The sequence below is a fragment of the Chryseobacterium taiwanense genome (assembly GCF_000813825.1).
In the GTDB taxonomy this organism is placed as follows: Bacteria; Bacteroidota; Bacteroidia; order Flavobacteriales; family Weeksellaceae; genus Chryseobacterium; species Chryseobacterium taiwanense.
The window spans coordinates 57,672-115,342 of record NZ_JWTA01000015.1 but is presented as its reverse complement, the minus strand read 5'-3'; the positions used below and the strand labels follow the sequence as shown (position 1 = coordinate 115,342).

Below are 57,671 nucleotides of genomic sequence, written 5' to 3'. Positions count from 1 at the left end.
GTAAAAGATTTATTAAAAACGGATATTGAAAATTTAAAAATGATGAGTCTAATTGATAAATTAGAAGTATAATTTTTTTAATATAACTGATGCAAATAGATTGGAGTAAAATAATTTCAGTAGGAGCGATTTTAATGTCTATAATTACAATTATTATAACTAAGAAAAATTTAAAAAAACAATTAAGATTAAGTAAGTTAGAGGAAATTCTCGAAATAACATTTTTTTTGAAAGGTTATTATGCTTCTGTATTTCGTGCATTTACTTTTATGAAAAGAGGTGTTTATGAATCCACGGAGGAAAATGAGACACAATCTTTGCTAGAAGCTAAAAAATATAAAGATAATTTAATCGAAATAATGACAAGAGAAATTGTTATTGATAAAATATCAAGATTAAAAATCTTATCAAATGCTTATTTATCGAACTCAATTAAAGGAGGTAATTTAAAAATAAGAATTCATGTCATATCTGATTTATACTACAATATGTACATGTTTGTGTATTCTGAAGGTTATGCAATGAAAATAGAGTCTAATGCTATCATTCCTCATTTACATGAAATGGAGAGTTTTGTGAATAAAATTGAGCAGGATATTATTAAAGAAATGAAGCTAGGTTATAAAAGTATAGATAATAATCTAAAAGAAAAGTATTTCAAAGAACAATTTGAAAAGGATTTACAGATGTATTCAAAATTTTAATAATCAAAAATTATATATTTGTAATTCAAATTTTATCGGAAAATAAAAGTGTAAAACTTTTGCTTTTGTTCTGTGAATCGGCAAAATTCTAAAATGTTACAAAATGCAAACAGTTCAGCACACTTGTCTTATAGGCAAGTGGCTTATCCTGTTTCTATGTAACATAGGCTTTGCCGAGCCTTCAGAACTAGAGCAAGTGAGAACCACTTGCTTTTCTATTTTCCAGAAAAGCTGTTTACCGTAAAAGCTAATCATAAATTCAAAAATTAGTTATATGAAAAAGTTTTTATCAGCATTAATGATTGCAGCTTCAGCAATGACTTTTGCCCAACAGACAGAGCAAAATAAAAAATGTGATCTTCCTAAAGATTATCAAGAACCAAAACCAGACAAAAAAATTCAATCATGGATAAAACGTTTTGGAGCTGTTACTATTGAAGATTTAAGGAAACATATTGCACTAGATAATGACTGTGAAGAGAAAGATGTTATTTTTCTTAGAATAGTTGAACAAAAAGTGAATGGTTTATACTCCGTTTGTGTAAAAGGTAGAGAAATGAAGTATAAAAGGTTGGGAAATGCCTTTATGAGGAATGAAGAGAAAACTATTTTTGATCCATCCGTAAATTAATTACTAAACTCAATAGTATGAAAAAAAGTTTATTGATTACTGGGATTATTATATTTTCCATCAACATCTCTTGTAAAAAAGAACAACCTTCCTCAAATAACAGAATGTTTAGTGAAGACGGTACGAGAGTGTCCGATTCAATGATGGCGGTCGTAAAAGGTCATCTGAATACTACGAAGAAAGTTGCTGATTCAATAGTAAAAAACAGGCCTCAAAAAACGAAATCCTTCAGCAATAATACAACTGTCATAGATAACGGTAGCAATTACCAAAATAAGAAATTTGTGTTTGTAGTCTTAAATGTTAGTGAACCCACAGAAATTGGTGCTGATTATAAAAAATACAGTCAAAAGCAGATTGTTTCTGGGATTAATGAGATTTACGACTATAATGAGGATAAAAAAGCAATGCTTGAAGATGAAATCATACAAAATTATTCAATGAGGGCGTTTTCTGGAAATGTAGTATCTAAAGAAACTTATTCATTTGGTAGCTATGCAAGTGCAAGTAAAAAAAGAAATACCTACTTGATCGAAAACCCTTAATTATGAAAAGATTATTTACAGTATTATTGTTTGCATTAAATATAATATCTTATGCACAATCAAGGAGTTTTCAGTCTACCTCTTATGCCTATAAATCAAAAACAAATAAGGGTTGGGGGCAATGGAGTAAAAAGATTCAAACTAAAGTTTTAATAACGATTGATGAAAAGAATGAAGAACTTAGAATTGATTCTGACATTCCTCAAAGGTATACTATTCAAAGTGTAATTGATCAAGGATATAATTCTAAAAATAATAAATATATAAGATTTTCAGGGTTAGATAAAGATTTAAGACCTTGCACAATTATGCTTATGTTTTCTAATGGTAAAAACAGTCATCAAATCTATTTTATTTATAATGATTTCAAGTTTTATTATAATTTCTTTGATAATGCAAATTTTTCTAATTGAAATACCTATAAATTAAAGTTTAATTTTGTAATATAAAATATTATAATACGACAGTTTGTGTCGCTGCCCATTTTTATTTTTACCAGAAAATAACAAAATATAGTTAATATTAGAATATAAAATCTTATATTTAAAGTATATTTGCATCGGAAAAAAACTAAATGAATAAAAAAGCTAACCCTTTTGAGTATACTGTATATCAATTACATAATTGGTACAAGGAGGCTTATGGCAGTACTGAAAAAAATGATTTAAGTATTTTGAAAGTTCTAAAATTATTGTTTTTTATTTCGGCTGTTGGAGTGGATAAGAATTCTCACGACACCTTAATTGATGATGTTTTTGATAACTTTTGTGCAATGCCATATGGTCATGTAGAAAGCGATGTTTATTCACTGATTAAAAACAAGCAATTACAGAATGTTAGTTTAGATACTTCAGAATCTACCATTATTAATTCAAGTTTAATACTTTCATTAGTTAATCAAGTTGTTGCTGAGAAAATTAACCAATCAATAAAATTGCTAAAAGAGGTAAATTTTGATTTGATAAAACTATCTTCGTTTGAGCTTGTTGAATTAAGTCATAGATGGTATTCTTGGCAAAAGAACTTTAAAATAGCAAAATCCAAAGGTTATTTTAGTACTCCAATTCCAAAAGAGGAAATCAAGGGAGAAATTAAGATTTATCAATTGTAATAGAATACTATGATTGCACCTATATTAGATGATCTTAATGGATTGTTTGTTGAAAATGCGGGGTGGTATCATCCTTTTTTTGATAATATAGATGACCCTAATACATTAAAAGAATCTGAACTAAAGAGTTTCCTTTCAGATAAATTAAATAAGGTCTCTGATGATCTTTGTAAATCTATAATTGTTGGAGAATATGTATATTCTGATGTACAGGTTACTTTAATTGAAATTATGAGTTGCTGTAATAGGATTTATGAAAATATTTTATTTTTTGAAAACATACAGCTGCATACCTTTACTGAAAAATTTGTAAAAATCATAAAGGATATCAACTCTGCATATTTAAAGTTTTCAAAACAAATTGTTATTCATATTTCAAACCCTAATACGGAAATTGTTTTTACAACATCAAAAGATTTTTCGGAAGATTCTATATTCTCATCAACATTTGATGATGAAGTAATACAGAGATGTTTAAATGTCTTTCAATTAATTGGGTTAGCAAATTATGACCACTTTTTTGATGAAAGTATTAGTTACTTTAAAAGCTTATTAAATTTTGAAAATAGACTTAATGCAACCAAAACTCCGTCAAAGTATTTTGGTATAATGCACGATAAAATAGTTTTTTTAAAGTATAAATGGTCAGTACGGCAGATAACAACTGCAAAATACCTTAAAACAACTAATCACCAAAAGGGATATATAATTGATGATGAATTAATTTTTATTCATCAACAACCACAATTTATTAATGATATTAGTAAACTCAAAGAATGGAAAGAATATCTTGATTGTCACTATGAATTTATAGATAATTCTAACTTCTACAATAGCAAAATTAATCACATCGTTATAAATGATGATTCCCTAAGTTTGTTTGATACGCATCTTCTTATTAAATATTTTAAAGATGTAAAACCAAATTACCAAAACTTAAAGGAAACTGTTGAAAAATTTGCAAGTCGAGAAACAGAGTTCACAGATAATAAATACCTTTTTTTTAAAGATTTAAATTATGCATTGAATAATCAATTCTCAATGCTTATTGAGCAATCGGATATTAATGATGATGAAGTAAAACAATTAAAGAATAAAATTGATTCGCTACAAAATAGAATAGGGTATGATAATTTCTTTGTTGATTTTAAGTTTTTAAAATACTGTATAAAAAAACTTAACGAGTTCATTTTAAACAGAGAAGCTTTAGAAGTTAAAGCTGAAATTCTTTCTAAAATTAACGAAATAAGAAACTTATTTATTTCTTGTGAAAGAAAAATAGAATGGTCTGAGAGCCATCATAATTTGCTTTATCAATTACCATATCATGAATCATTAGTAGATTATAATGCTGATGATATTGACAAAGTATATTATGCATCTTCATTTTTGCTTCCCCTTTCAGTTGAACAAATAAATAAAGAATTTTTTGATATTAAAATTGAGTTTCAAAATAAATTTAATCACTTTGAAATTCTCTCTTCTTTAGATAAGGAATTTGGTGTCATTAAAGAAATTAGATCTAAAGCGGAAGAATCAGATAAAAAATCAATAGAAACTTTGACGATTTTTACTGCTATAATATCTTTTATAGTTGGTACTGTTTCAGGATTTTCCTTTATAGATTCATTTGTAAAGGCGTTAATTTTTATTTTAATATTTTCAATTTCATTATTAACTTTTGTGTTATTAATTTTTATATCTACTAAAGGGATAGATAAAATTTTAAATCAGAAGAAAGTAATTATCAGTTCTTATTTGGGAGCATTAGGCATTTTACTTTTATTGTTTACGTATAAAAATATGTTTGACGATAAGTTTGAATTAGAAAAATCTAGAGCTTTAAAAGAGATTGGTAATAAAAAGTATATTGATTCGCTAAATAAGATTCAAGATGTGAAGATTAATAAAATAGAGAATCGTTTTAAAGTTACTAATTCAAATGTACCCCCTACAAAAAAAGGTAACTGATACTGTAACCAAAATTAATCAGTATCAAATTAGTTAAATAGTATTTTACTATCTAATATTTTAATGACTGGTTTTACTACCCATAACACTATAGTAAAACCAGTCATTTTGACTTTTAATTAGTAGTAAGCATTGGGTAAGATTTATTACAGTCTTTGAATAACTGATTAAATTTCTGAATAATCATATCTTTAATATATAAAAATTTCTTATCCATTTTTTTATCCATAATAAACTTTAACAGCTTCTTTTTGTGTCGACTTTTAGTAGATTCTGAAAAATCTTTTCTTTTCCAATATGAGTATTCAAGTTTGTTGCCGAGATTCGCAATTTCTTCTTTGGAAAGTCCCTCAGTAAATCGATCATCAATAATAATCAGATCATCAAACTTTTTCATAAAATCATTAAATAGACCCAAGTTTTTATTAGGGTTATATAAATCAAGAAAATTGATTATTCCTAATTTCTTTAGCTCCTTCGTGTTATACTTCAATTCGACTCTTAATAGTTCATAATCAAGCTTATTTTGTCTGCCTTTATCATATATTTTAAAGATGTGGTTTCCTGATTTAAACTTTTTAAGTACAAAGTTTTTGTTATCTTCAAAAACATAATGAGGCTTAAAATTATATAATAAGACATTTTTTTCAATCAGATCCTTTACGTTTATATCTACTGCAAGATTGAACCCAAATTCCAATGATGTAATTTTAGTATCTAAGAAATCATATTCAGGAAATTCATTTAATAATTCATCTAGTGTTTGTACCAGATCACAATAAGAAAAATCATTATAATTGTATTCTTTTCCTGTCATAATTAAATTATAATATTTATGTATAGAATTTTCAATATAAGCACTTTGGGGATTTATGACATACACCAATGACCCAATTTTTCCTTTAATTGGATAATATAGGGCTTCTGGATTATCATTTTTTAGATCCTCACTGTCAATAGTACAATTGAATTTTCTATTTTTCTTAATTAAACTTTCAAAATGTATTTTGTCTTTAAAATAAATTCTCAAATTATCCTGCATAGCTTCTTTTTTTATGGTTAACAGATAATAATTGTTGATTACTTTTCCAACCTTTATTTTTGAAATAAAATTGTTCTTCGTTTTTTAGCATTTCTTTGTCTTTCTTTGTTTTCATTTAGCAATTTTAGTGAGCGATTTTGGAATAACAAAAAATGTTAAAATTATTTTAATGCTTTAGATGTATTTATCTGTTTCATAGTGTTTTAATTGTATTTTTAAATACCCCCACATTTAATATAATAACTGATGTTGCATTGGTAGGAGGGGGAAGCTATCCGCAACCTGGAGAAATTTCACTGGCTCATAACGGAGTTCTATTTCTAGATGAAATGCCTGAATTTAAAAGAACAGTGTTGGAAGTTATGAGACAGCCGTTGGAAGATCGTGAAGTCACTATTTCAAGAGCTAGATTTACGGTAAATTATCCTTCGAGCTTTATGTTAGTTGCTTCAATGAATCCCAGTCCAAGTGGATTTTTTCCTGATGATCCGAATAATACTTCTTCCGTTTTTGAAATGCAGCGGTATATGAATAAACTTTCAGGGCCATTGTTAGATAGAATAGATATTCATATTGAAGTACAGAAAGTAGAGTTTGAACAGTTGGCGGAAAAAAGGAAGGGTGAGAAAAGTGAAGACATAAGAAAGCGTGTTCTTGTCGCCCGTGAAATCCAAAATGAACGGTATAAAGAATTGAAAATAAGTTATAATGCTCAAATGGGTTCTAAAGAATTAGAGCAATTTTGTGAACTGGATGAGGTTTCTTTTGGATTAATAAAAATGGCGATGGAAAAGCTTAATCTTTCGGCAAGAGCGTATGATCGGATTTTGAAAGTAGCCAGAACAATTGCTGATCTTGAGATCTCTGAAAATATTCAGTCTCATCATATTTCTGAAGCCATACAGTATAGAAGTTTGGATCGGGAGTTTTGGAATATTTAAATGCCTTTCTTTCCATCCAAAATCATTTGGATCATTTTTAGTTTTCTGTTCTCTCGTGTTTCTGGTTTTTTAGCTTCTTCAATCCAGCGGATATATTCTTTTCTGTGGGTATAGCTCATATTGTCGAATAATGTTTTGACTTCTTGATTTTGAGTAAAGACCAATGCAATGTCATCTGCTATTTCAACAGTTCTTTCTTCTTTATCTTCCGTTAAAGAGACCAAAACATTGTCACCAAATGTTTTATTGAGTTGCTTTCTGACGGCCTGTGTCAAGCCTAGAATATAGCAGTCTGATTTCATTTTTGCCAAGCTTCCACGATATTCTACTTTTTCGTCAAAAAGAGCTTTAATTTTTACCTGTCCTTTTTTACCAAAAAGTTCTTCCGTAGAAAACGGAAACACTACAAACGCGGCGTTCATTTCTCCGTTTTGCTTTATAATAGTGCTAAATTCTACTGTCTGATTTTTCATGTGATATTTTATTAAGTTTAATTCAAAAATAAAAAAAACCGTGAAACATACATTTCACGGTTTATAAATTATAATCAGATAAGATTATTTTTTCTTTGTTTTCTTAGGAAGAGTAGTTGTTCCTGAGTTTTTTGTTTTTGTATCAGCAGGAGTGTTCTCATCTTTTACAAGTTTTAACTCGTCAACAAGTCTTCTTGCACCAGCGTATTTGTCGATTGTCCAAAGAACAAAACGAACGTCTACGTTGATCGTTTTTTGCCATTCTTGTTCAAAAACGATATCACCGCTTAATGCTTCGCTGTTTCCGTCAAAAGCAATACCGATAAGGTTTCCGTCTGCATCAATTACAGGAGAACCAGAGTTACCACCAGTAATGTCATTGTTTGAAAGGAAGTTTACAGGCATATATCCTTTAGCATCTGCATACTGTCCGAAATCTTTTAAGTTATAAAGGTCGATCACTCTTTGTGGAAGATCAAACTCTTCATCTCCTTTTTTGTATTTCCCTACCAAACCAGTCATATCAGTATAGTAGTTATCAGTAACTCCGAAATAGTTTCTGTCAGTTCTGATAGGTAATTTATCTACAGTTCCGTAAGTCAATCTCATCGTAGAGTTAGCGTCCGGGTAGAATTTTTTCTCAGGCATAGCTTTCATTAAACCTGCTAAGAATAGACGATTGTTTTTTGCAAAGTTATCATCTACTTTAGAATAGCTTTCTGTTACCAATTTTTGGTCAGCAACTACACCGTTTGCGATTTTCCAAAGCTGATCTGAATCAAGTTTTAAAGCATCTGGGTTCAACAAGAAGTTTGTTGCAGATGTTTTGTTAGCAAAAATAGAAGAATACGCTACGTTAGAAAGGTTTTTAGCATCCAATCCGAAGATGGTAGCAGAACCTACACTTTTGTTAGTTACTCTTGATTGGTAAAGGTTTACCATAGAACTTAGCATTTCTCCCTCTAAAGAAGGGTTGAAGTTTTCATAAGCCGCTTTAAGAGCCGCTTCCGTTTTTGCTTTCATAGCAAGTCTTCCTGCCATATCCTGAGCAGCATATGCCTTAAGTACACTTCCTACTTGTAAAGCTAAGCTAATGTATTTTGCGTTTCTTGTAAGCTGTGAAGCATAATTTCTTTCAACATTTCTGTCAGAAACCTGCTTGTAATACGCATCGATATCTTCTAAAACTCCGTCATACTCTCCGTTTCCAGCTTGCATAGACCAAGTTCTGTAAATTTTTTCGATATTTTGCTTATCTGTGATAGTTCCGTTTTTGTCAACAGCATCTATCGTTCCTTGTCTGTTTTTCCAGTAGTTAGCTACAGAAGCATATTGAGAAGCATAGTTTAGCTGAGTAGCTTTGTCTTTATCCATATACTTCTTCATAACATCCATTGCTAATTTAGAAGCTTCTACCCAAGCTGGATAATCTTTATTTACCATCTGTTGGATTCCGTAAGATGTTAAATAACGGTTAGTTCTTCCAGGGTATCCTAAGATCATAGAGAAATCACCTGGCTTCACTCCTTTAAGAGAAACCGGTAAGAAATGCTTAGGCTTCAAAGGAACATTGCTTGGAGAGAATTCAGCAGGATTTCCTGCAGCATCTGCATATACTCTGAAAACAGTAAAGTCAGCAGTGTGTCTTGGCCATTCCCAGTTATCAGTATCTCCACCGAATTTTCCTAATGATGAAGGAGGTGCACCTACCAATCTGATATCTTTGTAATCCTGATATACGAAATAATAGAATTCGTTTCCGTTGAAGAAATCTCTTACAACTACAGTGTATTTTCCGTTTTCAGAGTTTTCAGACTGAATTGCTTTAGTTTCAGCATCAATAATAGCCTTTCTCTCAGCTCCGGACATATTGTTATTTAGTTTAGAAGTGATTCTTTGTGTAGCATCATCCATTCTAACTAAAAATCTAACATAAAGATCTTTTGCATTAAATTCGTCTTTCTGTTTCATCGCCCAGAAACCATTCTTTAAATAGTCTTTTTCTGGAGTAGAAGCAGCAGCAACAGCACCATAACCACAGTGGTGATTGGTGAAAATAAGTCCTTTATCAGAAACAATTTCTCCAGTACAGAAACCACCAAAACTTACGATAGCATCTTTTAAACTAGAGTTATTAACTGAATAAATTTCTTCCGGAGTCAAATGCAAACCTTCTTTTTGCATGTCAACACCATTAAGTCTTTTGATGAGCATTAAGAGCCACATCCCCTCATCTGCCCTCATTTGAGCAAAGCTCAATAAGAAAGTGAATAGTAGAAGTATTCTTTTCATTTTATAAAATAATTTTTGTGTCGCTAATTTACTAATTTTTACGATATTCTGTCCGGGATTGGTATGAAAATGGGATGAGTCTTCTCATGAGAAAAATATTAATTTCGGTTTTGCCTGTTTTGCTGTTGGGAATAGTATTTAATTGTACTTCTGTAACGAAGCAAAACGCGCCAATAGACACCCAAAAAATTCATATTCAAAGAGAGTGGATGTTGGTGTCTTTAGGGAATTTTACTAAGGCTGATTTGATGAAACAAAAAGCTAAAATTGATTTGACTGCAAAAGAGGAAGAAGGAAAAATTAGAGGCGGAGCTTACATGGGATGTAACAATATGTCTTTTACTGCTGAGTTTAAAAATAATGGAGAGGTGAAAATTTTAGGATTGTTATCTACGATGAAAGCTTGCCAAAATATGGAACTGGAAAGTGAGTTTCAGAAGAAGTTTGAAACCATGACAAAATTTACGGTAGAAGGTCATTTTCTTACCTTATATGATAATAAAGGAAATGCGATGAAGTTTGTAGCTTCTGACTGGGATTAATGTTTTAGCCTCAAAGATTGGAGATAAGGTCACTGATGAAGTTCGCTTATTAAGAATCAATGAAATTGATTCCATTCTTTGCTCCTTTACCATATTTAGCATTGAATAAAAATCTTTGCGTTAAAAAATAAAGAGTAATCAATCAATCTAAAAAATAAAAAAAGAAAGTCCGTCAATAGGCGGGCTTTCTTCATTATTGTTGAAAAATCTAAATAGGTACTAATTTTTAGGAATCGTTTTCTTGATGTCTTCCAAAGTTAAATCCGGACTGCTTACTAATCCTTGTACATTCTTATTCGCATTCTTTGGAATATTTGCTTTACGTGCTTGTCTTCCCGGAATGGTTGCTAAAATTTCATCAAGACTTGCTGTATTAGGTAGGAGTTTTCCTGAACTATTTTCAATTTCTTGCTTTGTAGGTTGTTTTTTTACTTCCAGACCTTGTTCGGATGCAAGTGTTACCGGTGTTGTTTTTTGAAGTGCTTTTTCCTGTGCTTCTTTCATCATTTTTGCTTCAAGTTCTTTTGATTCTTTATAGTTTGGAGCTTCTTGTATTTCTGAAACAACTTTTTCCTGCTGTGCGTAAACGCCTATGCTTACCACTAAAAAAGAGATGATATATAATGATTTCATGATCGTTTTATTTAATGTTTACTAATACTTTTATTTTTCCGATGCTGTTCTGTTCGTAATCCTGAAGTGCTTTGCCAAGAACCTGTCCGATTTTTACTTTATCAAGATCAGCTTTCATAGCTACTCCGGATTGTGAAGACGTTACCAAAAGATCACCTCTTTTAATTTTTCCTCCTTCAAGACATACTTTTGTAGGAATGACTCCGATTACTCCCATAGGCACTTTTCCGAATAAGTCAGCATCAATATTTTCTTCAGTTAAAAGAACTCCTGGTTTTGTAGCATAAACTCCGGCTACAAGACTTGAATATGGTTTTGAAGATTTTTCGACTGTTCTATCGGTGTCTGTGGAAATCACTAAAATATCACCGGGTTCATATTCTAAAGAATTTCCTACAACATCAAATACTTCGGCAACGTCGGCTCCGCTGCTTTGAGTTCCTCCGTTAAAATAACCTCTTCCGTCATTACCGATTCTGGCAACATTTACAGAACCGGGGTTTCCTGATCTGAATATGGCGATTGAACCTGCACTATGGGTTTCTACGGTAAGAGCAGGGTTGGTATTTGCTGTGTTATAATTGACAAATCTTGCAGCACGACCATTACCAAAATTAGGAATCCAGGCAAAGATTGCACTTCCCGTTCCGTCTGCTGTAGTTTCTACACCGTCTCCTCCATTGGATGCATTTGCGGTAATACCATTTCCATTCCCATCTGCTATGGCGATGAGAGCAGGTCCGTTTCCGGCAGGATTACTGGCATGGAATAATCCAGCAAAACCTCCTGTTCCGGAGGATATTCCATAAATACCGGCTGTTCCGAAATTGGCAAATTGAGAATTTACTTCTCCTTTTACCGCAGGAGATGTACCAGTTACTCTATCCACTTTAAAATTCCCTGCGGTTCCGTTTCCAACGGTGGTTACTGTAATTACGTCACTTGTATTGGCATCATTGAAAATATTGAATCTTCCTGCACGTCCTGTTGCAAAGCTCGGAACCCAGGCATAAAGAGCATTTCCGGCTCCGTCAATATTGGTTTCTACACCATTTCCGTCTTTTCCTGCATTTGCTGTGATGGCATTTCCATTCCCATCTGTAATAGAAACTAAAGCGGCTCCGTTTCCTGAAGTATTTGAGGCATGAAATAACCCGGCAAAACCTCCTGTTCCGGAAGATTTACCAAAAATTCCTGCTGCTCCAAAATTTCCGAAAATGGTATTGACTTCACCTCTTACTGCTGCTCCAACACTATTGGTGTTGTTCACTAAGAAAGAGGCTGCGTTTCCTTGGGTGTTGTCGGGGATATTTCCGTTTCCGTTGGTTTCTACCTCAAAGGTGTTTCCTGTCGTATTTGTTTGGTTAAAATTTTCAAACCTTCCGGCTCGGCCTTTGCTGCTGTTTATCCCAACTTGTCCGTAAACTCCGATACCTGTACCGGTAGTATTTGTAGCTACAAAACCTCTTACGCCATAACCGCCACCATCATTTCTACCGACTACGGCTCCGGCAATGTCGCTTGTCGTTCTACCAACTACGGCTTCGCCAGCAGCAGTATTATCCCCGATAATACCGGCAGAAGATTGAGAAGAGGTGATCCCTTGTACAGCAAATCCTGAACCTGTAGAGCTTCTTACCCCAGCTCCGGTTCCTGTAGTGCTCACATTTACCACTGTTCCGTTTCCAACGGTATTGGCAACAATCACATTATTGGTGTTGGCATTATTAAAAATTGAAAAATTGGCTGGAATACCACTGTTACTGGTTGCATTTAAACCAGTTCCGGTATTACTATTTGCGTAAACCCCATAGCCATTGGCGCTTGAATTTCCATAAACCCCCAATCCGTTTGGAGTTACTCCATAAACTCCCCATCCGCTTCCTGCCTGGCTTCCGTAGACACCTACCCCAAGTCCTCCTGTTCCGTTGTTAATTCCGCGAACCCCTGAAGAAAATCCTCCGGGAGCAACATTGCTTACAATACCTCTTACAGCAGCAATAGTTGAAGTTGTAGTGTTATTGACTCCCTCAATTGAAGTTCCGTCACCGTCATTGGTGAGTGAAAATAAATTTCCGGCATTATTAAATGTGTTTACATAAGGAATAACAAAGCTTCCTGCGTTTACAGTTCCTGCAGATTTAGCAAACATAGCATAAGGAACACTTAATAGCTGGCTTGTTCCTGTAATGGTGTAGTTTGTTCCACCTGCCAAATCGGTTTCAGTTTTTAAATAATAGCTTCCTGTTGACCAGTTTATTGTATTGAAAGTCCCTGTAAGTACAGTTCCTGAACCTATTTCCATGGAAATAAGTCCGTTTGTATTCGTGTTTCCGGTAAGTCTTTCCGAGTAAACGGTTGCTCCGGCAGGAGAGCCTTGTAAGATGCTGGCTTTTACTGCAATACTTTGATTCTGCAAAACCTGTCCTCCTGCATTTCGGACAATCGCTTGATAGCTCATTTTTTCCGGAACTTGTGCAAAGGCTATAGATGAGCCCAACACAATTCCCATTAAGAATAATATTTTTTTCATCGTTGTTATTTTTTAATGATTTTGAATGTTTTTAGATTCTCTCCGTTTCGATTGATTCTAATGATATACATGGCGGAGGGAAGAAAAGAAAAGTTGAATTCAGACTTAGACTGAATGATTTTATCCGTTTTAATAAGTTTCCCCTGAGCATCAAAAATTTGGTATTCGGAACCTTTGAAATTATTGGCGGTAAAGTCCAGATATAAATAATCTTTGAAAGGGTTCGGATAAAGTAAAATGTCGTTTTCAGTGGATGTTACAGTTTCATTGATTGAAAGTGTGGTAATTTCATAAACCTGTTGTACGCCTTCAGAAATTTCCCGATTGCTCCCTTTTATGAGGTAGTCAATTTGTCCCACACTGTAAGAAACCGAGCCGTTGCCTCCTGTTGCATCTGCTCCTGTAGCCAAAACTGCCGATTGTGCTTTCAGCAGAAAAAAGGGAACAAGAAGAAGTATGAAAAAGAAGCATTGAATAGATGTTCTTTCCATATAAAAAAGTTTAGTGGTTATTAATAAATGATTTTGTCCGAAAATTGAATGAATTTTGGGAACACTAAATTACCATATATGAAAACCGGATATTTAAAAAATCGACCAACGACATGATTAATCGACCAACGACAAAATGGAAAATGAGAAAGTTAGGGTTGGAAAAAAGAAAGATTTTCTTTGTAAGATCTACCAATAGGAAGTTTTATTTGATGGGTAAGTTCCACTTCATGAGCATTTTTACTTCTGATCAAATGACGGGGAACGGCATAGCTTTTATGAATTCTTATAAAAGAATCGAAGGTAGTTTTATGTAAAAGGTTTCCAAGAGAATCAAGAATACAGTGTTTTTTTTCTGGAGTAATAATTCTCGTGTAATCCTTTAGAGCTTCGAGATAAAGAATGTCTGTAATTTTTATCAGAAAAATATTGGAGCCTTCTTTTATTTTAATGCTGTTTTCACCCACCAAAGCATCGAAACAGTCACATTTTTCTTTCATTTTAAGAAAATCAAACAGTTTCTGTATTGAATAATGAAAGCGCTCTGTTTTTAGAGGTTTTGAGATAAAATCTAAGGTGTCCAGTTCAAAAGCATCAATAGCAAATTCCAGATGCAAACTGGTGAAAATGCAGGCAGGTATTTTATGAGCTATTTTCCTGAATTCTAGTCCGTTCATTCCCTTGAGGTCGGCTTCGATGATGAGAAGATCGATTGGATGCTCAAGATAAGGAATTGCCTTTTTCGCAGAATTAAAAGAGGCTACAATTTCAATATTTTCATATTGTTTCAGATGATGAAACAGAAACAGCCTGTCCAGTTCATTATCATCAATAATCATACATTTAATATTGGCAATCATGATACTTGGTATTAGTTTTATATGATTTTAAATTCTATGTATACAACTTAAAATCATAGGATAAAGTTAGTAATTTTCTATAAATCAATAGTATTGTAGTTTTAAATTAATGTAAAGAATGGAGACGCAAAGATTCATTTTGTTTTTTTTCTTAAAAAATGGTAACTTGTAAATCTCATAAACATAGATAGAACTTAATGCTAGAAAAGAAAGAACATAATTACGAAAAAGCGGTTTTGGTAGGGGTTGTTACTCAGCATCAGGATGAAGAAAAACTACAGGAATATATGGATGAGCTGGAGTTTTTGGCCTATACAGCTGGAGGTACAGTCGACAGACGCTTTACTCAAAAATTAACACAGCCGGATTCCAAAACTTTCATTGGAAGCGGAAAGGCTTTGGAAATAAAAGAATATGTAAAAGAAAATGGAATAGGAACCGTAATTTTTGATGACGAACTATCTCCTTCACAGCTGAAAAACCTGGAAAGAGAAATCGAAGTGAAAATTCTTGACAGAACGAATCTTATTCTCGATATTTTTGCTCAAAGAGCTCAAACTTCTTATGCAAGAACTCAGGTGGAATTAGCTCAATACCAATATCTTTTGCCTCGATTGACAAGAATGTGGACTCACTTGGAGCGTCAGAAAGGGGGAATTGGGATGAGAGGTCCCGGTGAAACGGAAATTGAAACCGATAGACGTATTATTCGTGACCGAATCTCATTGTTAAAAGATAAGCTGAAGACCATAGATAAGCAAATGGCAACGCAGCGAAATAATCGCGGAAAAGTAGTGCGTGCAGCTTTGGTAGGATATACCAACGTTGGTAAGTCTACTTTGATGAATGCTTTGTCTAAATCTGAGGTTTTTGCAGAAAATAAACTATTTGCAACCCTTGATACCACTGTAAGAAAAGTGGTAATTGGAAATTTGCCGTTTTTATTAACAGATACGGTAGGTTTTATCAGAAAATTACCGACACAGCTTGTAGAGTCGTTCAAGTCTACCTTGGATGAGGTGAGAGAAGCAGATTTGTTGATTCATGTAGTGGATATTTCTCATGAAAGCTTTGAAGATCATATAGAATCTGTGAATCAGACATTAATGGAAATCAATGCTCATCAAAAGCCGATGATCATGGTATTCAATAAAATTGATGATTTCAGCTATGAGAAAAAAGATGAGGATGATCTGACTCCGTCAACCAAGAAGAATATCTCTTTGGATGAATGGAAAAACACTTGGATGGCAAAATCAAAATATCCAACGGTTTTTATTTCGGCATTAACGAAAGAAAATTTCCCGGAAATGAAAAAGATGATCTACGATGAGGTGATGAAAATTCATATCTCGAGATTCCCTTACAATGATTTCCTCTTTGAGTATTTTGATAATGATGAAGAAGAAAATAGTAATTAATGAAATATATTTTTCTCCTTTTTAGTTTCATATTTTCAATTTCGGCTACCGGTCAGAAATTGAAGATTGATTTTAAGAGCATTGAGAAAAATTTGAAAGATTCCAAATCGCCTTACAATTACGAAAAACTGATTTTCAAGTTCAAAGGACTGCCAAAATCTTTAGATACAATAGAAGCGCAACATCTTTACTATGGAAGAAATTTCGAAGATGTTGTCTCTCCTGAAAATGAAGATTTTAAAAACCTGACAGAAGCTTTCAAAAGCAAAGACTGGGAAAACAGTATTAAATATGGGAAAATCCTTTATTACAAAGATCCTACGAATTTGGATGTACTCCTGATTTTACTTCGCTCTTATGATACAATACAGGATGTGAACAATTTCGTGTATCATTTGAGCCAGTTTAGGGTATTAGCAGACGCGATAAGAAGTTCAGGAGACGGAAAAACAGAAAAGACTGCTTATAATGTCAATTCTGTTGGTGATGAGTATATTCTGTTGAACATGCTGAATATTGGACTAGATTACACACGAAGTTCAAAAGCTATGAAAGACGGAATGCTTGATATTTGGGAGAAAGAAGACAATAAAGTATACATCAAAGTCCTGTATTTGGACTACTAACTAAAAAATCTATAAAAAACAGCTTAGTGGAGTTATATTATTCATTTTCAGCTTTAATCGTTTTAGCATCAATATTTGCATACCTAAATTACAGGTTTCTTAAACTCCCAAGTACGATTGGGATCATGGTAATTGCCATTGTCGTGTCGATTATATTAGTTCTTTTCGGAGAGAATTTTCTTCCTAGAACTTTTGGACATCTTAATAACCTGATGAACAGTATTGACTTCACAGAAGTTCTGATGGGGGCAATGCTTAACTTCCTTCTTTTTGCAGGGGGAATTCATATCAATATCAATGATTTAAAAGAACAATTGCGTCCCGTTGTGATATTTTCTACGGCAGGAGTGGTAATTTCAACATTTATCGTCGGTTTCGGAATGTTTTATCTGTTGCCTTTGGTCGGATTACAGATGCCATTCATCTACTGTTTGGTTTTTGGAGCTTTGATTTCTCCTACCGATCCTGTGGCAGTTTTAAGTGTTTTAAAACAGGCAAATGTTTCCAAGTCATTAGAAACTAAAGTGGCGGGAGAATCTCTTTTTAACGATGGTATGGCGGTTGTTGTTTTTACCGTTGTATTGCAATTAGCAGTCGGAAAAGAAGTCGATTTAGGGATTGAAAATATTGGACTTTTATTGATGAAAGAAGCAGGAGGTGGATTGTTGTTAGGAGTTTTATTAGGTTGGGTGACTTCCAGATTAATGAGAGAGGTCGATGACTATATTATCTCTGTTTTGGTAACACTTTCTGTGGTAATGGGTGGTTATCTTATTGCAAGACAAATGCATATTTCAGGACCTTTAACGATGGTTGCAGCAGGATTATTTATGGGGAATTTTAATGTAAGATTTAAAATGAAATCCGTAACACAAGATTATTTGATCAAGTTTTGGGAGCTTATCGATGAAATTCTGAATGCCGTATTGTTCTTATTTATCGGTTTTGAGCTTTTAATGATCAAAGATCTGAAACATTTTATGATTCCTGGATTGGTTGCTATTGTAGTGGTTTTGATTGCTAGATTCATTTCCATTTGGGGACCTACAAAATTCATGTCTTTGAGAACCCGATTCAATCCGCAAACGGTAAAGGTATTGGTTTGGGGAGGAATTCGTGGAGGAGTTTCCATTGCGTTGGCGATGTCTATTCCTAAAAGTGAATACAGCGAAATTATTTTAAGTATAACTTATTGTGTGGTGGTTTTTTCTATTATTGTTCAGGGACTTACTATTGCAAAAGTGGCGAATCCGAAAAAGATAGAGTCTGAAGAAAAAGAGCAGGAAAGTATTGCTTTAGATGAATCTCATTAATGCATTGCAAATAAGTACGTAATATGGTCAAAGAAATTCAAGAAGCTCTTGCGGTCTTATCCATTCCTGAAAAAGCAGAATTCTTTCCAAAGTTCTTCAAAACCGGGAAAGGAGAATATGGTGAAGGAGATCTGTTTTTAGGCGTAACGGTTCCGGATCAGAGATCGGTAGCAAAAGAATATTATGCTAAGATTTCACTAGAAGATTTAAGTACATTACTTTCATCAAAATATCACGAACATAGACTGACGGCTTTGTTTATGTTGATTTCTAAATTTGAAAAAACAAAAGATAAAGCGGTAAAAGATGAGATCATTGATTTTTATTTAAGCCATTTGAAATATGTCAATAATTGGGATCTTGTAGATTCAAGCTGTTATAAAATTCTCGGCAGATATGCGTTTGAAAATCAGCGAGAAGAATTGTTGAGAAAGCTTGCGGCTTCCGAAGAAATGTGGCATAAAAGAATTGCCGTTGTAGGAACGATGCATTACGTGAAAAAAGGATTTTATGAGCTTACAAAAGAATTTGTAACTCAGAATTTAAAGTATTCTCATGATCTGATGCATAAAGCAAACGGATGGCTGTTGAGAGAAATGGGAAATAAAAATGAACAGGAATTGCTCAATTATCTGAATCAATATTATAAAGAAATGCCTAGAACCTGTCTTCGATACGCGATTGAAAAACTCGATGAAGACTTGAGACAAGACTATTTAAAAGGCAGAATCTGATGGATTGTTTCTTTTGGAAAACGGTAACTCATTACTTTTTACACCTGATTTTTCCGGGGATTATCGCCTTTGTTTTCTACCGTAAAGACTGGAAAAAAGTATATCTGATTCTTTTGGCTACCATGTTGGTAGACTTGGATCATTTATTTGCAGATCCTATTTTCGATCCGAACCGGGGAAGTATAGGATTTCACTTTTTGCATTCCTATTACGCGATTGCAGTGTATTTTCTGATGCTATTTTTTAAAGGAAATATAAGAATCATAGGTATTGGTCTTTTACTTCATATGCTGACCGATTTTCAGGATTTTAACCTTTGGTGTCATTAAAACAACATTAAAATTTATTGAAGTATTTCAAATTCTGCAGTTTTTTTGTATTTTGTAGACACTTATGAAACTAAAAGAATTACTACATTATACTTATGTTCTTCCGATTCTTGCGGTTGGGTATTACTTTTCCGGATTGTTGGGACATGGGATGTTGTATGATATCATTGGAGGGGTTTTGCTTATCGGAAGTGTTCTTTCTGCAGTGCATCATGCGGAAGTGGTTGCACACAAAGTAGGAGAGCCTTTCGGAACCATTATTTTAGCGCTTTGTATCACGATTATTGAAGTGGCTTTAATTATTTCGTTAATGGTTGCGGGAGGAGATCAGGCTATTACTTTAGCGAGAGATACGGTTTTTGCGGCGGTAATGCTTATTCTGAATGGTATTTTGGGGATTTGTATTCTGGTAGGAGGAGTGAAATACTATGAGCAGTTTTTTGCCAGAACTTCTGCTACCACCTATCTTGTAAGTATCGTTTCCATTCTTGTGCTCACTTTGGTGCTTCCTAATTTTACCTCAAGTGTGAATGGTCCGTTTTATAATGAGGCTCAGTTGGCTTTTGTTTCGGTTGCGTGTCTTGTGATTTATGGGGTCTTTTTAATGGTACAGACGGTACGACACAGAAGTTATTTCATTATTCCTGAAGAGCATCCTGCAGAGCTTTATATTCCTTCGTTAGCTAAAACCTTAGCCAGTTTTGTATTTCTTGTGATTTGTTTGGCGATCGTTGTGATGATGGCAAAAGGATTGTCTACTTCCATTGAAAATATGGTACAAAGTTTAGGAGCACCAAAATCCTTAGTCGGAGTTATCATTGCTGCAGTTGTTTTACTTCCCGAAGGAGTTGCGGCGATTCGAGCGGCAAAAAGCAATCAGATTCAGTCGAGTTTGAATTTGGCTCTGGGATCTGCATTAGCAAGTATAGGATTGACCATTCCGGCGGTTTCAACAGTTTGTATCATGTACAATATTCCGTTGGTGTTAGGACTGGATAAAAAAGACATTATCTTGCTTTCCTTGTCAGTCTTTATTGTGATGCTTTCATTAAGCAGAGGAAAAACCAATATTCTTTACGGAACGGTTTTATTGGTCAATCTTGCTGCTTATATCTTTACGGTAATTGTTCCTTAATGTTATGGTTAAAGCCTTCTGGCGATTTCCATTTTGAAAGCCATCAATTTTGCGATATTTTGAGCTTTGTAAATCGCTAAATCAGCATTTTCTCCCGCAAAGTTTTCTTCTATAGTTTGTGTCCAGAGTTCAAGCCAGCGTTCAAAATGCTCCTGTTCCATGGCTTTGATTTCATTAACAGGGAAGTGGGCTCCCATCGGATTTCCTTTATAAGTCATTTGTCCGAAAAGAATGGATTCCCAGAATGAGTACATTTTAGGAAGGTGTTGTTCCCAATCTACCTTTGCGATGTCTGTGAAAAACGATGCAATCTTCTCATCTTTAATCACTTTAGTGTAAAATGAGTTGACAAGCTGTTCAATGTCTTCGCGGGTTTCCAATTTTTTCATAATTCAAATTTAGTTCAAAATCAATTCATAAATTCATTCGGACAGTTGATAAATTTCATGAAAACAATATTTTATCTTTGCAGAATGTGAGAGGTGAAACTTTTAATGAAGTTGTCGCCAAACAAAATTAAATTAAAAAAATGGCAAGAGGGTTCAGACAAAAAATTCGCCAGAAAAATACGGAGAACAGCGGCTTTGGAAACAATGCTTCCGGAAGGTTTATCAACAAAGACGGTTTTCCCAACGTCAAAAGGAAAGGCGTGAATGTTTTTAACAAATTGAGTTGGTATCATACCATGCTGAATTTGTCATCATTCCGTTTCCTGTCTTATTTGGTAATTGCCTATATCGTTGTAAATCTATGTTTTGCCTTTATATATTATCTGATTGGAGTAGAGCATCTTACAGGAATTGATAAAAGTGATCCGCTGAATGAGTTTATTGATGTCTTTTTCTTCAGTTCTCAGACTTTTACGACGGTTGGATACGGAAGAATTGCGCCGGTTGGTTTTATGGCGAGTTTGGTAGCTACTTTTGAGGCATTTTTAGGATTGCTTACCTTTGCGATTGCAACAGGTTTATTTTACGGAAGATTTTCCAGACCGAGAGCTTATTTAAGGTTCTCAGATGATGTTGTTATTGCTCCTTTTCAGGATGTAACAGCTTTAATGTTTAGGCTGGCTCCTTATAAAAATAATGCGTTGACGGATGCTGATGTAATTGTTTCAACAGCAATTGAAGTGATAGAAAATGGCGTTCCGAAAAGTAATTTTTACCGACTGGAGATCCAGATGAGCAAGATCAATACATTGGCGTTGAACTGGACGGTTGTTCATAAAATCGATGAAAATTCGCCATTTTATGGCTTTACAGAAGAAGATTTTAAAAATACGGATATTGAAATTATTGTTCAGGTGAGAGCATTCGACGAAGTGTTTTCCAATACGGTGGTTCAGAGGACCTCTTATGTTTCGGATGAAATTGTTTTTGGAGCTAAATTTGTTCCAATGTATTCCCCGAGCAAAGACAACCAGTCAACTATTCTTGATCTCGATAAAATAAACGAATATCAAAAAACAGAACTTCCTGCAACATTGGAAGTACAGCAATAATGAATTTAGACTTTTATAAAAAGCAGGCTATACAAAAGCAGAAAGAGCATAAGAAATTTCTAGACGGATTAAAGAAAAAACCGCCTAAAAATCTCGATTATATAGTTCAGGATACCCATGATGAAGTTTTTGAAAAAATAGACTGTTTACAATGTGCAAACTGTTGCAAAACAACAGGGCCATTGTATACGGAAAAGGATATTGAACGAATAGCCAAGCATCTTCGAATGAAAACGGCTGATTTTGAAGCTAAATTTCTGCGAATAGATGAAGATAATGACAAAGTGCTGCAAAATCTTCCTTGCTTTTTTCTGAATGATGATAACACATGTTCGATCTATGAAGTGCGCCCAAAAGCGTGCAGAGAATACCCACATACAGATCGAAAAAAGATTTACCAGATCAATAATCTGATGCTGAAAAATACAATTATTTGTCCTGCTGCCTATGAATTTGTAGAAAGCATGATGAAAAATATAAAGCAATAAATAAAAAAGCGTTGAAAATATTTCAACGCTTTCTCCTTTCACTTTTTACTTTTATCCCATTTATAATCCCGGGAACAGGCTATATCAAAAAAGGTCGGAAATTTTCCCAACCTTTATATTTTTTATACCACTCCTTGAGCTAACATTGCCTCTGCAACTTTCACGAAACCGGCGATATTTGCACCTTTTACGTAGTTTACATAGCCATCTTCCTCTTTTCCGTAGTCTCTACATGCTTTGTGGATTCCGATCATGATTTCTTTCAATCTTGCATCTACCTCCTCAGAAGTCCAGTTAAGACGGATTGAGTTTTGAGTCATTTCAAGACCTGAAGTTGCAACACCACCAGCGTTAGACGCCTTTCCTGGAGAGAACAATACTTTGTTGTCTAAGAAATAGTTGATTGCATCCAAAGTTGAAGGCATATTCGCCGCTTCAGTGACACAAACGCATCCGTTTCCTACCAATATTTTAGCATCTTCAAGATCCAATTCGTTTTGAGTAGCAGAAGGGATAGCAACATCACACTTCACTTCCCAAGGTCGTTTTCCAGCGTGGAATTCTGCAGATGGATATTTTTTAGCATAGTCTTCAGCTCTGTTGTTTCCTGAATTTCTTAGCTCTAATAAATAATCTACTTTTTCTCCGTCAATACCGTCTTTATCATAGATGTATCCGTCTGGTCCGGAAATAGTTACTACTTTTCCTCCTAGTTCAGATACTTTTTTGATAACTCCCCAAGCTACGTTTCCGAAACCTGAAACCGTTACTGTTTTATCTTTGAAATCCTGTCCGATTGTTTTAAGCATTTGCTCAGCGAAGTAAACCACTCCGTACCCTGTTGCTTCAGGACGGATTAATGAACCTCCGTAAGCAAGTCCTTTTCCTGTAAGTACTCCGGTAAACTCGTTTCTGATTTTTTTGTACTGTCCGAATAAATATCCGATTTCTCTAGCTCCAACACCGATATCTCCTGCAGGAACATCAGTTTCAGGACCAATGTGCTTGCACATTTCTGTCATGAAAGCCTGGCAAAAACGCATTACTTCCATATCAGATTTCCCTTGTGGATCGAAGTCTGAACCTCCTTTTCCTCCACCCATTGGTAGAGTGGTCAATGAGTTTTTAAATACCTGCTCGAAAGCTAAGAATTTAAGAACTGAAAGGTTTACAGTAGGGTGAAAACGGATTCCTCCTTTATATGGTCCGATTGCAGAGTTCATCTGAATTCTGAAACCTCTGTTTACTTGAATTTCACCTTTATCATCAACCCATGGAACTCTGAAAATGATTACTCTTTCAGCTTCAGCCATTCTCTCAAGCAACTTCATTCCTGTATATTCCTTCTTAGTCATAATAAACGGAATTACAGTTACTGCAACTTCTTTTACAGCTTGTAAAAATTCTGGTTCATTAGGGTTTTTTGCCTCAATCTTAGCAATAAACTCTTGGATTTTCTGGTCAATATTATATTGTTCCATATATTAAGGTTGAATATTATTGCCAACAAATTTAATTTTTTTTTCAAGATTCACAATACCTTGTTTGAAGATTGTTAAAAATTTAATAATAATGTGTCGAAATATTATTAAAATGATAATTTATGTTCAAATTTTATTAAAAATTAAATGTTATGTCTGAAATAATGCAATATTAAGAAATCATTAAATCTTAAATAGATACAAATTGTCTCCCGGAAAGTGATTTTACCTTCCCTAAAAGTTCTAACTCCAAAATTGTTGTCAAAATTTTATGGGTAGGCAGAGCTATTTTTTCTGCTAAATCATCTAAAGAAATTTGAGGGTGATTGATGATAAGATTGTATATTGATTCTTGATTTTCAGAAAGTTGTATTGCGGTCTCTGAGTGAGGAAATAATTCTTCTATTTTTTCTTTAGGGCTGTTAAAACCTATCTGATTAATCAAATCCTGAATGGTTGATATAGCAATCGCTTTATTCTGAAAAATGAGATGATTGCATCCCTGACTGAATTTATCTGTAATTTTTCCCGGAAGCGCAAAAACATCTCGGTTGTAATTGTTTGCAAAAGTTGCGGTACTTACAGATCCTCCTCCAAAAGCAGTTTCTACAACAATAGTGGAGTTAGATATTCCTGCAATAATGCGATTACGCTGGATAAAATTTTCTCTGTCTGGCTTCCTTGATGAATTAAATTCAGTAATCATAGCTCCGTCTTCCGATAAAATTTTTTCCGATAGATTTTTGTGACTGGATGGATATAGTGTATGAAAACCATGGGCAAGAACCGCTATGGTTGGGATTTTTTGCCTTATGGATTCTGCATGAACTTCTTTGTCGGTACCTAATGCTAATCCGCTTACAGATATGAATTTATGTTTTTTAGAATTTTCAAAAAAGGTCTCTATAAAGCTTTTTCCATATGATGTTATTTTACGGGTGCCTACAATACTTACAGGACATAAATTAGAATCAATTTTCCCTTTTTGATAAAGGATAGCAGGAGCATCTTCACATTCTTTTAATAAAAAAGGAAGCTGATCCAGGTGGCGAAGAAGGATTTGAATATTATTGTTTTCGCAAAAAATGATTTCTTTTTCAGCGAATTTGAGATGTTTTTTATCGCCAATGTCAGAGATTGTTTTTCGCCCGATTCCCGATATTTTTTGTAAGTCTTTTGATGGTGCTTTCCATACATTTTCCGCACTTCCGAAAGTCCGTACAAGTTTATGGAAAATAATGTCGCCTATATGAGAGCATTCTCTAAGGGCGATAGAAAAAAGATTTTCTTCCGTATACATTTGTGTGTTATTTTATTCAAATGTAAGGAATTATGCGCTATTTTTTTCTGATTTCTTCCAAATGTTCCCAGATATCGTCATTTTTTTTGTAAGGTAAATCTAGAAAATCTTCTGGATGATTCTCTTTATATTCTTGCCAGAGCTTATCGTCTTTTTCATTGTAATAATTAGGGAATTCCCAAATGTATTTCTTTTTTTTGTCACCTACCTGTTTGAAAGTATATGCAAGAATAACCCCTACAATAGCGCCGGAAAGATGGGCTTGCCAGGAGATTTTACTTGGCTCCGGAAGTTCATAGAATAATTCTTCCGGGACCATTCCCCAAACCAAACTACCGTAGTAAAGCACCACAAGAAGCGAAATGGTAAGCAATTTCACATTCCATTTAAATACCCCGCTGAAAAACAGGAAAAAAGCTAAGACATACACAACTCCACTGGCTCCGATTGTACAGGTATACATATAATCTCCCGTCAGAATATCAATAGGAGGTAATATCCAAAGGAGTAGCCCTGTAGAAATCCATCCCAAAAAGAAAACTTTATTGGCTACCAAAGGATAAAACTGGTATAATAAAAGCATTAGAATGGCAATAGGTATAGAGTTGCCTACAATATGTTCTAAATTACCGTGAAGGAGGGGAGAGGTTACAACTCCAACAAGGCCTTCCGGAAGAAGAGGAATGATGGCTCCTGTACAATTGGTAAAAAAGCCCATTGCCTGCAAAAGAAAACCCAGCCACATTGCTGAAAGCATAAGTAGAGGGGATATGATTGCTTTTTTGTGAATGATATTCTTGAACATACTAAATGACTGTCAAATAAAAAGCCAGTAATAAATTTCGGAAATTTTGTCGAAAAACGTTATTTATCTTTTTTTATTTTGACAAAACAGACCGGTTTTTTAATTTTATAAAAAATTTTGTCATTTATTTATTTGGAAATTCAATAAGTAGAAGAGGTGTGCTGAAGAAAAAGGTCTTTCTTTTGCTATTGTAATGCGGATAGAAATATTGTTTTTACTATGAGAAAAGTTTTATCGGGAATTTCTGTTTTAATTGGGGTATCAATTGCGGCGCAGGAAATAAAAGATGTAAAGGAGGAATTGCCAGTTGTAGATACTGTGAAAGTATGGTCTGTAAATGCACAGAATACACTGATGCTGAATCAGGCTGCGTTTTCAAACTGGGTAGGTGGAGGGGCCAATAATGTAGGTTGGCTAGCCGGAGCGAATTATAATATTACCTATGAAAAGGATAGAGTGCTGTGGGAGAATATTATTATTCTAGGATTTGGACAAAATAATACGAAGGGAATAGGGACAAGGAAAACCCAGGATGTGGTGAATATTTCTACCAATTTTGGGAAAGGATTCGCTGAACATTGGTATCTTTCAGGGGGAGCTAGCTTACAAACTCAGTTTGCGTCGGGTTATGAAGATGGAAATAATCCTGCAGCAGCTAAAATATCAAGTTTTATGGCTCCGGGATATATCAATTTAGGTGCCGGTATTACGTATAGACCAAGTGATAATCTTACCGTTACGCTTCGACCTACCAACGCGAGATGGACTTTGGTTTTAGATGAAGATCTTCAACGCGCAGGCACTTATGGATTGAAAAATGATGGTGATGCGTGTTTGTTCCAATTTGGTTTTCTAGGTTCTGCTGTATACAAATTAAAAATAATGGAAAATATTAACTTAGTAAGTACAGGTTCTGTCTTTTCCAATTATCTGGATCACCCGGAAAGGCTAGTTCTTTCTTACAACGGAGTGTTAAGTATGAAAATCAATAAATATGTTTCGGCGAATGTAACATTAGATTTATTGTATGATCATAATCAAATCCAAAAAACACAGCTAAAACAAACATTAGGGATTGGTTTTGCTTATAATCTTGAAAGAGGGAAAAAGCGTTCCGATAAAAAAGACAACCGCTCTTGGAAAAGTAATTAAAAGCTATATAAATAAAAAAACCTGTCATAAAGACAGGTTTATTATTTTTGCTTAATAAGGAATTCTTATTCTGCTGCAGTTTCTTCTGCTGCTGGAGCTGCTCCTTCTTCCGCTACAACTTCTTCTTCTTCATCTTCATCATCCATTGCTGCTGCACCACCTTTCATTGCATTTCTAGACATCTTAACAGCTACAACAACTGCATTGTCAGGGTGCATGAAAGAATATCCTTCAGGCTTAAGACCTCCTACATAGATTTTGTTACCGATTCTTAAAGGAGTAACATCTACAACTACCTCATCAGGTAAGTTTGCAGGGATCGCTTTTACTTTTAGTTTTCTGAAAGACTGACGTAAAACACCACCAGCTACAACACCTTTAGAACGTCCAGTAATTCTTACAGGAACTTCCATAATAACTGGCTTATCGTCAGCTAATTGATAAAAGTCTGCGTGAAGAATTTTGTCAGTGATTGGGTGGAACTGAATATCTTGAAGAACAGCAGGAATTACCTGTCCGTCAACTTCAATAGATACCGTGTGTGCTTCAGGAGTATAAACCAAACCTTTGAAAGCTTTCTCTTCTGCAGAGAAGTTCAATGGCTCACCACCTCCGTAAACAACACAAGGAACTAATTCAGCATCACGTAAAGCTTTTGTAGACTTTTTGCCCACGCTTTCTCTTTTTGTACCTTGAATTGTAATAGATTTCATTTATAAAAATTTAAAAAATTGTTTCTTTTTTTTATTTGCAAATGCTTGATTGTTAATTAAATAACAAATTTGCTGCTAATTGATTGGTGCTCGTGAACCATCTTCATAACGTCTGCAAATAATGGGGCGCAAGATAGCACTTTTATTTTAGATGACAAATTATTTTTCACAGGAATTGAGTCAGTTACAATAACTTCCAGCAATTTTGAGTTTTCAATATTGTCGTAAGCTTTTCCTGAAAGTACCCCGTGAGTTGCCATTGCTCTTACAGATTTTGCTCCTTTTTCAATAAGGATGTCGGCAGCTTTGCAAAGTGTTCCTGCTGTATCGATCATATCGTCGATAAGGATAACATTCTTACCTTCTACATCTCCGATAAGGAACATTTCTTCTACAACATTTGCTTTTTTTCTTTCTTTATAAGCAATTACTACTTCAGCACCTAAGTGTCCTGCGTAGTTTTTTGCTCTTTTTGCACCTCCCATATCAGGAGAAGCAATCGTAAGGTCTTCTAAATTCAAATCTCTGATATAGTCTACGAAAATAGTAGAAGCATATAAATGATCTACAGGAATTTCGAAGAATCCTTGAATCTGATCTGCGTGAAGATCCATTGTCATTACTCTCGTTGCACCTGCAGCTGTCAAAAGGTTTGCCACCAATTTTGCACCGATAGGAGCTCTTGGCTTGTCTTTTCTGTCTTGTCTTGCAAGCCCGAAATAAGGAAGTACTACTGTAATGCTCTTAGCAGAAGCTCTTTTCGCAGCATCAATCATTAAAAGAAGTTCTAAAAGATTGTCTGCTGGAGGGAATGTAGATCCAATTAAGAAAACCCTTCCTCCTCTTACAGATTCGTCCAAAACAGGTTCGAATTCTCCGTCGCTGAACTCCTGGAAGTTGATTTTTCCTAATTCCTGCCCATAATGTTGGGCAATTTTTTCTGCCAAGTCCTTGCTCGTCCTTGTACAAAATAGATAACTTAACTGATCGGCCATTTTTACTTTTTAAAGATTTTGCAAATTTAAAAAAAAAACCACAAGATTTACTCCTGTGGTTTCTAAGTTTTTATTTTACCAATTATTATGGGAATTTTACACCCGAATATTTGTTAGGATCTACCTGTGGAAGAGTAGATTTATATTTGGTATTAATCGCTTTGATAAATTCATTCGCAACAATTGCGTATCCTCTACCTGTAAGGTGAACTCCGTCTAATGAGAATGTTCCTCCTGTTACAAATTTTGCAGAATATTTTACACCATCCCAAGAAATTCCTGATTGGCCGTTTAGTTCTACCATTTTTTTGTTGGCGTCTACAAATGCCAATCCGTAAGAATCTGCCAATCCTTTAATTGCGGTATTGTATGCATCAACAGCTGTTTTCACAAATCCTGCTTCTGTTTTTGATAAAACATGCTGGTTTTGCAATGGATAAGAAATTCCATAAACATTTACCGGAGAAGGTGCTCCTGAAACAGTTGTTCCAATGATTGATCTTGTAGTAAGAAGGATATAATCATCTGCAGTTGTTTGTCTGGCTTGTCCAAAGATTTGCCCGAATGCAGCTGCATTTACAGGACCTAAAGAAGGTGTTAAAGCAGCTGTAAGCTGTGCAGATAAATCTGCAAGAGAAGTATCTTTAATTAAGACAGGATTTGAAGCCGTGCTGGAAAGTAAATTAATTCTGTCGCCTGCCCCAAAAGCCGTAAGCGCTTGCTTCAATGGACCGTATAAACTTGTGTTAAGTGTTGTAAGGTTTGAACCTAAAGCTGCTGGTGTCAAAGGGTTGTAAGGAACAGTTGTAAAGAAAGGGATTGAAGTGACATAAGGGATATTTGCAATAACTCCTTTTGTTGCTCCTCCTGCTTTTAATTTGTCTAAACCTGCTTTTATAGCGCCGGCAACAAGAGTTGGGCTGGAAATATCATTAGGCTTATAAGTAGTAGCATCTACGCTGGTTTGTACCGTTGCGGGAGTATAAGTTGTAACTCCACCAACAGTAGTTGAGTTTGTGCCTCCATTGGTTGCGTAACTTAAAACATCATTATTTCCGATCCAGTAAGAAAAGAACGTAGGTTTTTTTAATACGGCATCATCAACCACTGTAGAAGTTGTACTTGTTGAAAATCTTACATAATAAGGATTCGCAGTTCCTAATAAAATACCACCAGCATTTCCGTATCCGGCAGCAACCAAATGGTATGATTTTGCTCCTGGAACCCCAAAATTATTTAATGGTCCTGTTATTTTAGTTAATACATCCGTTGTAGGTGTTGCTGCAACATTGGCAATATCTGGAGAGCCATTTGTAAATGACTTAATATAAAGTTTTGTTGCTTGAATTGTGTTTCCTAACAATATTAAACCACCATTATTATCGGACATTAAAGGTTGTACGAAGTTTCCTCCACCGGCAAGTTTCATCTGACCCGCAATGATGTTAGGGTAAGATTCATTTTGTCCGTCGATATATAAAGCATTGTCTCTATATCCTGATGTTAATGAATTTCCGATAGAAACGTAGTTTGAAAAGTCGGCTTCCCCTCTGGTTACAACAACATCTTGTACGTCTGTATCAAAATCATCCTCACAACTTGTTGTAAAAAGAAGTGCGGAAATAGCGAATGTAGAAATTATAATTTTTTTCATAGTCTTTCAATTAAAAAGGGTTGTAAGATAAACCTAGACCTAAATAGAAGGCAGTTGCTTTTGCTTGTCCGTAGAATCCAAGAGTAGAATTATTTACGTCTCTTGCTTGTGGCATTGCATAACCTCCTGCAACGTCAACTCCAAATTGTTTTAATTTGAATCCAACTCCTCCTGTTACAACAAAAGTGTTGAATGAAGGTGTTTCCGGAATGAAATGATCGTCAGTATAAGGAGATTCATCATAGTATGCTCCCAAACGACCATAAATCATATTCGTGAAGGCGTACTGAGTTCCCAGTCTGAATGTTTTTGAGTTTCTGAAGTTTTTAGGAGAAACTGAAATTGTAGGATCTGCTTGGTTTCCGATTGGAGCTGTTGCGAAATCCAATGTTAGCTGGCTGTATCTTTCCCATCCGTGGTAGTTGAAATCTGCAGAAACTAACCATTTTGGAGTGATTTTATAAGTTAAACCTATTGTATACTCGTCTACTAAAGGTAATGTTGCAGTAAAGCCGTCTGTTCTTTTTGCAGCATCTAATCCTAGTAAAGGATAAATAGAAGCCGATGGGAAGTTAAAGGTTGCTGTTCCGTTTTTTGCTTTCATATCTACGGCAGAACGGTAAGCAATACTTACGTCTAATTTTGGATCAGGTCTGAAATAAAAACCGAATCCGAAACCATGACCGCTTGCTTTTTCATCTTTAATATTAATTTGGCCGCCAAATTGGGTAATAGCTTTATCCCAGTTTACTTGCCCTCTTGCGTAAATGTAACTTGCCCCAAAAGCCAACCAGTCGTTAAATTTATAAGAAACCATTGGTTGGAAATAGAAACTCTTTAGCTCAAGTTTTTGAACCATTTCTTTTCCTTCCCAGTCATTTGGCCATTCAATAGTACTACCAAAAGGAGTAGTGAAACTAAAACCAACGGATAGTTTTTCTATTGGTTTATAAGTGATCGCAGCATACAGAGGAGTTCCCATTGGGTTGTCCGTTTGTGTGCTTTGTAATGTATTCAAATTTTGAAAAGTCACTTTGTTGCTTGCTCCAAATGCTCCGGCAACGATACTTAGTTTCGAAGGAATGAAAGACATTCCTGCAGGATTGAAAAATGCAACACTTGCATCTTCAGCATGAGCACTCGTATGTGCCATTGCCAATTGTTTTATCCCTTGCAGAGAAACTCTAAAACCTCCTGCGTAGGATAGAACACCTGCCAATAAAGCGGTTGATACTAATATTTTTTTCATAGACTATTATTATATAACCCAAATATAAAATTATTTTAGTTATGCTTGTTAAAATTTCTTAATAATTTAAACAATATACTAAAAGAAAACTATGTTTAAAATAATATGTTTTGCTTAGTTGTATCTAACGTTTTGTTTATTAAGTTTTTGTGGGGTAATTTACTTTTTAATATAAATTAAGTTTAAAATTAAACAAATACTGATTTTAATATTTAGTATTTTTAGAATCGGATAAAAATAAAAATCTATAAATTTGCAAGAATAAATAATTGTTATATGAGTTGTGGATGTAAGACATCCGGCGATTCTTCGCATTCGTGTGGTCCTAAAAAGACAGCGAATGGTTGTGAAAATGTAAATACCTGTGGTAATAGTTATAAATTAAGTGTTTTCGATTGGTTATCTAATATACAAAATCCGGTATCTAATAGGTGTGATTTTGTTGAAGTTAGATTTAAAAATGATAGGAAATCGTTTTATAAAAATGTAAATAATATTCCTTTACATATAGGTAGCGTAGTAACAGTAGAATCTAGTCCCGGACACGATATAGGTGTGGTAAGTCTCACCGGAGAATTGGTTAAGATTCAGATGAAAAAGAAGAAAGCTTCTGATGAATCTGCTCTTAAAATATACAGACAGTCTAACCAAAAAGATATTGAGGTTTGGCAGGAAGTCAGAAAAAAAGAAGATAATGTAAAGATCGAAGCAAGAAAGATAGCTCAAAGACTGGGACTTGAAATGAAAGTTACCGATGTTGAATACCAGGGAGATGCTTCAAAAGTTACATTTTATTATACTGCAGACAACAGGGTCGATTTCAGACAGCTGATAAAAGAGTATGCAGGTGCTTTCAGAACGAAGATCGACATGAAGCAGATCGGTTTCAGACAGGAAGCTGCAAAAGTGGGCGGAATAGGATCTTGTGGAAGAGAGCTTTGTTGTTCTACTTGGCTTACTGATTTTAGATCGGTAAATACAAATGTTGCCAGATATCAGCAACTTAGCATCAATCCTCAGAAATTAGCAGGACAATGTGGTAAACTAAAATGCTGTCTAAACTATGAACTAGACAGTTATCTGGATGCATTAAGTAATTTCCCGTCTTCATCTACGACGTTAGATACGGAGAAAGGAAGAGCATTTTGTATTAAAATCGATGTTTTCAAAAAGAAAATGTGGTTTGCCTACGTTGAAAACTCTATGGCTTGGTATGATTTCGATATCGACTTGGTAAAGAAATTAATCTCTAAAAATAAAAGAGGCGAAAAAACATTGCCACTCGAAGATCTTAAAGAACCTGAAACTTCACTGAAAAGTATTGATTTGATTCAGGAAAATAATGTAGACCGTTTCGAGAAGAAAAATAGAGGAAACAACAATAGGTCTAAAAATCATAACAGATCTAATAATAATCAGAATAATCAGTCTCCTCAAGGTCAAAACCCAAATCAAAAAAGAAGCGGTAACAGACCTGAAAGACAAGATCGTCCTGAGAGAACGGAAAAATCTGAAAGACCTGAAAGACAACAGAAACCTAACGCAAATAACCAGCAAAGGTCTCAGAAGCTTCAACAAGCTCAACAGCCAAAAACTCAGTTGGAAAAAGTAGCGACGGTAAATTCTGATGGAGAAGAGAAAAAAGCAAACCCGAATAAGAAAAAATTCAAAAAGAAATTTCCTCCCAAAAAAGATAACAATGCGTAAAGTTTTAGGATTATTAACTTTTATCTTTCTATTGAGTTGTAAATCTTCAGGAGAAGATGTTATAATGAATTCTATTGATAATAAATGGGGTAAAAAGCAGGAGCAAAAATTTAATCTTGAAATTTCAGATCCGCAAAATCCTAAAAATATTATTTTTGTGGTAAGGAATAATAATGAATATCCTTACAGCAATATTAGATTTATTGTAAACTTTACCAATCTTCAAAATAAGAAAAAAGACGTTGATACGTTGAATTATGTACTGGCAAAACCAAACGGAGAATGGCTTGGTACAGGTTTTGGAGATACGAAGGAAACTTTTTTTCAATATAAACTGAACTATAAGTTTCCGGAAAAAGGGAAATATGAAATCGGAGTTAATCAGGCTATGAGAAATGATAATCTCCCTGGAGTAGAAGATATCGGAGTAAAAATAGAAACGGCTAAACCGTAACCATACATGGAAGAGAACAAACAAAATAACGGAAATAAGGGTAAAACATTTCCCCTTCCGCCTAAAAAAAAGAAAGACACCTCTTGGAAAAAGTGGGTGAAAGTAGTTTGGATAGGATTCATTGCTGTCGTTTTAGGAATTTCAGGACTTTTCTTTGCTGTATCTCAAGGTTTTTTGGGAGAAATGCCGGATGTAAAAGAACTTGAAAATCCTAATATTTATGTAGCATCAGAGATTATTTCTTCAGATGGAGTTGTTTTAGGAAAGTTTGAAAAAGAAAAAACACAACCTGTTTTTTATAAAGATCTTCCCCCGTATCTTGTGTATGCTTTACAGGCAAAAGAAGATGAGCGTTTTAAAGAGCACTCTGGGATTGATTTGAAATCTATTTTGAGAGCAGTAAGATATGGTGGTGACAGAGGTGGAGGTTCCACAATTACTCAGCAGCTGGCGAAGCTTTTATTTACAAAAGAACCTTCAAGAAATCCTGTATTAAGAGCTATTCAAAAGCTGAAAGAATGGGTCGTTGCGGTAAGTCTTGAGAAAAGATATACTAAAGAAGAAATTGTTACCTTATACTTCAATAAGTTTGACTTCCTTTATAACGCCAATGGGATAGAAATGGCATCAAGAGTTTATTTTAATAAAAAAACTTCTGAACTTACATTGCCGGAAGCGGCAGTTTTCGTTGCGATGCTTGAGGCTCCCAAGGCTAATAATCCAATGAGAAACCCGGAAAGAGCTAAAAGAAGGAGAGATGTTGTGCTTTCTCAAATGCTTGAGACGGGATATATTGATAAAGAAACTTATGATAAAGCAACAGAAACACCTGTAAAAGTTGACTTTAATCCTATAAAAAGTATTACAGAAGGGTATTCAGCATATTATAAGCATTATCTGAGAAAAGAAATTGATAAATATTTAGAGGACTACGAAAAGGAAACGGGTAAAAAACTGAATCTTTACAGAGATGGCCTAAAAATATATGTAACTCTTGATTCTAGAATGCAAAAGTATGCGGAAGAATCAATTAAGGAGCATTTAACAGATCTTCAAAAAAGATTTGATGCAGAGCAAAGAGGAAGAAAAGACAGACCTTTCTATTATCTTAATAGTACGCAGATTAATGATTTGATGGTTCAGGCAATGAAAAGAACCGGAAGATATAAACTGCTAAAAGCAGATGGTCGTTCCGATGAAGAAATTATTGCAGAGTTTAAAAAACCGATTAAAACTTCTCGTTTCACATGGGCTGGAGAAGAAGAAGTAGAAATGTCTCCATGGGATTCTATCAAATGGCATAAGCAAATTGCTCAGGCAGGATTAATGTCTGTAGTTCCGGGAACCGGAGAAATTAAAGCTTGGGTTGGTGGTATTGATTGGCAACATTTCCAGTATGACCACATTAAACAAGGAAAAAGACAGGTGGGATCTACCTTTAAGCCGTTCGTTTACGCAACAGCAATTATGAAGTTAGGATTAACGCCTTGTTCTACGATATCAAATGCGAGTTTCAATAAAGGAACTTATCATGTTCCGGGTAGAGGAGGTATGCTTACATTAAAAGATGCTTTAGCACATTCTCAAAACCCTGTTGCACTACGTTTGGCTGAAATGACCGGAACGCAAAGTGTAATACAAACGGCAAGAGACTTAGGAGTTACAGAAGAAATTTCAACGAGTTTACCAATGGCGTTAGGAGCTTCAGATATTACTATTTACGAAATGGTAGGAGCGTACAGTACTTTTGCTAATTACGGAAATTACAACAAGCCGGAAATGATTTGGAGAATAGAAGATGCAAACGGTAGAGTAATAAAAGAAGTAAATGTAGAGCCAAAAGAAGTGATGAATCCTCTGTATGCATACACAATGATTGAATTGATGAAAGGTGTTGCACAGTACGGAACGGCTTCAGGAGAGTTGGGAAGAAAAGGAATTTCGAAAGATGTGGAAATCGCTGGAAAAACAGGAACAACTCAAAATAACTCCGATGGTTGGTTTATGGGAATTACTCCAAGACTGGCAACAGGAGCCTGGGTAGGATGGGAAGACAGAGCGACTCACTTCCTTGGAACCGGAGAAGGACAGGGAGCTAAAATGGCTTTACCAATTTGGGCGATTTATATGAAAAAAGTATGGGCGGATAAAAGCCTAGGAGTTTCCCCTCAGGATAAGTTCATAAAACCTTCTGAATGGAAAGACGGATGTTCTAATCTGAAAGGTCTTGGAAGTGGATACGGAGATGATGGAGGATTGCAAACTATGGATGAAATTAAAAATCCAAAACCTGCGGATCCCTCCCCTAAAAAGAATCCTGAAAAGAAAGATGAGAATGTCAACGAAAATCTGAATAAAGGAGAAGAAGTTGATTTTAATAATAAATAGATAACTTTAATAGATATAGCCTTCCAGAAATGGGAGGCTTTTTTGTAATCAAATTAATATCTTTGAGGTATGAATCTTACTAATATAAAACAGCCGTTTACAGAGGTTTTTCCGGGAGATTTTTCTGGAAACCCATTACAGAGAAATACTCCTAAAGTTTTATTTTCGAGTGTCATGCCGGTTGATTTTAAAAAACCTAAACTGATTATTTTTAATGAAAAACTTTCAGAAGAAATTGGGTTGGGGAAATATGAAGAGAAAGATCTTGGCTTTTTGGTAGGAAATCACTTGCCGGATAATATTAAACCTTATTCAACTGCTTATGCAGGACATCAGTTTGGGAATTGGGCAGGACAATTGGGAGATGGAAGAGCAATCTATGCTGGGGAAATTAACAACGCTGAAGGAAAGATAACGGAGATTCAATGGAAAGGAGCAGGTGCAACACCATATTCCAGACATGCAGATGGAAGAGCAGTGCTTAGATCTTCGGTTAGAGAATATCTTATGAGCGAAACAATGTATCACTTGGGTGTTCCTACAACAAGAGCATTAAGCTTATCCCTTACAGGGGAAAATGTAGTAAGGGATATTTTATATAGCGGGAATCCTCAGGAAGAAAAAGGAGCTGTAGTGGTAAGGACGGCGGAAAGTTTTCTGAGGTTCGGGCATTTTGAACTGATGTCTGCCCAACAGGAATATACTACATTGCAGAATCTTCTAGATTTTACAATACAAAACTATTTTCCGGAAATTCAATCTGAAGGAATACAAAAGTATAAAGACTTTTTTGAAAATGTTTCCACAAGAACCGCTGATCTTATGGTCGAGTGGTTTAGGGTAGGTTTTGTACACGGCGTTATGAATACCGATAATATGTCGATTCTAGGGCTTACGATAGATTATGGACCATTTTCAATGATGGATGAATATGATTTGAATTTTACCTCTAATACGACAGATCTTCCGGGAAGAAGATATGCTTTTGGAAAACAGGGGCAGATCGCTCAATGGAATCTTTGGCAATTAGCAAATGCTCTTCACCCGATGATAAAAGATGAAAAGTTTTTGGAAGATACTTTGAATAAATTCGGAGATTATTTTTGGAAAAAGCATGATAAAATGTTGTGTAATAAATTTGGATTTGACCAATTATTAGAAAGCGATGAAGATTTTTTTGTCAATTGGCAGGGATTGATGCAGGAATTTCAACTTGACTACACACTCTTTTTTAATCTGCTGGAAAAAATAGATGCAACTTCCGATTTGAAAACTGAATTTGAGAAAATTGCCTATGTTCCATTAGATGAGAAAGCTTTGTCAAAAATCAAAGATTTTATCAATCAATATGAATTAAGACTTGAAAAAAATGAAATTTCGCGAGCAGAATCTCTGGAATTGATGCAAAAAAATAATCCTAAATTCACGCTGAGGAATTATCTTCTCTATGAGTGCATTGAAGAAATTGAAAACGGAAAAACAACTCTACTAGAAAAATTAATCACAGCTCTGGAAAATCCTTATGAAGAAAAATTCCCTGAATTTTCAGTAAAAAGACCTTCAAAATATGATGATGTATCGGGGTGTTCTATGCTTTCTTGTAGCTCTTAATGCTTGAAATAAAATAGCTTATTATGTTTAAATTATTGCGAAATGAAAAATAGTTGGCCAATTCAGGCTGTGTTTTTTTATTTTTGCAAAAAAATTAACAGTGTCCATACAATCAAAACTTTATAGTTTTTTTAAAATAGTTTTTCCTTCTACCTATATAGAACTCGGAGTTTTTCTCTTCTTTCTGTCTGTATATGGGATTTTAGGATCTTATATCGCGGTTAATTATACTGTTATTTTTGATGACAGAATTCCTTGGGATGCTTATTTTAGTTTTGATAATCGCTCGATTGTGATGACGGGAGGGAGTTTTGAACGCCATCCTTTGTCGTATTATTTCTTTAATTGGCTTCGTGAGCTGGCTTTTCTTTTTTCGGATGGAAAGAAAGATGATACATTTAGATTGGTCCTAGCTTGGATGAGTAATTTGATGGTCAGTTTAAGTATTGTTCAGATTTTCAAATATTTGAAAAATATTATTGGATTGCCACTGGTAATTACTCTTTTACTGGTTGTTTTCTTTTCATTTTTTTCAACATCTATTCTGCTTTCATTCACTCCTGAGAACTTTACCTACACATTATTTCTTCTGATGCTGTTTAATTATTATGCGGCAGTCAGAATTAAAAATGATAAAAAGATTTCTCCTTTGGCTCTTGTTGCGGGTGGTGTTACTATTGGAGGGCTTACAATTACCAATTTGGTAAAGGTTTTCATTCCTGTGTTTTTTGAGAAAAATCTGTTTAAAAACTGGAAAAAACTTTTGGATGCATTGATAAGAGGTTTGGTGATGGTAATCTGTTTTGTTTTGTTGTATTTGAACAGAATTGAATTTAAGTATGAGAATATTTTCTCTAAAACCAGTAGTCAGTATGAGAAGTTTTCTAATGCAGAACCCGCTTCAGTTTGGGATATGATCGTTTCTTTCTTTTTCGGAGGAAATATGCTTTTCTCAAGCTTTATCATAAGAGATAAACATAATATGAAAGGCTTTCATTACAAAGGACTGTTTATGGACGTCTATTCGTCGCCGATTTCGTATCTGTTTGTATTTGTTGTATTGAGTTTGCTTTTGTGGAGTTATTGTAAAAACTTTAAGAACAAATTAGTTCAGATTATTACAATTTCTTTTGCAATAGATATTATCATACACTGCTTTATGCGATTTGGTCTTCATACTTCGTACATCTATGGAGGGCATTTTATTTTTGTATATGTTTTGCTCTTAGGATGGCTTTTTTATGCCTATAAATCCTCTCCGAAAATGTTGTCATTTCTTACAGCGATTATGGGAGTCCTGTTGGTGTATTTGGGATATAATAATTATTTGAGAATGGAAGAGTTTTTTGACTTTCTGGATACATTCTATCAATAAAAAAAGCTGAGAACTTTCTCAGCTTTTTATTTTTGTATTTCTTTGATTACTTAGCTTCTGCACAGAAAATTCTGTACTGTACGGCTACTGCAGATTTGAAATATTCTTTGATTTTAGAAAGATCAGAAGCGGCACTTTGCTTACTGAAATAACTTCCTGCCAAGATTTTGTAATTTGGTCGTAAAGAAGCGTCGGTTTCCACTTTCAGATTCGGAAATCTTTTTCTGAAATATGTTTTGATTTCATTCGCTTCATCATTACTCTTTACTGTAGTGATTTGTATTTTGTAACCTAAAATTCTAGGATTTTTTCTGCAAATTTCTGCATTGGTTAGCTCTCTGTTCGGAACTAAAATTTTTGTTGGTTTCGATGGGGTGTCGTCATCTATCACATTAGAAGATTTACCATAAGAAACTTTGGAACATTTATCTTCCAGACTCGTCAAAGCATCATTTACTCGTGCGTCCATGCTCATAATAAGCTCCGTACCGGATAAAGTGTCTTTTTTTACAACCTGTTGTGCATCAATATTATAAAAACTGATTATAGATAATATCGAAAATAATTTTATCAAATTTTTCATTTAAAAGTTGTTTCAGCAAATTTATACAAATAAAAAATTATACCAAACTGAGTTATTTAGAATCAATACAAATTAAACTGAAATGATATTTTCCCCTTTCTATATGCCGTTAAATTTCTGTTAAATATATTATTTTTGCGGAATTGATTGAATGTTCAATATTTTACTAACATAAGATAATTTAAATGATTAGTTGGAGAAAGCATTATAAACAAACGTTGGTTGCAATAGGCTTATTGTTATCAACCAGTGCTTCAATTTACGGGCAAGACGGCGATCCTAAAAACGGAGAGAAACTTTTCAAAGCGAATTGTACTGCATGTCACGCGCTAGACAAACAAGTTGTAGGTCCACCTTTGAAAGGAGTGGTAGAACGAGTTAAGACAGAGGGTGGCAAAGATACAGAGTGGCTTCACAAGTGGATCAAAAATAACAAGGAGGTCAGAGAATCTGGCGATAAGTACGCCAATGAGATTTTTGAAAAATTTAATAAGACTGAGATGCAGTTGTTTCCTAATCTTTCAGATAAGGATATCGATGATATCTTAGCGTACACAACTAATCCTCCGGCTCCGGAAGAGCCTAAAAAGGATGCTGCAACACCGGGTGTAACAGGAGATGCACAACAGGCGGCGCCAGTAAGCAGCACTACAACTAGCGTTGTAATTATTTCCCTTTTAGCTATTGCAGCTTTATTAGTTTGGATCTTAATAAAACTAAGACAGCTAGTAAAACTTGGTCAATCTGAAGACTTAGCAGGGCTAAACGAAACAAGAGTAAAATCTTTCAGCGAAGTTTATGAAAAGTACCACTACGTAGGTAAAGGGTTAATCGCTATTCTAGCGTTACTAGCTACTTACGGTGTTTGGAACTGGATTATGTGGATTGGTGTTTATAAAGGATACAAGCCTGAACAACCAATTTACTTCTCTCACAAAATTCACGCTGGAGAACAAAAAATTGACTGTCAGTTATGTCACTCAAGTGCTAAATACGGTAAAGTATCAGAGATTCCTTCTATGAATGTTTGTATGAACTGTCACAAAGCAATTGGTGAGTACAACGCAGATCATTATATGGAGCCTGGAAAAGATAAGGCGTTCTATGACGGAGAAATCCAGAAAATTTATGCAGCTACAGGTTGGGATCCTGCAAAACAACAGTATACAGGGAAAACTCAGCCGGTTGAATGGACAAGAATCCACAACATGCCAGACTTTGTTTACTTCAATCACTCTCAGCACGTAGTAGCAGGTGAGCAAGCGATTATCAATTCTTTCAACAAAAAGAACCCTACGAACAAAATTGATGTTGTTTGTAAAGCTTGTCACGGTAAGATCGATACAATGAATGTTGTTCAGATGGCTAATGATTTCACTATGGGATGGTGTATCGAATGTCACAGAACTACTGAGGTTGATATGAACAACGGTTATAATAAAGAATACTTCAAAAATCTACACGACAAGTTGAAAAAACAATATCCTCAGGATGGTGGTAAGATTACTGTAGATGCAATTGGAGGTCTTGAGTGTGGTAAATGTCATTATTAATAACTAAAAAATTAGAAGTATAAATGGCTTCAAACAAAATACAATTTAGAAGTATTCATGAACTTAAAGATCCAGCTTTAAATGGTAAGCTGGCTCTGAAAGAGTTCCAGGAAGAAATTCCTGTAGAAGATTTCCTTGGAGATGCTGAACAGAATGGTTCCAGCACTTCAAGAAGAGATTTCTTGAAATTATTAGGTTTCTCTACGGCGGCAGTAACATTAGCTGCTTGTGAAGCTCCGGTAATTAAAACGATTCCTTACGTGGTAAAACCACATGATATTATTCCGGGAGTTCCAAATTATTACGCTTCAACATATTTCGACGGTTTTGACTTTGCTAGTGTTTTAGTAAAAACTAGAGAAGGAAGACCTATTAAGATTGATCCTAACCCAGCTGCTGGTGATTTAGGAAAAACTAACGCGAGAGCTCAGGCAAGTGTACTTTCTCTTTATGATAATGATAAAGTAAAACAACCTAAGTTTGAAGGTAAAGACGAAACTTTCGATAAAGTAGATAGTTTTGTAATCCAAGGATTGGAGGAAGCGAAAGCTGCAGGTAAAAGAATCGTGTTATTGTCACATTCTTTTGCTTCACCTACTTTCAAGAAATTATTTGCAGAATTTAAAGCAAAATATCCTACAGCTGAATTAGTAACTTATGATGCTTTCCCTTATGCTGCAGCATTAGACGCGGCTCAGGAAGTATTCGGAACAAGAGCATTACCTGTTTATGACCTTAAAGGATCTGAGCTAGTAGTTGCTTTCCAAGCTGATTTCTTAGGAGACTATAACGCAGGAAGCTTAGAAACTTCTTATGCAGCAGCAAGAAAGCCGGGAGCAAACATGTTGAGACACGTACAAGTGGAATCAAACATGTCAATCACTGGTGCTAATGCTGACGAAAGAGTAAGATTAAAACCAAGTGCTGTAAACAAAACTTTAGTTGAAGTTTACAACGCAATCGTAGGAGGTGGTACTTCAGATAAGACTGCTTCTGAACTAGCTAAAGAATTATTAGCAAAAGGTAGCAAAGCTGTTGTTTTCGCTGATGGTTCTAAAGGAGCTCAGGTTTTAGCACACTTAATTAACCAAAAATTAGGTTCAGTTGCTTTCACTGGTAAAGCTAACTTCCTAAAAGATTTCGATAAAGCAAGATTCCAGGAATTCCTAGGATGGGTAAATGCAGGTCAGGTTGGTGTATTGATCGCTAACAATGTTGATCCGATTTATTCTTACCACAAAGGAGAAGATTTCAAAAAATCTTTAACTAAAGTTCCTTATGTAATCGCAGTTGCTGATAAGAAAAATGAAATGTACAAAGCAGCGAAAGCTGTAATTCCTGTAGCTAACTGGCTAGAATCTTGGGGAGATATTGAGCCTCAAACAGGTGTATATTCATTAATGCAGCCAACCATCCAGAAAATCTACAAATCAAGACAGATCGAAGAATCTCTATTGGTTTGGAAGAATGGTAAAAACAATGCTGCTAATAATTATTATGATTATTTAAAAGCGAATGCTTCTTCTATCTTAGGAGGAACTTCTTTCAACAAAGCTTTATATAATGGTATCAATGTTTCTCCAAATGCTACAACTTTAGCTTACGCAGGAGGAAATGGTGCACAAGCTGTTGCTGAATTAGGTGGTTTCAAAGCTTCTGATTTAGAATTGGTATTGTATACTAAGACTTCTATGGGAGACGGTACTCAAGCAAACAACCCTTGGTTGCAGGAATTACCAGATCCATTGACAAGAATGTCTTGGGATAACTACTTGACTATTTCTCCGAAAGATGCAGAAAGATTAGGTATTGATAACGACCTTAACGCGAGAATGCAGTTAGACGGTTCTATAGTAAACCTTACTGTAAACGGAGTAACAATAAAAGATGTTCCTGTATTCGTTCAACCGGGACAAGCTGACGGATCTGTAGGTCTTGCACTTGGTTATGGTAAAAAAGATTCAGGAGCTACAGCTGATACAGGTGTAAATGCTTATCCATTATTTGACGGTTCTAACTTAGTTATTGCTAACGCTAAAATCGAAAAAACTGGAGAAGATCACGAATTTGCAGGTATCCAGCTTCAAAATACACTAATGGGACGTTATGAAATCGCTAAAGAAGTTCCTTTGGCTGAATTCTTAAACGTAGCATTCGATGATGAGCACGAAGGATGGAATAAGCCTTTGGAATATCACACAATCAGTGGAGCACTTCCTGCAAGAAAAATTGACCTTTGGGATGCTTTCGATGATACAGACGGTCCTCACTTTAACTTATCAATTGACTTGAACTCTTGTACTGGTTGTGGAGCATGTATCATTGCTTGTCAGGCTGAGAACAACGTTCCTGTTGTAGGTAAAGAAGAGATCAGAATGTCTAGAGATATGTATTGGTTAAGAATTGACCGTTACTATTCTTCAAGACAGAAAGTAGAAGTATACGAAGGATTAAAAGATGGATTAGCTGTTCCTGAATTGTACGGTACTGCATTCAATAAAGAAGGAGGTGCATTAAACCACCCTGCTGATAATCCTGATGTAATCTTCCAGCCGGTAATGTGTCAGCACTGTAACCACGCTCCATGTGAAACTGTATGTCCGGTTGCGGCTACTTCACACGGTAAGCAAGGTCAGAACCACATGGCTTACAACAGATGTATCGGTACTAGATACTGTGCAAATAACTGTCCTTACAAAGTAAGACGTTTCAACTGGTTTACATATAACCTAAATGACAAGTTCGATTTCAACATGAATAACGATCTTGGAAGAATGGTACTAAACCCGGACGTAGTTGTAAGAACAAGAGGGGTAATGGAGAAATGTTCAATGTGTATCCAGGAAACTCAAGCTACAATCTTAGCTGCTAAGAGAGAAAACAGAAAAGTTACAGACAACGAATTCAAAAATTCTTGTGCTTGTGCTGCTGCTTGTTCTACCGGAGCAATGACGTTTGGAGACATGAATGACAAAGAATCTGAAGTGAGAGAATTATATTCTAGCAACAGAAGATATTATTTACTAGAAGAGATCGGAACAAAACCAAACGTGTTCTATCACACTAAAGTAAGAAACAGAGTAGAAAAATAAAGTTTAAATAATAAATAGGTAAAAAATGTCAGGACATTACGAAGCTCCGATAAGGGAACCTCTAATTATTGGTCACAAAACTTATCACGATATCACAGAAGATATTGCACGACCTATCGAAGAAAGAGCAGGTAAATTATGGTGGATTTCATTATATGCAGCCTTAGTTCTATTCATCTATGGATTCGGATGTATCGCTTATACTATCGGAACAGGTATTGGAGCATGGGGGCTTAACAGAACTATTAACTGGGGTTGGGATATCACCAACTTCGTATGGTGGGTAGGTATTGGTCACGCCGGAACCCTAATCTCAGCGGTATTATTATTATTTAGACAGAGATGGAGAATGTCTGTAAACAGATCAGCGGAAGCGATGACGATTTTCGCGGTTGTACAGGCAGCTATCTTCCCAGTAATTCACATGGGTAGAGTATGGGTAGGATATTGGGTATTCCCTTTACCAAACCAGTTCGGTTCTCTTTGGGGGAACTTTAACTCACCTCTACTTTGGGACGTATTCGCGATCTCTACGTATTTCTCAGTATCAACTGTATTCTGGTTCATGGGTCTAATCCCTGACTTTGCAATGATCAGAGATAGAGCTAAAACGCCTTGGACTAAGAAAATTTATACATTCCTAGCATTTGGTTGGGGAGGTAAAGCAAAACACTGGCAACGATTCGAAGAACTTTCTTTGGTTCTTGCAGGTTTGGCAACTCCACTTGTATTCTCAGTACACACTACCGTATCTTTTGACTTCGCAACTTCGGTTATTAAAGGATGGCACTCTACAATCTACCCTCCTTACTTCGTTGCCGGTGCGATCTTCTCAGGATTTGCAATGGTACAAACACTATTGTTAGTTGCAAGAAAAGTGTGTCACTTAGAAGACTATATTACAATGTATCATATCGAAATTATGAACATCGTAATCATCCTTACTGGTGGTATGGTAACTGTAGCTTATGCAACTGAATATTTCATCGGATGGTATTCTGGATCTAGATTCGAAGACTTTACTTATCTTTCTCCAGGTGCTGCTGTTGGTCCTTATTGGTGGGCTTTCTGGTCACTAATTATCTGTAACCTTGTTGTTCCTGCTTCATTCTGGTTCAAGAGATTGAGAACGAATATTATCTGGACATTCATCGTTGCATTGATCATCAACATCGGTATGTGGTTTGAGCGTTTTGATATCATCGTTATCAACCTTTCTAGAGACTACTTACCAGGATCTTGGACAATGTTTAAACCAACGATCATTGATGTAGGTGTATACTTAGGAACTATCGGATTCTTCTCTGTATTATTCTTATTATATGCAAGAACATTCCCTGTAATTGCACAGGCTGAATTAAAATCGATTTTGAAAATCTCAGGTGAAACTTATAAAGCAAAAGAAGGAGATGAGCACCACTAAAATTGTATACGGACTTTATGCTGACGACGACGATTTAATGAACGGCGTTAAAGCATTCAACGATAAAGGAATCGCTATAAATGAAGTTTATACTCCATTTCCGGTTCACGGACTAGACAAAGCTTTAGGTTTAAAGAAAACTAGAATTTCTGATGCTGCTTTCATCTACGCTCTTTACGGTGTTACTATCGGTGCTACTGTAACTTGGTATGTGATGAACCATGACTGGCCTCAAAACATTGGTGGTAAACCAGCTTTCGATTGGGGACACAACATGCCTGCATTCGTAGTACCAATGTTCGAGCTTATGGTATTCTGTGCTGCTCACATGATGTCATTAACTTTCTTAGTAAGAAACAAAATGTATCCTGGAGCTCCTGCACAAAACCCTGATCCAAGAACAACGGATGATAAATTCATGATGGAATTCGTAACTGAAGATGTAGAATCTGTAAAACAGTTACTAATTGAAACTGGAGTTGAAGAAATAACTGTTAAAGACGCTTAAAATGAAAAAGAACGTATTAAGAATTGCAGCAGTTTTAGGTTTAACAACAGTTTTACTTAACTCTTGCGGACCGAAAGAAAATACTCCATTGGTGTATTTCCCGGATATGTATTTCCCGGTAGCTTACGATCCATTGATGAAAGCTCAGGATGCTTATTCAGATCATGAAAATGAAATTCCAGCATTTGTTAAAAATAATGGTGCAACAGGTCTTTCTCCAGTAGAAGGATCGGTGCCTCAAAATAAAGACGGAGTTTTTGAAGAAGGAAAATTACCTAAAACAACTGACGAGTACAACGCGGGTTATGAAGCTTCAAAAGCAGTAACAGCTTCTCCTTTGAATCCTGCAAATGCAGAAAAAGATATCGAAAGAGGGAAAATGTTATTTGAGAAAACTTGTGCTGCTTGTCACGGTGTAGGTGGTGACGGACAAGGATCTATTGTACAGAGTGGAGCATATTCTGGAGTACCAAACTATGCTGACAGAGATGTTACTGTAGGATCTGTTCATTATGTGTTAACGAACGGTAGAAACAACATGGGATCTTATGCAGGTCAATTGAATGCAGGAGATAGATGGAGAGTAGCTATGTATGTGATGAGTGCTTTCAAAAAAGGAGCGGCAGCACCAGCAGCGGCACCAGCAACAACTGAAACGACTACCGAAACTAAAAAATAAGAAAAGAAATGTATAGTTTTTCACCAAAATTAAAATCAACTTCTATAATCCTTCTTGTTGTAGGTTTAGTTCTATTTGGTATTGGTTTCTTTATGAACAAAGGAATCTCTACTGAGAAAATAGGAGAAATGATGGAGGCTGTTCATGCTTCTGGTCATACTGCACCTACACATTCAAGTGAAATGGTAGGACCTCAGGATCATGCTGCTCACCTTGAGCATGCTACATTACAGGTTCACAACCAGCCTTTAGCAGCAATACATTTCGTAGCTGTATTTTTCTTTGGAGTTAGCTGCTGTGTATTATTCTTCTATTCTATTCAGCACGCTGCACACGCAGGATGGCCAATCATTATTACAAGAGTAATGGAAGCTATTGCTTCTTATATTCCTTGGGGTGGTGCTATTTTAATTATCTTAATGATTTTAAATATCACGCATAATGGTCACTTGTTCCATTGGATGGATCCTGAATTGACAGACCCTGAGTCTGCTCACTTCGACGTAATCCTATTCGAAAAGAAAAGATTCTTAAATATACCTTTCTATGCAATAAGAACTTTCATCTATGTATTGGGAGCATCTTTCTTCGCATGGAAACTGAAAGCTCAGTCTAAGAAAGTAGATGAGACTAAATCTAAAGTAGAATATCAAATGCTTTACAGATGGGCAGTTGGATATATCGCATTCTTCGGATTTGCTTCTGCAGCTTGGGCTTGGGACTGGTTGATGTCTATTGACCCTCACTGGTATTCTACAATGTATATCTGGTATTCAATGGTTAGCTGCCTATCAAGTGGTATTGCAGTAATCATTTTACTAAGTGTATACCTTAAGAAAAATGGATTCCTTCCACAGTTCAATGATAATCACTTACACGATTTAGGAGTATTCCTTTTCGCTACAAGTATGCTTTGGACATATACATGGTTCGCTCAGTTCATGCTTTATTGGTATGCGAACGTTCCGGAAGAGGTTAACTACTTCTTTGGAAGATTCCAACACTATTCTCCAACGTTCTTACCAATGCTTATTGTTAACTTCTTGTTGCCATTATTAGTATTAGTAAGTAGCAGTATCAAGAGAAACTATAAAGTGGTTACAACAATGGCTGTAGTGGTTATTTGTGGTCACATTTTAGATTACTTCAACATGGTAATGCCGGGAACGGTTGGTCCATACTGGAACACTCCTGAAGTATTCTTATTAGTATTGGGAGCAATCCTATTTGTAGCAGGGTTATTTATGTTCACAGTGCTTTCAGCATTATCGAAACTAAAACTTATTCCTACAGGAAACCCATTCCTACACGAATCTGAGATTTACGAATATCCTTTCTAAGGAATATTGTAACAAAATAAAATTATAAAAGACTGATTGTTAAACAATCGGTCTTTTTTTATGCGAATAATTGAAAATTTATAATCATTTGTGTAACCTTTTTTAATTTCAGAGGTCTTAGTATTAAAAATAAAACATTAAAAAGAAATTGCCATGAAAACAAAACTGCTGCTTCAGATCCTTTTTATTTTTGCATTACAATTCTTCAATGCACAAACCATCACCTTTGTTTCCGAGAAAAATAACAAGCCCCTTCCTAAGGTTTCAGTTCTTGGAAGTGATGGAAATATTTTGGCGTTTTCTGATATTGACGGGAAAATAGATAAAAAGGACTTAGACCCATCCAAAGAAAAGTTTCAGATAGTTTATGATAACTTTACCGTAGCTTCATTGGCCTATTCTGATTTCGATAACGGAACCATTAAAATTAATGATCGTGTAAAAGATATTGAACCTGTTATAATCAAAAACGGCAAGCCTGCTAAATATATTATCATAAAAGGAAACTTTAACTCATATCTTACTGTAAACAATAAGCTGAACAGTTACACAGACGGAATCATAACTTACATCTTCGATAACGAAACTAAAAAACTTAAAAGTAAAAATGTAGAACAGTACAGAGTATTCAAATTAGAAAATGTACAGCTTGAAAGAAAACGTACGATTACTTTCGACTTTACCAATTCATTGGAGCTTCCGGATTTGAAGGATGTAGGAAACATCTTAGACTATAAAAAGAAAAACTCTGTGATCAAGGAACTGAAAGGAGACCAAAAAGACCAGATTGAAATTACAGGAGAAGCATTGCAGAAAAAAGAATTTGCATTTCTTGGATACCGTTTTTTCGATTTGAAAAGTATTTTGAATGCCTCTTATGAAAAGAACTCAAAAAAAACATTGCGTGACTTTTTAGAATTTAATGAGATCGCTTTTCTTAAAGTAAAACACAAAAGCGAACCGGATTATAATCAATTGATTTTATACACAAATTTTTACCCTACCGAATTCTCTTTTAGCAATGAAAAAGATGTTGAGAAAGTAAAATTCGATAAAGACGTGAGTAATTATTCAACAAAATATTGGGAGGATTCATCATTTCCAAACATGCAGACTATTTTCAGTTCTTTCTTTAAAGACGATCTAAAAGAACAAGAAAATAAAAAATAAAATCTCCATTAATAAATGGTTTTACTAAATTTGCAGCAAACCCGAAAAAAATGAAAAAGTTTTCTTTTCTACTAATTCTCAGTTTATTGCTGTTTACAGCATGTAAAAAAGATCATGTAGATGCAACGAATACAAAAACATTACAATCAAGTATTAATGATATGACTTCAAGTCTGCCTACGATCAAGCAGATTAAATTTAATGAAGCCTTATACATTTTGAAAACATTTGGAGTAGATGCAGATGGAGATATCAATGAGCTTAAAGCTTTAGGACAATTGATTAACGGTAAAAAAGTTCCGGAAATCCTGGCTTTGGCAGATGAAGTGGCTCAAAAAAATGGGATAGAATGGGCAAGTACAGCACCGCCATCTTTGGGTGAAATGAATATTTTCGGGGATGATCAGGCAAAAGAAAGCGATCCAAATGATGTAAGAGCAAGCTCATTAAGTATTATTACAAGACCAACAGGAGACGATGGGGCAGGAGCTCCAACAGCGCTTCAGATTGTGCCAAGATTGGTAGATAACGCAGGAAACCCTGTAGCTTTTACAGGAGCAGGTTTAGAAGCAACTCTTGAAGTTTTCAGTAATGGAGAAAAACTGGCAACAGCAAAAAACCTGATGCAGGATAATAACTTTAAAGGATTTAATTTAAAGTTCTCTTCAATTCCGGCAGCTAAGGTGATCGATAATAAAATTGATATTACGGTTTCTGTAAAAACGACGGCTAAAACTTTCAAAATGTCAAAGATCGGATTAGATGTTAATCCTTCAGCATTGAAAGTTCCGGAAGCTCCTAAAGTAGATTCTACGGCAGTAAATCAGGATCCGGCTGTAATTGATCCGAATAATCCTGGAGCAACAACTCCAACGACTCCAACAGATCCTAATGCGACAACAACGCCAACACCAACTCCGGCAGCTCCAAAACAACCGACAGCGGATCCAAGAACAACAGTAAACAGCTTTTTAAATAATGTGAGTTCACAGAATTTGAAAGCGGCTTACAATTCTTCAAACAATCCAAGCTGGGGAAGTTATGAATCATTTTCAAATCCAAATTCAGGATTTGGAGCGGTGAAAAATGTAAGTGTTAAAAACATCACAACTACTGGATCTAACGCAAATGGGGCAAGTGTGAATGCAACATATGACGTTACCGATAAAAGCGGAAAAACAACTTCTTTGAAAGTAACTTTCGGACTTAAAAATGTAAATGGAGATTGGAAGATCTCAAGTTATAAAATAAACCCATAAATGGCTTCATCAGACCTTATCAAAAAGCTTGAAAGCACAATTGAGAATATCCCTGATTTTCCGATTCCCGGAATTCAGTTTAAGGATATTTCTCCCATATTTCTGAATCCAAAATTGTACGAAGAAGTAATTGAAGACTTGGTAGCTTTCAGCAAAGGAAAAATAGATGCCGTTTGCGGAATTGAAAGTCGCGGTTACTTATTCGGAATTGCCATCGCAGTAGCATTGGAAGTTCCGTTTATCCTGATCAGAAAAGCAGGAAAACTTCCACCACCGATTATTTCAGAAAAATATGATCTGGAATATGGAAGTGCGATTATTGAGACTAGAGAAGGGCAAATAAAGCCGGGGCAAAGAGTTTTGATTCATGATGATCTCTTAGCAACAGGAGGAACTACAGAAGCCGCGGCAAAATTAGTGGAAAAACAAGGTGCAACAGTTGCACAATTCAGTTTCCTGATTGGGTTAAAAGGATTGAACGGTGATGAAAAACTGAAAAAGTTCAACGCCGAAATCTATCATATTTTAGAATATTAAAAATTTTCAAACAATAGTTAAAAGCTTCATAAACGTGATTTATGAAGCTTTTTTAATGAATGACGATTAGCAATTTACTTCATTCACGGAATATTTATTCACTTTTATCAATAATACGCACAAAGTATTTTGTAAATCACTAAGAAACAATTAAATTTGCAGTTCAATTTTTAAAAATTTATGGCAAAATTGGAAAAGAATGCTCAGAATGAGCAAGAAGGTAAAGAAACAGTAGAGTTTTTTAAAGATCTTGACAGAGAAGCTTTAAACACTGAAAGATTTCTTGAAAAATACTCAAAACAAATCGGAATCGTTTTCGGAGTTTTAGTTTTGGGAGTTTTAGGTTTTTTTGGATATAAGCAATTTGTAGAGGCTCCAAAGAACGTAGAAGCTGTAAAAAGTTACCTTGCTGCACAGAAATATGCTGTTGAAGGAAAAGATAAAGAAGCTCTTGGTGGTAAATCTGCCGCTAATCCAGGGTTTTTAGGAACATATGAGAACTATTCTGGGACTAAAGTTGGAAAGCTTTCAGCTTACAATGCTGGTCTATTGAAATTCAAAGCTGGGAAGTTTCAGGAAGCATATGATCTTTTAGATAAATTCTCTTCTGACAACAAAACGTTGATGGCAATGAAATTCGGAGCAATGGCAGATGCAAAATCAGGTCTTAACAAGAATGATGAAGCGCTTGCATTATTAGATAAAGCTTCTTCTGCTTCTGATGATCCTTACACAGCCTATTATTTCACAAGAAAAGCAGGAATCGTAGCATTAGGTCTTAAGAAAAATGCCGAAGCTAAAAAGTATTTTGCTACAATTGACGAGAAATATCAGGACTACGACAACGGAATGTCTGATTCTTATATCGAAATGACTAAATATTATTAAAAACATGGCAACAGTTAATCTTTCCGATTACAAGCCACTTCATATAACTAATGCCGATGAGTTTTCAATCGGCATTGTTTTTTCTGAGTGGAATGATTTTGTAACGTACAACCTTCGTGATGCAGCATTGGAAATTCTTGAAAAAGAAGGGGTGAAGAGTGAGAATATTACGCTTTTCTCAGTTCCCGGAGCATTTGAATTGAACTATGCGAGTATGCAGCTTTGTAAAGAGCGAAAATATGATGCAGTAATTGCGATTGGCTGCGTTATTCGCGGAGAAACGCCTCATTTTGACTTCGTTTGTTCTGCAGTAGCTCAAGGGATCAAAGATTGCAATATCCTTACCGATACCCCTACCATCTTCTGTGTACTGACTGATGATACCAAAGAGCAGTCTATTGCAAGAAGTGGAGGAGATCTTGGAAATAAAGGCGTGGAAGCAGCAGTAACCGCTCTAAGAATGATCGATTTTAAGAAGAATTTATCCGGGAAAAAAGGAAATATCGGATTTGGACATTCTTAATAGAAATAAAGAAAATAAAAAAGGAGCTTATATCAAGCTCCTTTTTTATGTTAATCAATCAGATGAGGGATAAAACGACTCTGATTATTGGTAATTAAATTAACGGATTCTCTGATGCCAATTCCGGCAGATTCCTGACCAATTATCCAGCTTCCGATAACAGGATAATTTCCATTGAAATTAGGGAGATCAAACAGTTGTTGATAGATATAGCCTTCTTTCCCGTATACTCCGTCATTTTGCTCCAAAGGCATATTATTTTTAAACAATGTCACATTGGCGCCTTCTCTTGAATAGATAGGTTTTTTTACGAAATCAGTTAGATGTTTGGGCTCAAAATAGGATTCAAGTAAATAAGGGTGATTAGGATAAAGTTCCCAAAGAATAGGTAAAATAGCTTTTGAAGAAAGCAATAATTTCCAGGCAGGTTCTATCCATTGAGATCTGAAATTATTTTTAATAAGCTTTTCTCCAAAACCATCCTCAAGAATCCATTCATAAGGATATAATTTGAAGATATATTCCATAATGGTTTTATCTCCTGCAATAAATTCTTCAATGTCTTCTGCCCAGCCAATATCCTGAATCGCGATAAATTCAGTGTCAAACCCGGCTTGAGTGGCGCAATCCCTTATATATTCCACATTCGTTGCATCTTCAATATTCGTAAGCGATGCGAAATAGATATAATGAGGATTCATATAGTTCTTAAGATACTTCCAGTAATCAACCAGCTTTTCGTGGATAGAATTGAACTGATCTTTGTACGGATACATTTCCTGAAGCCAGTACCATTGCACTACAGAAGCTTCATACAAAGATGTCGGAGTGTCTGCATTGAACTCTAAAAGTTTGAGGTTAGTACCGTCAAAACCAAAATCAAATCTACCATAGATAGAAGGATGGTCTTCTTCCCAGCTTGTAATGATATAGTTTTTAAACCAGTCAGGAATATTGAATCGGTGCCAAAGACTTTTTTCAATAATATAATCTACCGCTTCAAGGCACATTTGCCAAAGCTCGGCAGTCGCATTTTCTATTTTGTTGATTTCTTCTGATGAGAACTGATAATAATGGCTTTCATCCCAATAAAGACCTTCTAAAGAATGGTATCCAAAGCCTAAATTTTCAAGTTTGTGTTCCCAGTTTTTTCGGAAACCGGAGGTAATTCTTTCCATAATTATGATGATGCTCTAAATCCGCTTCTTCCCAATCCTCCTCTTGTTACATTTCCTTTATAAGTGCTTCTGCCGATATTCGATTTTGAGCTTATAGCATCACTGTAATATCCTGCTTTCTGATAAGAGCCGTTATGAAATGAACCATAAGGTCTGAAAGCATGATACCAAAAAAATCCCGGCATAAAACCATGGCTTCTGGTATAAGATGCTGTAGAATCAGATCTCATGTATACTTTTTTCTCATTCTTCCATTGGTCTTCAGGTTTGTTTTGGGTACATGAAGCAAGAATTCCTGTTACAAAAAGCAATTGTATAGAACTTGATTTTTTCATTACTGAACGGTGATATAAAATTCGTAATCTTTTTTGGTTTTTGCAGTCTGATCATAACCCTCCTTGTTCTCACCACTCACGAGAGTATCTCCCAAAGAAGGAATCGTATCGGTCTTGATAATCTCTTTGAAAAGTTTGTTGTTTTTCCAGATTTTATGTTTGGTGATTAAAACATCTGCGGAGTCGATATGCTTTACAGAAAGTTCTGTTTCGATAGATGCATTTTTGTCGATGCTGTTTACTTCATCTTCTTTATATTCTTCATTACAAGACTGTAAGCTCAATACTCCCAATAATAAAAGGAAAATTTGAATTTTTTTCACTTTAGTTTTAATTTTTCACAAAAGTAATTATTTAGTAATGATATTATTTTAAATTTACATATAAAATAAAAACTTAAATATGAAATGGACAGACGATAGAAGCGGCAACGTAGAAGACAGAAGAGGTTCTGGCAGTGGCGGAGCAATTGTAGGAGGGGGGCTTGGAACTCTTATCATTGCAGCGATTGTATTTTTTCTGGGAGGCGATCCTTCTTCTATTCTTTCTTCAGGAAGTATGGGAAGTGGAGGAGCAGCAACTGAACAAAGACAACTTAACGAGAATGAGCTTAAAATAAGAGAATTTGTAGAAATGGTAACTGCTGAAAATGAAGAAACCTGGACTAAAGTTTTCGCGGAAAACGGATTGAAATATCAACCGGCAAGAGTCGTTTTATTTGAGAATACAACACAATCAGGATGTGGAACAGCTCAATCTGCAATGGGGCCTTTTTATTGTCCGGCAGATCAGACGGTGTATATGGATATGAGTTTTTTTAAAGAATTGGAACAGCGTTTCGGAGCTAAGGTAACCGAATTTTCCATCGCTTACGTAATGGCTCACGAAATGGGACATCATGTACAGAATCTTTTGGGAACGCTGGGTGAAACCGATAAAGTAAGAACAAGTGGAAACTATTCCGAAGCACAGGTGAATAAAGTTTCCGTTGCTACAGAGCTTCAGGCAGACTTTTATGCGGGACTTTGGGCAAAACAAACGGATAACAGAGAACGTATATTGGAACCGGGAGATATTCAGTCTGCGATAGATGCTGCAGAAGCGGTGGGAGATGATAATATTCAAAAAAGATCACAAGGATATGTCAACCAAGAAAGCTTTACTCACGGATCTTCAGCTCAGCGTAAAGAGTGGTTTATGAAAGGATACAATACCGGAGATATCCGACAAGGGAATACCTTCAATCAGCTTTTAAGTAATTAATCGAAATAAAAAATCCTGAAGAATTTTCTTCAGGATTTTTGTTTTATTGAATTTCTATAGGGTTGCTGTTTCTTTTGGCTTCATCTTTTACTCTCTCTTCCATTCTCTTTCTCATATCACCCGGGTTTTGGTTTCCACCGCCACCGCCGCCAATTCTCATCGGTGCACCAATTCCACCGCCACCACCTTGATTCATGAATGACATTGGATCGGTTTTAAATTTTTCCTGTTGCTTTACAAAATCTGCTCTTTTTACTTTGATCACGGTTCCAAACTGATTTAAAGCTGGGATTTCAGCGATTTTGTAATTTTTCATTAAGTCAAAAGAATAATCTCCTTTGTCGTCCTCAGCCTTTACAACAAGTCCTGGAAGTCCACTGAATTTATAAGGGCCATCTTGATACGGTAGATCTGTTGTAAACCATACAGTCCATTTTCTACCTCCAAAATCCGTTTCTGCTTTTTGAACTTTATAATCACCTATTTTAGTCGTTTCTGAAGAAATTTTCCAGTTAATAGGGCGGTCTTCCTCGTATACATAGATATCTCTTCCTAATCGGTCTTTATAAATCGTTTTCTGATTTTCTTTATCCTTTTCAATAGAGTAGTTGATGTTTGATCTTAGGCTTTCCATTTGATCTCTGTTGAAGCTTCCTCTTCCGCCGCCACCTTGAAAGGCTTTTTGCATAATAGAGTCTCTTTTAACCCTGTTTTCAGAATAGAAAAGAGATTTTTCTGCCGAAATATCTAAATAGGCATTTTCGGTTTTAATGTCATTTTTATTAGAAGCGTCTGGTTTCATGGTCACCTGATACACAAATCTGTTGGCTTGTGCAAAAGCAGTCTGCATGAACAACGCTAAAGCTATAATTCCTAACTTTTTCATTTATTTATATTTTTTATCTTAATTCAATTGGGTTTTGAGGAGCGGTGTTCATCATTGGAGAACTGCCACTTTCCGAATTCATATTGGGCATCGGCATATCGCCTCCCATTCCTCCTGGATGTTGTCCCATACCACCGCCATTCATTCCTCCTCCGTGTCTTCTGCCGCCTCCGAAATTTTGCATTCCGGCTCCGTTTCCGAGCATGTTTTTTCTTCCTTTCATCGATTCCAACTCCAACGCCGCTTTATCTCCCTGAAAATTAATCCTTGTGCTTAGTTTTGCGTCAGGATTAGTTGTTTCTTCAAAAGAGTTTTGTAAGATGATTTTTTTTACAAGATCAAATCTATAATCCCCTTTGTCATCCTCCAGTTTTACGATAAGTCCGGGTAAACCTGAAAATTTATAAGGTCCGTCGGAAATACTAATATCTTTTGTAAACCAAGCCGTCCAGATTCTTCCTCCAAAATTAGCAACTGCTTTCTGAGCAGGATATCCGTTTTGTTTTCCGGATTCATTAGTAATTTCCCATTTTATCGGGCGGTCTTCCGGATAATAAATCTGTTTTCCACCCACTCTGTCATGGTAATAGACTTTTTGCTCAGGAATATCTTTTGTGATGAAATATTCAAAAAAAGTAGCTTCAGGTCTTTTTATCTTTCCTGATTTTGAAAAATCTTTGTTCTCTTTTTTCTTACTTCCTTTTTCTTCAGGCTTAAAAGTCGCAAATAAAGAATCCCGGATTAATTTATTTTCGCTGATAAATAAAGATCGATTTGCTTTAATATCTAAGAAGGTTCTCTCCGTTTTCATGGTCACCAGATTGATGGAATCAGGATTTACTGAAGTTTCATAAATATATCGCGTTGTCTGCCCATAGGACTTTATTAATGAAAACAATACAAAAAAAACAAGCAATTTCTGTTTCATTGTTAATTTTTTTAATAGATAAAAAATACTGCTCAAAGTTAAATCAAAAACGGAATTTGCAGATTTGAAGGCGAAAATTTATACATTTTTTAACATTAGCAACCCTATTAAGAAAGATCTTATTAATAACAGAATCATTAAAATAGATATCTTCAATTTGAGATTGCGGAAATTAGTTCGTATTTTTGCAGAAAGTAAATCATTCTAAATAAATACAATGATAAAAGTATCAGATCAAGCAAAAGCGAAAGCCATCCAACTGATGACAGAAGATGGTTTTAAACCTTTTGAAGACTATATAAGAGTTGGGGTGAAAAGCGGAGGAT

57 protein-coding genes and 1 pseudogene (2 of these 58 cut by a window edge) are annotated in these 57,671 nt (G+C 35.2%); 36 read left to right on the top strand and 22 right to left on the bottom strand.

Annotated elements, in window-relative coordinates; all coding sequences use genetic code 11:
• The 7 genes from RM51_RS15130 to RM51_RS15100 form a co-directional block, all read left to right on the top strand.
• On the top strand, positions 1-72 hold the end of the coding sequence (locus RM51_RS15130; RefSeq protein WP_039371415.1) for an AbiH family protein. Its footprint begins 1,179 nt before the window's first position; only the last 72 of its 1,251 coding nucleotides appear in the window; its start codon lies beyond the left edge, outside the window; the stop codon is at positions 70-72.
• Between the two features lie 17 nt (positions 73-89).
• Positions 90-704, top strand: a complete 615-nt coding sequence (locus tag RM51_RS15125) for a hypothetical protein (RefSeq protein ID WP_039371414.1) — start codon at positions 90-92, stop codon at positions 702-704.
• Positions 705-978: 274 nt separating this feature from the next.
• Complete coding sequence (locus RM51_RS15120) at positions 979-1,335, top strand: hypothetical protein (protein WP_039371411.1); 357 nt, start codon at positions 979-981, stop codon at positions 1,333-1,335.
• Between the two features lie 17 nt (positions 1,336-1,352).
• Complete coding sequence (locus RM51_RS15115; RefSeq protein WP_039371408.1) at positions 1,353-1,880, top strand: hypothetical protein; 528 nt, start codon at positions 1,353-1,355, stop codon at positions 1,878-1,880.
• Positions 1,881-1,882: 2 nt separating this feature from the next.
• Complete coding sequence (locus RM51_RS15110) at positions 1,883-2,293, top strand: hypothetical protein (protein ID WP_039371405.1); 411 nt, start codon at positions 1,883-1,885, stop codon at positions 2,291-2,293.
• 161 nt (positions 2,294-2,454) lie between these two features.
• Complete coding sequence (locus RM51_RS19185) at positions 2,455-2,991, top strand: type II toxin-antitoxin system antitoxin SocA domain-containing protein (RefSeq protein WP_052248525.1); 537 nt, start codon at positions 2,455-2,457, stop codon at positions 2,989-2,991.
• Between the two features lie 9 nt (positions 2,992-3,000).
• Complete coding sequence (locus RM51_RS15100; protein ID WP_039371402.1) at positions 3,001-4,962, top strand: hypothetical protein; 1,962 nt, start codon at positions 3,001-3,003, stop codon at positions 4,960-4,962.
• A 115-nt stretch (positions 4,963-5,077) separates the two neighbouring features.
• Here RM51_RS15100 and RM51_RS15095 read toward each other — a convergent pair whose 3' ends face one another.
• A complete protein-coding gene (locus RM51_RS15095; protein WP_039371399.1) occupies positions 5,078-6,004 on the bottom strand; it encodes a hypothetical protein in 927 nt (308 codons plus the stop codon).
• Positions 5,994-6,119: a hypothetical protein gene (locus RM51_RS19675; RefSeq protein WP_262483704.1), complete on the bottom strand. Its 126-nt coding sequence runs from the start codon at positions 6,117-6,119 to the stop codon at positions 5,994-5,996. Before RM51_RS19675 ends, RM51_RS15095 begins: the two co-directional genes overlap by 11 nt.
• A gap of 124 nt (positions 6,120-6,243) precedes the next feature.
• On the opposite strand from RM51_RS19675, the pseudogene RM51_RS15090 reads away from it, so the two are divergent.
• A pseudogene (locus RM51_RS15090) lies at positions 6,244-6,945 on the top strand (YifB family Mg chelatase-like AAA ATPase); the annotation flags it as partial.
• Here the strand turns inward: RM51_RS15090 and RM51_RS15085 are convergent.
• Complete coding sequence (locus tag RM51_RS15085) at positions 6,942-7,418, bottom strand: YdeI/OmpD-associated family protein (protein WP_039371396.1); 477 nt, start codon at positions 7,416-7,418, stop codon at positions 6,942-6,944. The pseudogene RM51_RS15090 and the gene RM51_RS15085 sit on opposite strands and share 4 nt — an antisense overlap.
• Before the next feature lie 84 nt (positions 7,419-7,502).
• Complete coding sequence (locus RM51_RS15080) at positions 7,503-9,710, bottom strand: S46 family peptidase (RefSeq protein ID WP_039371391.1); 2,208 nt, start codon at positions 9,708-9,710, stop codon at positions 7,503-7,505.
• 86 nt (positions 9,711-9,796) lie between these two features.
• Between RM51_RS15080 and RM51_RS15075 the strand changes: the two genes are divergently transcribed.
• Positions 9,797-10,252 carry an META domain-containing protein gene (locus RM51_RS15075; protein ID WP_039372025.1) on the top strand — a complete coding sequence of 152 codons (456 nt, stop codon included), beginning with the start codon at positions 9,797-9,799 and terminating at the stop codon, positions 10,250-10,252.
• Between the two features lie 219 nt (positions 10,253-10,471).
• Here RM51_RS15075 and RM51_RS15070 read toward each other — a convergent pair whose 3' ends face one another.
• From RM51_RS15070 to RM51_RS15055, 4 genes are all read right to left on the bottom strand, one after another.
• Entirely contained in the window at positions 10,472-10,885 is a 414-nt protein-coding gene (locus RM51_RS15070) for a hypothetical protein (RefSeq protein ID WP_039371389.1), read from the bottom strand.
• Between the two features lie 7 nt (positions 10,886-10,892).
• Positions 10,893-13,418 (bottom strand): beta strand repeat-containing protein, encoded by a 2,526-nt coding sequence (locus tag RM51_RS15065; protein ID WP_039371386.1) that lies wholly within the window; start codon positions 13,416-13,418, stop codon positions 10,893-10,895.
• 5 nt (positions 13,419-13,423) lie between these two features.
• Positions 13,424-13,909: a T9SS type A sorting domain-containing protein gene (locus RM51_RS15060; protein WP_039371383.1), complete on the bottom strand. Its 486-nt coding sequence runs from the start codon at positions 13,907-13,909 to the stop codon at positions 13,424-13,426.
• 152 nt (positions 13,910-14,061) lie between these two features.
• Positions 14,062-14,769, bottom strand: a complete 708-nt coding sequence (locus RM51_RS15055; protein WP_039371380.1) for a LytR/AlgR family response regulator transcription factor — start codon at positions 14,767-14,769, stop codon at positions 14,062-14,064.
• A 197-nt stretch (positions 14,770-14,966) separates the two neighbouring features.
• Here RM51_RS15055 and hflX point away from each other — a divergent pair, with 197 nt between their 5' ends.
• The 6 genes from hflX to RM51_RS15025 all read left to right on the top strand — a co-directional run bounded on the left by hflX (position 14,967) and on the right by RM51_RS15025 (position 20,327).
• Positions 14,967-16,190 (top strand): GTPase HflX, encoded by a 1,224-nt coding sequence (gene hflX, locus RM51_RS15050; protein WP_039371377.1) that lies wholly within the window; start codon positions 14,967-14,969, stop codon positions 16,188-16,190.
• Positions 16,190-16,816, top strand: coding sequence for a DUF4919 domain-containing protein (locus tag RM51_RS15045; protein ID WP_039371373.1), 627 nt, complete (start codon positions 16,190-16,192; stop codon positions 16,814-16,816). Before hflX ends, RM51_RS15045 begins: the two co-directional genes overlap by 1 nt.
• 26 nt (positions 16,817-16,842) lie before the next feature.
• On the top strand, positions 16,843-18,129 hold the full coding sequence (locus RM51_RS15040; RefSeq protein ID WP_039371370.1) for a cation:proton antiporter: 1,287 nt from the start codon (positions 16,843-16,845) through the stop codon (positions 18,127-18,129).
• Positions 18,130-18,152: 23 nt separating this feature from the next.
• Entirely contained in the window at positions 18,153-18,863 is a 711-nt protein-coding gene (locus tag RM51_RS15035) for a DNA alkylation repair protein (RefSeq protein ID WP_039371367.1), read from the top strand.
• Positions 18,863-19,192 (top strand): DUF6122 family protein, encoded by a 330-nt coding sequence (locus tag RM51_RS15030; protein WP_039371364.1) that lies wholly within the window; start codon positions 18,863-18,865, stop codon positions 19,190-19,192. Before RM51_RS15035 ends, RM51_RS15030 begins: the two co-directional genes overlap by 1 nt.
• Positions 19,193-19,256: 64 nt before the next feature.
• The gene (locus RM51_RS15025; protein ID WP_039371361.1) at positions 19,257-20,327 is read left to right on the top strand and encodes a calcium:proton antiporter; all 1,071 of its coding nucleotides are present in this window, start codon (positions 19,257-19,259) and stop codon (positions 20,325-20,327) included.
• Positions 20,328-20,335: 8 nt separating this feature from the next.
• Here the strand turns inward: RM51_RS15025 and RM51_RS15020 are convergent, their stop codons facing one another.
• Complete coding sequence (locus tag RM51_RS15020) at positions 20,336-20,716, bottom strand: group III truncated hemoglobin (protein ID WP_039371357.1); 381 nt, start codon at positions 20,714-20,716, stop codon at positions 20,336-20,338.
• A 140-nt stretch (positions 20,717-20,856) separates the two neighbouring features.
• Between RM51_RS15020 and RM51_RS15015 the strand changes: the two genes are divergently transcribed.
• Both RM51_RS15015 and RM51_RS15010 read left to right on the top strand, forming a co-directional pair.
• Positions 20,857-21,828 (top strand): ion channel, encoded by a 972-nt coding sequence (locus RM51_RS15015; RefSeq protein WP_039371353.1) that lies wholly within the window; start codon positions 20,857-20,859, stop codon positions 21,826-21,828.
• A complete protein-coding gene (locus tag RM51_RS15010; RefSeq protein WP_039371350.1) occupies positions 21,828-22,316 on the top strand; it encodes a YkgJ family cysteine cluster protein in 489 nt (162 codons plus the stop codon). The genes RM51_RS15015 and RM51_RS15010 overlap by 1 nt, the downstream gene beginning before the upstream one ends.
• Before the next feature lie 122 nt (positions 22,317-22,438).
• On the opposite strand, the gene gdhA is transcribed toward RM51_RS15010, so the two are convergent.
• The 3 genes from gdhA to RM51_RS14995 form a co-directional block, all read right to left on the bottom strand.
• Positions 22,439-23,797, bottom strand: coding sequence for an NADP-specific glutamate dehydrogenase (gene gdhA, locus RM51_RS15005; RefSeq protein WP_039371347.1), 1,359 nt, complete (start codon positions 23,795-23,797; stop codon positions 22,439-22,441).
• A gap of 190 nt (positions 23,798-23,987) precedes the next feature.
• The gene (gene dprA / locus RM51_RS15000) at positions 23,988-25,097 is read right to left on the bottom strand and encodes a DNA-processing protein DprA (protein ID WP_039371342.1); all 1,110 of its coding nucleotides are present in this window, start codon (positions 25,095-25,097) and stop codon (positions 23,988-23,990) included.
• Positions 25,098-25,134: 37 nt separating this feature from the next.
• Positions 25,135-25,902, bottom strand: coding sequence for a rhomboid family intramembrane serine protease (locus tag RM51_RS14995; protein ID WP_039371337.1), 768 nt, complete (start codon positions 25,900-25,902; stop codon positions 25,135-25,137).
• Between the two features lie 219 nt (positions 25,903-26,121).
• Here RM51_RS14995 and RM51_RS14990 point away from each other — a divergent pair, with 219 nt between their 5' ends.
• Positions 26,122-27,054 (top strand): DUF3078 domain-containing protein, encoded by a 933-nt coding sequence (locus RM51_RS14990; protein ID WP_039371333.1) that lies wholly within the window; start codon positions 26,122-26,124, stop codon positions 27,052-27,054.
• A 65-nt stretch (positions 27,055-27,119) separates the two neighbouring features.
• On the opposite strand, the gene RM51_RS14985 is transcribed toward RM51_RS14990, so the two are convergent.
• From RM51_RS14985 to RM51_RS14970, 4 genes are all read right to left on the bottom strand, one after another.
• On the bottom strand, positions 27,120-27,767 hold the full coding sequence (locus RM51_RS14985; protein WP_039371330.1) for a 50S ribosomal protein L25/general stress protein Ctc: 648 nt from the start codon (positions 27,765-27,767) through the stop codon (positions 27,120-27,122).
• 56 nt (positions 27,768-27,823) lie between these two features.
• Positions 27,824-28,762: a ribose-phosphate pyrophosphokinase gene (locus tag RM51_RS14980; RefSeq protein ID WP_039371325.1), complete on the bottom strand. Its 939-nt coding sequence runs from the start codon at positions 28,760-28,762 to the stop codon at positions 27,824-27,826.
• A gap of 85 nt (positions 28,763-28,847) precedes the next feature.
• Entirely contained in the window at positions 28,848-30,416 is a 1,569-nt protein-coding gene (locus tag RM51_RS14975) for an SGNH/GDSL hydrolase family protein (protein ID WP_039371321.1), read from the bottom strand.
• Between the two features lie 10 nt (positions 30,417-30,426).
• Positions 30,427-31,665 (bottom strand): OmpP1/FadL family transporter, encoded by a 1,239-nt coding sequence (locus RM51_RS14970; protein WP_039371319.1) that lies wholly within the window; start codon positions 31,663-31,665, stop codon positions 30,427-30,429.
• A 276-nt stretch (positions 31,666-31,941) separates the two neighbouring features.
• Here RM51_RS14970 and RM51_RS14965 point away from each other — a divergent pair, with 276 nt between their 5' ends.
• The 5 genes from RM51_RS14965 (at position 31,942) to RM51_RS14945 (ending at position 39,200) form a co-directional block, all read left to right on the top strand.
• Positions 31,942-33,372 (top strand): PSP1 domain-containing protein, encoded by a 1,431-nt coding sequence (locus RM51_RS14965; RefSeq protein ID WP_039371316.1) that lies wholly within the window; start codon positions 31,942-31,944, stop codon positions 33,370-33,372.
• Positions 33,365-33,826 (top strand): gliding motility lipoprotein GldH, encoded by a 462-nt coding sequence (locus tag RM51_RS14960; RefSeq protein WP_039371312.1) that lies wholly within the window; start codon positions 33,365-33,367, stop codon positions 33,824-33,826. Before RM51_RS14965 ends, RM51_RS14960 begins: the two co-directional genes overlap by 8 nt.
• Before the next feature lie 6 nt (positions 33,827-33,832).
• Positions 33,833-36,214: a penicillin-binding protein 1A gene (locus RM51_RS14955; protein ID WP_039371309.1), complete on the top strand. Its 2,382-nt coding sequence runs from the start codon at positions 33,833-33,835 to the stop codon at positions 36,212-36,214.
• A gap of 69 nt (positions 36,215-36,283) precedes the next feature.
• Entirely contained in the window at positions 36,284-37,825 is a 1,542-nt protein-coding gene (locus tag RM51_RS14950; protein ID WP_039371307.1) for a protein adenylyltransferase SelO, read from the top strand.
• A gap of 100 nt (positions 37,826-37,925) precedes the next feature.
• Complete coding sequence (locus RM51_RS14945) at positions 37,926-39,200, top strand: DUF6080 domain-containing protein (RefSeq protein ID WP_228375821.1); 1,275 nt, start codon at positions 37,926-37,928, stop codon at positions 39,198-39,200.
• Between the two features lie 46 nt (positions 39,201-39,246).
• Here RM51_RS14945 and RM51_RS14940 read toward each other — a convergent pair whose 3' ends face one another.
• Entirely contained in the window at positions 39,247-39,783 is a 537-nt protein-coding gene (locus RM51_RS14940; protein ID WP_039371304.1) for an SPOR domain-containing protein, read from the bottom strand.
• 185 nt (positions 39,784-39,968) lie between these two features.
• Here RM51_RS14940 and RM51_RS14935 point away from each other — a divergent pair, with 185 nt between their 5' ends.
• The 11 genes from RM51_RS14935 (at position 39,969) to ribH (ending at position 52,755) form a co-directional block, all read left to right on the top strand.
• Positions 39,969-41,336 carry a c-type cytochrome gene (locus RM51_RS14935; protein ID WP_039371302.1) on the top strand — a complete coding sequence of 456 codons (1,368 nt, stop codon included), beginning with the start codon at positions 39,969-39,971 and terminating at the stop codon, positions 41,334-41,336.
• A gap of 23 nt (positions 41,337-41,359) precedes the next feature.
• On the top strand, positions 41,360-44,428 hold the full coding sequence (locus tag RM51_RS14930; RefSeq protein WP_039371299.1) for a TAT-variant-translocated molybdopterin oxidoreductase: 3,069 nt from the start codon (positions 41,360-41,362) through the stop codon (positions 44,426-44,428).
• A gap of 25 nt (positions 44,429-44,453) precedes the next feature.
• Positions 44,454-45,851: an NrfD/PsrC family molybdoenzyme membrane anchor subunit gene (gene nrfD, locus RM51_RS14925; RefSeq protein ID WP_027381049.1), complete on the top strand. Its 1,398-nt coding sequence runs from the start codon at positions 44,454-44,456 to the stop codon at positions 45,849-45,851.
• Positions 45,838-46,359 carry a DUF3341 domain-containing protein gene (locus tag RM51_RS14920; RefSeq protein WP_039371295.1) on the top strand — a complete coding sequence of 174 codons (522 nt, stop codon included), beginning with the start codon at positions 45,838-45,840 and terminating at the stop codon, positions 46,357-46,359. The genes nrfD and RM51_RS14920 overlap by 14 nt, the downstream gene beginning before the upstream one ends.
• Position 46,360: 1 nt before the next feature.
• The gene (locus tag RM51_RS14915) at positions 46,361-47,038 is read left to right on the top strand and encodes a c-type cytochrome (protein ID WP_039371293.1); all 678 of its coding nucleotides are present in this window, start codon (positions 46,361-46,363) and stop codon (positions 47,036-47,038) included.
• An 8-nt stretch (positions 47,039-47,046) separates the two neighbouring features.
• A complete protein-coding gene (locus tag RM51_RS14910) occupies positions 47,047-48,378 on the top strand; it encodes a hypothetical protein (protein WP_039371290.1) in 1,332 nt (443 codons plus the stop codon).
• Between the two features lie 153 nt (positions 48,379-48,531).
• On the top strand, positions 48,532-49,548 hold the full coding sequence (locus RM51_RS14905; RefSeq protein ID WP_039371288.1) for a hypothetical protein: 1,017 nt from the start codon (positions 48,532-48,534) through the stop codon (positions 49,546-49,548).
• A gap of 50 nt (positions 49,549-49,598) precedes the next feature.
• Complete coding sequence (locus RM51_RS14900) at positions 49,599-50,807, top strand: NTF2-like transpeptidase (RefSeq protein WP_039371285.1); 1,209 nt, start codon at positions 49,599-49,601, stop codon at positions 50,805-50,807.
• Positions 50,808-51,344, top strand: coding sequence for an adenine phosphoribosyltransferase (locus RM51_RS14895; RefSeq protein ID WP_039371281.1), 537 nt, complete (start codon positions 50,808-50,810; stop codon positions 51,342-51,344).
• A gap of 180 nt (positions 51,345-51,524) precedes the next feature.
• Positions 51,525-52,232 carry a YfgM family protein gene (locus tag RM51_RS14890; protein WP_039371278.1) on the top strand — a complete coding sequence of 236 codons (708 nt, stop codon included), beginning with the start codon at positions 51,525-51,527 and terminating at the stop codon, positions 52,230-52,232.
• A 4-nt stretch (positions 52,233-52,236) separates the two neighbouring features.
• A complete protein-coding gene (ribH, locus tag RM51_RS14885) occupies positions 52,237-52,755 on the top strand; it encodes a 6,7-dimethyl-8-ribityllumazine synthase (protein WP_039371275.1) in 519 nt (172 codons plus the stop codon).
• 50 nt (positions 52,756-52,805) lie between these two features.
• Here ribH and RM51_RS14880 read toward each other — a convergent pair whose 3' ends face one another.
• The 3 genes from RM51_RS14880 to RM51_RS14870 are packed head-to-tail and all read right to left on the bottom strand — an operon-like array spanning position 52,806 to position 54,591.
• On the bottom strand, positions 52,806-53,933 hold the full coding sequence (locus RM51_RS14880; protein WP_316932329.1) for a glutathionylspermidine synthase family protein: 1,128 nt from the start codon (positions 53,931-53,933) through the stop codon (positions 52,806-52,808).
• 2 nt (positions 53,934-53,935) lie between these two features.
• Positions 53,936-54,268, bottom strand: coding sequence for a hypothetical protein (locus RM51_RS14875; RefSeq protein ID WP_039371269.1), 333 nt, complete (start codon positions 54,266-54,268; stop codon positions 53,936-53,938).
• A complete protein-coding gene (locus RM51_RS14870; protein WP_039371266.1) occupies positions 54,268-54,591 on the bottom strand; it encodes a hypothetical protein in 324 nt (107 codons plus the stop codon). The genes RM51_RS14875 and RM51_RS14870 overlap by 1 nt, the downstream gene beginning before the upstream one ends.
• Before the next feature lie 79 nt (positions 54,592-54,670).
• On the opposite strand from RM51_RS14870, the gene ypfJ reads away from it, so the two are divergent.
• On the top strand, positions 54,671-55,531 hold the full coding sequence (gene ypfJ / locus RM51_RS14865; RefSeq protein ID WP_039371264.1) for a KPN_02809 family neutral zinc metallopeptidase: 861 nt from the start codon (positions 54,671-54,673) through the stop codon (positions 55,529-55,531).
• 43 nt (positions 55,532-55,574) lie between these two features.
• On the opposite strand, the gene RM51_RS14860 is transcribed toward ypfJ, so the two are convergent.
• Together RM51_RS14860 and RM51_RS14855 are read right to left on the bottom strand one after the other, a co-directional pair.
• Positions 55,575-56,417: a GLPGLI family protein gene (locus tag RM51_RS14860; protein WP_039371261.1), complete on the bottom strand. Its 843-nt coding sequence runs from the start codon at positions 56,415-56,417 to the stop codon at positions 55,575-55,577.
• A gap of 13 nt (positions 56,418-56,430) precedes the next feature.
• The gene (locus RM51_RS14855) at positions 56,431-57,345 is read right to left on the bottom strand and encodes a GLPGLI family protein (RefSeq protein ID WP_052248524.1); all 915 of its coding nucleotides are present in this window, start codon (positions 57,343-57,345) and stop codon (positions 56,431-56,433) included.
• Between the two features lie 217 nt (positions 57,346-57,562).
• Between RM51_RS14855 and RM51_RS14850 the strand changes: the two genes are divergently transcribed.
• Positions 57,563-57,671, top strand: the beginning of a protein-coding gene (locus tag RM51_RS14850; protein WP_039371260.1) for a HesB/IscA family protein. 221 nt of this gene lie beyond the right edge of the window; 109 of the gene's 330 nt are visible here — the first part of the coding sequence; its start codon is at positions 57,563-57,565; its stop codon lies beyond the right edge, outside the window.

Bases quoted from the DNA above. Each gene is read 5' to 3' on its own strand.
- RM51_RS15125 (WP_039371414.1), top strand. From the start codon at position 90: ATGCAAATAGATTGGAGTAAAATAATTTCAGTAGGAGCGATTTTAATG.
- RM51_RS15120 (WP_039371411.1), top strand. From the start codon at position 979: ATGAAAAAGTTTTTATCAGCATTAATGATTGCAGCTTCAGCAATGACT.
- RM51_RS15115 (WP_039371408.1), top strand. From the start codon at position 1,353: ATGAAAAAAAGTTTATTGATTACTGGGATTATTATATTTTCCATCAAC.
- RM51_RS15110 (WP_039371405.1), top strand. From the start codon at position 1,883: ATGAAAAGATTATTTACAGTATTATTGTTTGCATTAAATATAATATCT.
- RM51_RS19185 (WP_052248525.1), top strand. From the start codon at position 2,455: ATGAATAAAAAAGCTAACCCTTTTGAGTATACTGTATATCAATTACAT.
- RM51_RS15100 (WP_039371402.1), top strand. From the start codon at position 3,001: ATGATTGCACCTATATTAGATGATCTTAATGGATTGTTTGTTGAAAAT.
- RM51_RS15095 (WP_039371399.1), bottom strand. From the start codon at position 6,004: ATGCAGGATAATTTGAGAATTTATTTTAAAGACAAAATACATTTTGAA.
- RM51_RS19675 (WP_262483704.1), bottom strand. From the start codon at position 6,119: ATGAAAACAAAGAAAGACAAAGAAATGCTAAAAAACGAAGAACAATTT.
- RM51_RS15085 (WP_039371396.1), bottom strand. From the start codon at position 7,418: ATGAAAAATCAGACAGTAGAATTTAGCACTATTATAAAGCAAAACGGA.
- RM51_RS15080 (WP_039371391.1), bottom strand. From the start codon at position 9,710: ATGAAAAGAATACTTCTACTATTCACTTTCTTATTGAGCTTTGCTCAA.
- RM51_RS15075 (WP_039372025.1), top strand. From the start codon at position 9,797: ATGAGAAAAATATTAATTTCGGTTTTGCCTGTTTTGCTGTTGGGAATA.
- RM51_RS15070 (WP_039371389.1), bottom strand. From the start codon at position 10,885: ATGAAATCATTATATATCATCTCTTTTTTAGTGGTAAGCATAGGCGTT.
- RM51_RS15065 (WP_039371386.1), bottom strand. From the start codon at position 13,418: ATGAAAAAAATATTATTCTTAATGGGAATTGTGTTGGGCTCATCTATA.
- RM51_RS15060 (WP_039371383.1), bottom strand. From the start codon at position 13,909: ATGGAAAGAACATCTATTCAATGCTTCTTTTTCATACTTCTTCTTGTT.
- RM51_RS15055 (WP_039371380.1), bottom strand. From the start codon at position 14,769: ATGATTGCCAATATTAAATGTATGATTATTGATGATAATGAACTGGAC.
- hflX (WP_039371377.1), top strand. From the start codon at position 14,967: ATGCTAGAAAAGAAAGAACATAATTACGAAAAAGCGGTTTTGGTAGGG.
- RM51_RS15045 (WP_039371373.1), top strand. From the start codon at position 16,190: ATGAAATATATTTTTCTCCTTTTTAGTTTCATATTTTCAATTTCGGCT.
- RM51_RS15035 (WP_039371367.1), top strand. From the start codon at position 18,153: ATGGTCAAAGAAATTCAAGAAGCTCTTGCGGTCTTATCCATTCCTGAA.
- RM51_RS15030 (WP_039371364.1), top strand. From the start codon at position 18,863: ATGGATTGTTTCTTTTGGAAAACGGTAACTCATTACTTTTTACACCTG.
- RM51_RS15025 (WP_039371361.1), top strand. From the start codon at position 19,257: ATGAAACTAAAAGAATTACTACATTATACTTATGTTCTTCCGATTCTT.
- RM51_RS15020 (WP_039371357.1), bottom strand. From the start codon at position 20,716: ATGAAAAAATTGGAAACCCGCGAAGACATTGAACAGCTTGTCAACTCA.
- RM51_RS15015 (WP_039371353.1), top strand. From the start codon at position 20,857: ATGGCAAGAGGGTTCAGACAAAAAATTCGCCAGAAAAATACGGAGAAC.
- RM51_RS15010 (WP_039371350.1), top strand. From the start codon at position 21,828: ATGAATTTAGACTTTTATAAAAAGCAGGCTATACAAAAGCAGAAAGAG.
- gdhA (WP_039371347.1), bottom strand. From the start codon at position 23,797: ATGGAACAATATAATATTGACCAGAAAATCCAAGAGTTTATTGCTAAG.
- dprA (WP_039371342.1), bottom strand. From the start codon at position 25,097: ATGTATACGGAAGAAAATCTTTTTTCTATCGCCCTTAGAGAATGCTCT.
- RM51_RS14995 (WP_039371337.1), bottom strand. From the start codon at position 25,902: ATGTTCAAGAATATCATTCACAAAAAAGCAATCATATCCCCTCTACTT.
- RM51_RS14990 (WP_039371333.1), top strand. From the start codon at position 26,122: ATGAGAAAAGTTTTATCGGGAATTTCTGTTTTAATTGGGGTATCAATT.
- RM51_RS14985 (WP_039371330.1), bottom strand. From the start codon at position 27,767: ATGAAATCTATTACAATTCAAGGTACAAAAAGAGAAAGCGTGGGCAAA.
- RM51_RS14980 (WP_039371325.1), bottom strand. From the start codon at position 28,762: ATGGCCGATCAGTTAAGTTATCTATTTTGTACAAGGACGAGCAAGGAC.
- RM51_RS14975 (WP_039371321.1), bottom strand. From the start codon at position 30,416: ATGAAAAAAATTATAATTTCTACATTCGCTATTTCCGCACTTCTTTTT.
- RM51_RS14970 (WP_039371319.1), bottom strand. From the start codon at position 31,665: ATGAAAAAAATATTAGTATCAACCGCTTTATTGGCAGGTGTTCTATCC.
- RM51_RS14965 (WP_039371316.1), top strand. From the start codon at position 31,942: ATGAGTTGTGGATGTAAGACATCCGGCGATTCTTCGCATTCGTGTGGT.
- RM51_RS14960 (WP_039371312.1), top strand. From the start codon at position 33,365: ATGCGTAAAGTTTTAGGATTATTAACTTTTATCTTTCTATTGAGTTGT.
- RM51_RS14955 (WP_039371309.1), top strand. From the start codon at position 33,833: ATGGAAGAGAACAAACAAAATAACGGAAATAAGGGTAAAACATTTCCC.
- RM51_RS14950 (WP_039371307.1), top strand. From the start codon at position 36,284: ATGAATCTTACTAATATAAAACAGCCGTTTACAGAGGTTTTTCCGGGA.
- RM51_RS14940 (WP_039371304.1), bottom strand. From the start codon at position 39,783: ATGAAAAATTTGATAAAATTATTTTCGATATTATCTATAATCAGTTTT.
- RM51_RS14935 (WP_039371302.1), top strand. From the start codon at position 39,969: ATGATTAGTTGGAGAAAGCATTATAAACAAACGTTGGTTGCAATAGGC.
- RM51_RS14930 (WP_039371299.1), top strand. From the start codon at position 41,360: ATGGCTTCAAACAAAATACAATTTAGAAGTATTCATGAACTTAAAGAT.
- nrfD (WP_027381049.1), top strand. From the start codon at position 44,454: ATGTCAGGACATTACGAAGCTCCGATAAGGGAACCTCTAATTATTGGT.
- RM51_RS14920 (WP_039371295.1), top strand. From the start codon at position 45,838: ATGAGCACCACTAAAATTGTATACGGACTTTATGCTGACGACGACGAT.
- RM51_RS14915 (WP_039371293.1), top strand. From the start codon at position 46,361: ATGAAAAAGAACGTATTAAGAATTGCAGCAGTTTTAGGTTTAACAACA.
- RM51_RS14910 (WP_039371290.1), top strand. From the start codon at position 47,047: ATGTATAGTTTTTCACCAAAATTAAAATCAACTTCTATAATCCTTCTT.
- RM51_RS14905 (WP_039371288.1), top strand. From the start codon at position 48,532: ATGAAAACAAAACTGCTGCTTCAGATCCTTTTTATTTTTGCATTACAA.
- RM51_RS14900 (WP_039371285.1), top strand. From the start codon at position 49,599: ATGAAAAAGTTTTCTTTTCTACTAATTCTCAGTTTATTGCTGTTTACA.
- RM51_RS14895 (WP_039371281.1), top strand. From the start codon at position 50,808: ATGGCTTCATCAGACCTTATCAAAAAGCTTGAAAGCACAATTGAGAAT.
- RM51_RS14890 (WP_039371278.1), top strand. From the start codon at position 51,525: ATGGCAAAATTGGAAAAGAATGCTCAGAATGAGCAAGAAGGTAAAGAA.
- ribH (WP_039371275.1), top strand. From the start codon at position 52,237: ATGGCAACAGTTAATCTTTCCGATTACAAGCCACTTCATATAACTAAT.
- RM51_RS14880 (WP_316932329.1), bottom strand. From the start codon at position 53,933: ATGGAAAGAATTACCTCCGGTTTCCGAAAAAACTGGGAACACAAACTT.
- RM51_RS14875 (WP_039371269.1), bottom strand. From the start codon at position 54,268: ATGAAAAAATCAAGTTCTATACAATTGCTTTTTGTAACAGGAATTCTT.
- ypfJ (WP_039371264.1), top strand. From the start codon at position 54,671: ATGAAATGGACAGACGATAGAAGCGGCAACGTAGAAGACAGAAGAGGT.
- RM51_RS14860 (WP_039371261.1), bottom strand. From the start codon at position 56,417: ATGAAAAAGTTAGGAATTATAGCTTTAGCGTTGTTCATGCAGACTGCT.
- RM51_RS14855 (WP_052248524.1), bottom strand. From the start codon at position 57,345: ATGAAACAGAAATTGCTTGTTTTTTTTGTATTGTTTTCATTAATAAAG.